We start from the raw sequence: 51739 nt of genomic DNA on the forward strand, positions 1-51739 counted from the left end.
ACGGGCTCGCGTTCACGGCGGGCTGGGTGCTCGGCCTGGCGGCGGTCGTGGCCCTGGTCGGCGGGCCCGACCTCCCGCTCCGCGGCGTGGGTAGGATGCGGGGCTGTTCTTGATCGCGATCTCGATCTGATCGACAGCTCACGGGGGAGCACTCCATGGCGCAGGGATATCCGCCGCCGCAGTACCCGCAGAACGGCTACGGGCCGAACCCGTACGGGCAGGGCCCGTACGCCCAGCCGCCACAGCCGTACGGCCAGCCGCCGCAGCCGTACCCGCAGAGCCCGTACCCGCCGCAGGGCCAGCAACCGCCGTACCAGCAGCAGCCGTACCAGCCGCAGGCGCAGCCCGCGCTGCCGCCGTGCCCGCCGGAGGCGTACGCCGGGCGGCGGTTCCTGGCGATCGTGCTGGACTTCGCCCTCGCCTTCGGCCTCGGCTTCGCCGCCGCCATCGCCGACGACAACACCGCGAAGCACGCGAAGCCCGTCGTGCACGCGGTCGGCCACGCCGCCGTCCAGAGCCCGGTGGTGCCGTTCTGGGTGGCGTTCCTGGGAGTGAGCCTGCTCGTCTCCTTCCTCAACCAGGTGGTGCTCGCCCGGCTGACCGGCTTCAGCGTGGGCAAGGGGATCCTGGCCATGCGGGTGGTGCGCCGCAAGCGCGTGATGCGCCCCAACACGTGGCGGCTGACCCGTCGTTGGCTGCTCGGCTTCGTCTACCTCGCGGTGGTCCTCATATCCGAGGACTTCGACGTGTCCGAGGGGGACATCGTCGGGATGCGCTCGGTGCGCTGGAAGCACCTGCAGGAGTACCAGCAGGCGGTCGCGTGGCTCGGCTAGGCTGCGCCCGTACGGCCCCACGAAACCACTGAAGCGAGGAGAAGCCGATGGCCGGCGAGCCGCAGCCCGACTGCCTGTTCTGCAAGATCGTGGCGGGCGAGATCCCGGCGACCGTGGTGCGCAAGACCGAGCGCATCCTCGCCTTCCGTGACATCGCCCCCAAGGCCCCGGTGCACGTCCTGGTCATCCCGCACGTCCACTACCCGAACGCCGCGGCGCTGGCCGCCGCCGAGCCGGAGATCGCCGGCGAACTGCTCGCCGAGGCGGGCGCGGTGGCCAGGGACGAGGGCCTCGAGGACTACCGGCTGATCTTCAACACCGGTGCGGGCGCCGGGCAGACCGTCTTCCACGCCCACGTGCACGTGCTCGGCGGCAAGTCGATGACCGAGCGCATGGTCTGATCCCAGGTGTCCCAGCGCGAACTCGTCGTCCTCGGCACCGCCAGCCAGGTGCCCACCCGGCACCGCAACCACAACGGCTACCTGCTGCGTTGGGACGGCGAGGGCCTGCTGTTCGACCCCGGCGAGGGCACCCAGCGGCAGATGCTGCACACCGGGGTCTCGGCCACCCAGATCACCCGGATCGCGGTGACCCACTTCCACGGCGACCACTGCCTGGGCCTCGCCGGGGTGATCCAGCGGATCAACCTTGACCGGGTCCCGCACCCGGTTGACGTCTACTTCCCGGCCTCCGGCGAGGTCTACTTCGAGCGGCTGCGGCACGCCACCGCCTACCACGAGACGGCCGTGCTGCGGCCCCGGCCGATCGACGAGCCGGGCCCGCTGCCCGCGCCCGGCGCCCGCTTCGCGCTGGACGCGGTCCGCCTCGACCACCCGGTGGAGTCCTTCGGCTACCGGTTGTCCGAGCCGGACGGCCGCCGGCTGGTGCCCGAGCGGCTCGCCGCGTTCGGCGTGTACGGCCCGGCCGTCGGCCGACTCCAGCACGAGGGCGCGATCGAGGTGGACGGCCGCACGGTCACCCTGGACGAGGTCAGCGAGCCGCGGCCGGGCCAGAAGTTCGCCTTCGTGATGGACACCCGGCTGTGCGAGGGGGTGCACCAACTCGCCGAGGGCGCCGACCTGCTGGTGGTCGAGGCGACCTTCACCGACGCCGACGCCCAGCTCGCCGACGACCACGGCCACCTCACCGCCGGCCAGGCCGCCAAGGCCGCCGCCGAGGCCGGGGTGCGCACCCTGGTGCTGACCCACTTCTCCCAGCGCTACCCGGACCTGAGCCAGCACCTGGCCGACGCCCGCAAGCACTTCGACGGGGAACTGGTGCTCGCCGAGGACCTCGCCCGGGTGCCCGTCCCGGCCCGCCGCCACCCGTGACCGGTGCGGAAGGCCGACGCGGGAAGAAGCCCCACGGAAAAAGGGTTCGCGCCGCCCCGCGATCTGCCGCAGCATCGTCGGGTGCGGCCCCGCCGCCCGCCGCAGCGATCACGCTCGCGGCGTACCCTGGTGCCCCGGAGACCGAGCGGCACACGACACCACGGATGGGATGAGGCAGGCCCCAGCGCCGACCTATGAGTGACACATCGCAGACCCGTACCGACGGGCAGTCGCGCCCGGAACCGGCCGACGACGGCCGGGTGAGCGCCCGGATCGTCATCCCCGAGAAGCACCCGATGGTCACCCTGCTCGGCACGGCGGACTCGCTGCTGCGCGTGATCGAGAAGGGCTTCCCCGCCGCCGACATCCACGTCCGCGGCAACGAGGTGACCGCCACCGGGACGCGTGCCGAGGTCGCGCTCGTGCAGAAGCTCTTCAACGAGATGATGCTGGTGCTGCGCACCGGCCAGCCCCTGACGGAGGACTCCGTGGAGCGCTCCATCGCCATGCTTCGCGAGGAGGACCCGGACAGCCCGGCGCCGTCCCAGGTGTTCACCGCGAACATCCTGTCCAACCGGGGTCGCACGATCCGCCCCAAGACGCTCAACCAGCAGCGCTACGTCGAGGCGATCGACAAGCACACGATCGTCTTCGGCCTCGGCCCGGCCGGCACCGGCAAGACCTACCTGGCGATGGCCAAGGCCGTCCAGGCCCTGCAGGCCAAGGAGGTCAACCGGATCATCCTGACCCGCCCGGCGGTCGAGGCGGGCGAGCGGCTGGGCTTCCTGCCCGGCACCCTCTACGAGAAGATCGACCCGTACCTGCGCCCGCTGTACGACGCGCTGCACGACATGATGGACCCGGACTCCATCCCGCGCCTGATGGCGGCCGGCACCATCGAGGTCGCCCCGCTCGCGTACATGCGCGGCCGTACGCTCAATGACGCCTTCATCATCCTCGACGAGGCCCAGAACACCTCGCCCGAGCAGATGAAGATGTTCCTCACCCGCCTCGGGTTCAACTCCCGGGTGGTGGTCACCGGCGACACCAGCCAGATCGACCTCCCGGGCGGCACCCGCAGCGGGCTCAAGGTCGTCCAGGAGATCCTGGCCGACGTCCCGGACATCCACTTCTCCGTCCTCACCAGCAACGACGTGGTCCGCCACAAGCTGGTCGGCCGGATCGTGGACGCCTACGAGCGCTGGGACGCGCGGCAGGAGGCCGAGGAGAACGCCCCGGCCGCCCGCAAGCCCGCCCAGCGGCGCCTCGGCAAGACCGCCGCGGCGCGCGCACCCCGACAGTCCCATCGCACCGAAAGCTGAGCACACAGCCCGTCATGTCGATCGACATCGCCAACGAGTCCGGCTGGGACGCCGATGAGGAAGCCATCCTCGACGTCGCCCGCTTCGCCCTGGACAAGATGCGGATCCACCCGCAGTCCGAACTGTCCGTGATCCTGGTGGACGGTGCGGCGATGGAGGAGCTGCACATCCAGTGGATGGACCTGCCCGGCCCGACCGACGTGATGTCGTTCCCGATGGACGAGCTGCGTCCCGGCAAGGAGGGCGAGGAGCTGCCGCAGGGCCTGCTCGGCGACATCGTGCTCTGCCCCGAGGTCGCCGAGCAGCAGGGCAAGGCGGCCCCCTCCAAGCACTCGATGGACGAGGAGCTGCAGCTGCTCACCGTCCACGGCGTACTGCACGTCCTCGGCTACGACCACGAGGAGCCGGAGGAGGAAGAGGAGATGTTCGCCCTCCAGAAGCGCATCCTGGACGACTGGCGGGCCGGCCGCGGCCTCGGCGGCATCTCGCCGGCCCCCACCACCCACTGAGCGCGGGGCCCGAACTCCTGTGAGCGGTGAGAGTACGAGCTTCATCCTCGGTGCCGTGGCGCTGGTCGTGCTCGGCTGGCTGGCCGCGTGCGCCGAGGCGGGCATCTCGCGGGTCTCCCGGTTCCGGGCGGAGGAGGCGGTACGGAACGGGCGGCGCGGCTCCGCGCGGCTGCTGGCCGTCGCCTCCGACCCGTTCCGCTACCTCAACCTGGCGACCCTGATCCGGGTGGCCAGCGAGATGGCGGCGGCGGTGCTGGTCACCGCGGTGTGCGTGCGCAACATCCACCCGACCTGGCAGGCCGTGCTGCTGGCCTTCGGCGTGATGGTGCTGGTGTCCTTCGTCGCGGTGGGCGTCTCGCCGCGCACGATCGGGCGCCAGCACCCGATCTCCACCGCGACCGCCGCCTCCTTCGTGCTGCTGCCGCTGGCCGCGGTGCTCGGCCCGATCCCGCGGCTGCTGATCCTGCTCGGCAACGCGCTGACCCCGGGCAAGGGCTACCGGGAGGGGCCGTTCGCCTCCGAGGCGGAGCTGCGGGCGCTGGTCGACCTCGCGGAGAAGGACGACCTGATCGAGGACGAGGAGCGCCGGATGGTGCACTCGGTCTTCGAGCTGGGCGACACCATCGTGCGCGAGGTGATGGTGCCGCGCACCGACCTGGTGATGATCGAGCGGCACAAGACCGTCCGGCAGGCGCTCACCCTGGCGCTGCGCTCGGGCTTCTCGCGGATCCCGGTGGTCGGCGACAACGAGGACGACGTGGTCGGCATCGTCTACCTCAAGGACCTGGTGCGCCGCACCCACATCAACCGCGAGGCGGAGGCCGAGGAGGTCGGCGCGGTGATGCGCCCGGCCGTGTTCGTCCCGGACTCCAAGCCGGCCGGCGACCTGCTGCGCGAGATGCAGCAGCGCCGCTCGCACGTCGCGATCGTGATCGACGAGTACGGCGGCACGGCGGGGCTGGTCACCATCGAGGACATCCTGGAGGAGATCGTCGGCGAGATCACCGACGAGTACGACCGGGAGATCGCGCCGATCGAGGACCTCGGCGACGGCTCGTACCGGATCACCGCCCGGCTGCTGGTGGAGGACCTGGGCGAGCTGTTCGGCATCGAGCTGGAGGACGAGGACGTCGAGACCGTCGGCGGCCTGCTGGCCAAGCACCTCGGCCGGGTGCCGATCCCCGGCTCCTCCTGCCGGATCCCGCTGCCCGAGCCGGTCGCGGACGGCCTGACCGGGATCCTGCTGACCGCCGAGTCCTCGGCCGGGCGCCGCAACCGGATCGGCTCGATGGTCGCCTCGCCGGTGCGCGGGGCGGAGGCGTCCGGGCAGGCCCCGGGCGAGTAGCGGGTGCGCGGTCGCCGAGCGACGATGGAGGGCATGACGCACAAACTGCGCGCGGAGTACGGCCCGCAGGGGGCGGCCGGCGGGGTCAAGTCCTGGCACGTGGTGCGGGACGAGGACCTGTCGACGGCGCTCTGCGGCCGGACCATGCCCGACGACGCCGAGACGCGGCCCGAGCAGGAGTGGGGCACCGGGCTGCGTTGCTGCCAGCAGTGCGGCTCGCTGTACATGCACGAGACGCCGCATCTGCAGGGGAGCCATCCGTACAGCTAGGGAGCCCGGAGCTCGCTGGAGGTCGCCATGAAGCTGCAAGACGAACTGCCGACCGTCGATCGCCGGCTCGCCCTGGTGTGGCGGGTCGGGGCGGGGTTCGGGGGGATCTTCCTGATCGTGTTCGGGTCCCTGGGGCTGGCGAACCACCCGGGGTTCCTGGGCACCCACGGTGAGCGGATCGCCGGGCTGTCGACCGACGGGGCGCTGAGCGTCCTGTCCATCGTGGTGGGTGCGATCCTGCTGCTCGGCGCCGTGATCGGCGGGAACTTCGCGTCCAACCTCAACATGGTGGTCGGTGTGCTGTTCGTCCTGTCCGGCTTCTACGGACTGACGGTGCTCGGGCGGCCGGAGGCGAACATCCTCAACTTCCGGATGTCGAACGTGCTGTTCGCGTTCGTCTTCGGGATCGTCCTGACCACCTTCGGGATGTACGGCCGGGTGAGCAGCCACCTGCCGCACGACAACCCGTTCTGGCGCAAGCGGATCTCGCAGGAGGAGCCGCTGCCGTCCGGGGCCGCGAAGACCTTCGTCAAGGTGCTCAATCCGAACCCGGGGCGCACCCACCCGGTCGGCCACTGATACTCGCCCGCTCGCCTCCGGGGCGCTCCGGCCCGGTGCCGACGGTCGGCGCTCCGGCGCTCGTTCCTCGCTGGTCGCTTCTCCCTTTCGACACCGGCGCGCCCCTTCGGCTCGGGGCGGGTGCTCGCCCGCTCGCCGGCCAAAGGGGCTCGGGGCGGGTGCTCGCCCGCTCGGCGGGTGAGCGGGCCGCCTATGCTCGGCGGCATGAGTGACATCGTCGAACTCGACCCCGAAGACAAGAAGATCATCACCCTGGCCCGCTCGGCCCGCGCCCGCAACGGCGTGCCCGAGGGGGCCGCGGTGCGTGACGAGACCGGCCGCACCTACGTCGCCGGGACGGTCTCGCTGGCGTCACTGGAGCTGAGCGCGCTGCAGACGGCGGTGGCGATGGCGGTGGCCAGCGGTGCGAAGTCGCTGGAGGCGGCTGCCCTGGTGAGCGAGGCCGAGCAGCCGGCCGAGGCCGACCTGGCGGCCGTGCGGGACCTGGGCGGGGCCGGGACGCCGGTGCTGCTGGCCGGTCCGGACGGGACGCTGCGGGTGTCGGCCGAGGCCCGCTGAGGGGCCGCCGCGGGGCCGTCCTACGGCCCTTGCGGCGTTGAGCCGATAACCTCACCGGGGGAGTGGACTCGGTGAGGGGCTGGGGCATGGGGGCGTGGGCGTTCGTCGCCGGGCTGGTGCTGTTCGTGATGGGGATGGGCAAGTGGCAGGAGACCGGCACGGTCTACTGGCTCTGGGGCTCGCTCGTCTTCCTGCTGCTGCTGGTGGTCTTCTCACTGGTCGGACGGGGCGGCGACAAGGGCTGAGCCGGCCGTGACCACCGGCCCGGGACGGCGCGGACGGCGCGGCTCCGGTGATCAGGGAGAATGGAGCCCATGAATGCCCCTTCCTCCTCGTACCGCTCCGGGTTCGCGTGCTTCGTCGGCCGTCCCAACGCGGGCAAGTCGACCCTGACCAACGCCCTGGTGGGGACGAAGGTCGCGATCACCTCCGACCGCCCGCAGACCACCCGGCACACCGTGCGCGGCATCGTGCACCGCCCGGACGCCCAGCTCGTGCTGGTCGACACCCCCGGTCTGCACAAGCCCCGCACCCTGCTCGGCGAACGCCTCAACGACCTGGTCCGCACCACCTGGGCCGAGGTCGACGTGATCGGCTTCTGCCTGCCCGCCGACCAGAAGATCGGCCCCGGCGACAAGTTCATCGCCAAGGAGATCGCCGGGATCAAGAAGACCCCCAAGGTCGCCATCGTCACCAAGACCGACCTGGTCGACTCCAAGCGGCTGGCCGAGCAGCTGATCGCCATCCAGCAGCTCGGCGTCGAGCTGGGCTTCGAGTGGGCCGAGATCATCCCGGTCTCCGCCGTCGGCGACAAGCAGGTGGAACTGGTCGCCGACCTGCTCACCAAGCTGCTGCCCGAGGGCGACCAGCTCTACCCGGACGGCGACCTCACCGACGAGCCCGAGCAGATCATGGTCGCCGAGCTGATCCGCGAGGCCGCCCTGGAGGGCGTGCGGGACGAACTGCCGCACTCGCTGGCCGTCGTGGTCGAGGAGATGCTGCCGCGCGAGGGCCGCCCGGCGGACCGCCCGCTGCTGGACATCCACGCCAACGTCTACATCGAGCGGCAGAGCCAGAAGGCGATCGTGATCGGCGCCAAGGGCTCGCGGCTCAAGCACGTCGGCACCACCGCCCGCAAGCACATCGAGGCGCTGCTCGGCACGCCGGTCTACCTGGACCTGCACGTCAAGGTGGCCAAGGACTGGCAGCGCGACCCCAAGCAGCTGCGCAAGCTCGGCTTCTGACGAGCTTCTGACGAGCTTCTGACGGGCTTCCGGCGAGCTTCCGACGACCCGCGGACGCTGCGCGGGGGTTACGCGCCCTCGCGCAGCACCAGGGACACCAGCTCCCGCTGGGAGTCGGTGAGCTTGGGGTCGGCGCAGTGCACCGTCCGTCCGTCGACGGTGATCTCGTAGTGGAAGCCGTCCGGTACGCCGTACGAGGGGGCGCGCAGCCCTCCCGCGACGGCTTCGCGGGCGAGCGCGTGGACGTGCGGGGCGTCCGTGCGGTCGACGGTGTCGAGTTCGGCGTGGCGGACGATTCCGGCGAGGCCGCCGGTCCGGGTCACCTGGATGCGCATGGTGTCCATGGTGCTACGCAGGGAAGGCTTTTGCGACGCTTTTCCCGGACCGTGACCTCAAGTGCACCTCAACCCGGTCTCGACCACCGGGGCAGGCCCCGTTCGTCCGCCCTCACCCCGGGCTCACGCCGACCTGGGCCCAGGCGGCCGTCACGGTGTCCGCGACCGAGGGCTGGCCGGGGTAACGGGCCTTGGCCGCGGCCACGGTGGCCCGGGCGAAGGCGGTGAAGTCGGCGTCGGCGGGCAACTGGCCGCCGGTCAGGGTGTCGTACCAGATCCGCCCGGCGCGGTCCCAGGACTGGCCGCCGAGGGCGGTGGCCAGCAGGTAGAACGCGTGGTTGGGGATGCCGGAGTTGATGTGCACCCCGCCGTTGTCCTCGGTGGTGTTCACGTAGTCCCGCATGTGCGCGGGCTGCGGGTCCTTGCCGAGCTGGGGGTCGTCGTAGGCGGTGCCGGGGGCCTTCATCGAGCGCAGCGCCACGCCCTGGATCCCGGGGGCGAGCAGCCCGGCGCCGATCAGCCAGTCGGCGTCGGCGGCGCTCTGGTGCAGCGCGTACTGCTTGACCAGCGAGCCGAAGACGTCGGAGACCGACTCGTTGAGCGCGCCGGGCTGGTCCTGGTACTCCAGGCCGGCGGTGAACTGGGTGACGCCGTGGGTGAGTTCGTGGCCGATGACGTCGACGCAGGCGGTGAAGTCACCGAAGATCTCGCCGTCGCCGTCGCCGAAGACCATCCGCTGGCCGTTCCAGAAGGCGTTGTCGTAGTTCCGGCCGTAGTGGACGCTGGCGTCCAGCCGCAGACCCCGGCCGTCGATCGAGTCGCGGCCGAAGACCTCGGAGTACAGCGCGAAGGTGTCGCCGAGGCCGTCGTAGGCGTGGTTGACGGAGGTGTCGGTGACCGGGGCCTGGCCCTCGGTGCGGACGGTGCGTCCGGGCAGCCGCTGGCCGTGCCCGGTGTCGGCGATCACCCGGTTCAGGCCGGGCGCGCCGGCGGTCGGCGGGGGAGCGGTGAGACGGGCCGCGCGGTGCGCGGTGTCGAGGGCGAGGGAGTGGATGGCGGGCTCGTGACCGGCCTCGGCGAGGCGGCCCAGGACGTATGGCGGGACGATCGCGCAGTGCGGGACTCCTGCAGTCATGTGGCCCAGAGTGAGGCATCGGTGACCGTTTGTCATCACCTTTGGCGTGACCGTCGCCGTCTCAAGGGGTGGAACGGAAGCCCGGATCACTTCGGGGGCGCGCGGCGCTGGGTTACGCTGGGCCCATCATGCGCAACGGGCTGCTTCTTCTTAGCTGCCGCGTCGAGGGCCTGTAGTCCACTGGGGCCGGCTCCCTCGCCGCGGGGAACGAGCTGTGCGCGGAATCGGCGATCCAACGGCGTATCGCGAGCGGCAGCAGAGGCCGGCCAGTCGGTGTTGATCCCTCCCGACCCGCCCGGTACCCAAGCATCCACAGGAAGCCGAGAGTCACCTCCATGACCGAGCAGACCTCCGCCGCGTCCGTTCCCGCCGCTCGCGCCTTCGTCGACCGGCCGACCCCGATCACCGCCGCCTCCGTCCGCCAGCGGCCCTCGGGCATGCGGCACGGGCGCTACCTGCCGTTCGGCACCGTCGACCTGCCGGACCGCACCTGGCCGGACAAGGTGATCACCAAGGCGCCGCGCTGGCTCTCCACCGACCTGCGGGACGGCAACCAGGCGCTGATCGACCCGATGTCCCCGGCCCGCAAGCGGAAGATGTTCGACCTGCTGGTCGCCATGGGCTACAAGGAGATCGAGGTCGGCTTCCCGTCCTCCGGCGCCACCGACCACGCCTTCGTGCGGTCGCTGATCGAGGAGGGGGCGATCCCGGAGGACGTCACCATCTCGGTGCTGACCCAGGCCCGCGAGGAGCTGATCGAGAAGACCGTGGAGGCGCTGGTCGGCGCCCCGCGGGCGACCGTCCACCTGTACAACGCGACCGCCCCGCTGTTCCGCCGGGTGGTGTTCCGCAACGACAAGGCGGCCACCAAGGCGATCGCCGTGGACGGCACCCGGCTGGTGATGGAGTACGCGGAGAAGCTGCTGGGCGACGACACCGTCTTCGGCTACCAGTACTCGCCGGAGATCTTCGTGGACACCGAGCTGGACTTCGCGCTGGAGGTCTGCGAGGCGGTGATGGACGTCTGGCAGCCGGGCGAGGGCCGCGAGATCATCCTGAACCTGCCGGCCACCATCGAGCGGGCCACCCCGAACGTCCAGGCCGACCAGTTCGAGTGGATGTCGCGGAACCTGTCCCGCCGCGAGTTCGTCTGCCTGTCGGTGCACCCGCACAACGACCGCGGCACCGCCGTCGCCTCCGCCGAACTGGCCTACATGGCGGGCGCGGACCGCATCGAGGGGTGTCTGTTCGGGCAGGGCGAGCGGACCGGCAACGTCGACCTGGTGACGCTGGGGATGAACCTGTTCTCGCAGGGCATCGACCCGCAGATCGACTTCTCCGACATCGACGAGGTGCGCCGCACCGCCGAGTACTGCAACCAGATGGAGGTGCACCCGCGCCACCCGTACGCCGGCGACCTGGTGTACACCTCCTTCTCCGGCTCGCACCAGGACGCCATCAAGAAGGGCTTCGAGGTCCTGGAGGCGGACGCGAAGGCGGCCGGGGTGCCGGTGGACGAGCACACCTGGGGCGTGCCGTACCTGCCGATCGACCCGAAGGACGTCGGCCGCACCTACGAGGCGGTCATCCGGGTCAACAGCCAGTCCGGCAAGGGCGGGGTGGCGTACGTCCTGAAGAACGACCACAAGCTGGACCTGCCGCGCCGGATGCAGATCGAGTTCTCCCGGATCATCCAGGCCAAGACCGACGCCGAGGGCGGCGAGGTCACCCCGGCGGAGATCTGGCGGGTCTTCGAGGACGAGTACCTGCCCACCCCGGCCAACCCGTGGGGCCGGCTGTCGCTGGCCGGCTCGCGCAGCCTGACCACCGAGGACGGCCGGGACGCGCTGACCGCCGAGGCCGTGGTGGACGGTGCGCCGGTGACCCTGTCCGGCACCGGCAACGGCCCGGTCTCGGCCTTCGCGGACGCGCTGGCCCGGATCGGCGTGGACGTACGGGTGCTGGACTACGCCGAGCACGCGCTGAGCGAGGGCGGCGACGCCCAGGCCGCCGCGTACGTGGAGTGCGCGGTGGACGGCAAGGTGCTGTGGGGCGTGGGCATCGACGGCAACACCGTGCTGGCCTCGCTGAAGGCGATGATCAGCGCCGTCAACCGCTCGCAGCGCGGCTAATTCGTACGGGTGGTACGCGAAGGGCCGTCCTGCCGGGCGGCCCTTCGCCGTGCCCGTCGCGCGTTGTGGTCTGCGCCACATTTTTTCGGATCGGAAGCCGTTCGAGGTACTGACACGTGCCGGTAACCATGGCAACATCGATCCACCGGAAAGCCGGGTCGGTGGGACGGCCTCGGTGTCCGGTCGCGTGACCTGCCCATAGTTGTGCAGGCCGCCTGCCATGTCTGGGGAGTGGCGCCGTGACCAGGTTGTGTGGTGTTCGCCCGAGGTGGCGGACCGACGTTCTCGGTGACTTCTTCTGCCCGGGCTGCGGCGGCGACCGCAACTACCGTCGGCAGCACGGCCGGCGGTGGCTGCGGCTGCTGGGGACGCCCGTCCTCCCGCTCGGACCGGTGATCGGCAGCGTGCAGTGCACCAGCTGCCACGGGCGCTACGGCGTCGAAGCCCTGGAGCAGCCCACCAGTGTGCGCCTCGGCGCGATGCTGCGGGACGCCCAGTACACCATCGCGCTGGCCCTGCTCGCGGCCGGCGGCACCGCCCACCGGGCGGCCCGCGAGGCGGCCTGCGCGGCGGTGCGCGAGGCCGGGTTCGAGGACTGCGGCGAGGCCCAGGTGCTGGCCGCGCTCGCCGCGCTGTCCGGGCTCGGCGGCGAGCTCCACGACGCCCACGGGATGGCCGGGGGCCTGGCCGTGGAGCTGCACGCGGCGCTCGAACCGCTGGCCCCGCACCTGGCCCAGCAGGGCAGGGAGCGGCTGTTGCTGCAGGGCGCCGCGATCGCCCTGGCCGACGGGCGCTACCTGCCGCAGGAGCGCGAGGTGCTGGCCGCGGTCGGGAGTTGTCTGGACCTGCCGAAGGGCCAGGTGCCGGCGCTGCTGGAGGCGGCGACCCGGGCGCCGTACGAGAACCTGTAAGAGGCTGAGCCTGGCGGCCCCCGAGACCTTCCGCATCCCCCACAAACGGGCCCGAAACCCCCTCCGGGCCCGCCGTGACCCGCACCGCAGTGGTCCTCCCCCACGGCCCCGGTGCGGGCACCACGGCTGTCCGTGGGCGGGCGGGCCCTGGGGGACAATGGTTCCCATGAGTCTTTTCCGGGACGACGGCGTCGTGTTGCGGGCGCAGAAGCTCGGCGAGGCCGATCGGATCATCACCCTGCTGACCCGCCAGCACGGCAAGGTGCGGGCGGTGGCGCGCGGGGTGCGGAAGACCAAGTCCAAGTTCGGTGCCCGCCTGGAGCCGTTCTCGCACGTCGACGTGCAGTTCTTCAGCCGGGGCAGCGAGCTGGTCGGGCGCGGGCTGCCGCTGTGCACCCAGGTGGAGACCATCGCCCCGTACGGCGGTTCGATCGTCACCGACTACGGCCGCTACACCGCCGGCACGGCGATGCTGGAGACGGCCGAGCGCTTCGCCGAGAACGAGGGCGAGCCGGCCGTGCAGCAGTACCTGCTGCTGGTGGGCGCGCTGCGCACGCTGGCGGCCGGGCTGCACGAGTCGCACCTGGTGCTGGACGCGTTCCTGCTGCGCTCGCTCGCGGTGAACGGGTACGGCGCGAGCTTCACCGACTGCGCCAAGTGCGGCCTGGACGGGCCGAACCGTTTCTTCTCGCTCCCCGCAGGGGGGGTGCTGTGCGCGGACTGCCGAGTGCCCGGATGTGCCGTACCCTCCCCTGAGACACTGGTACTGCTCGGGGCGCTGCTGTCAGGGGACTGGCAGACGGCCGACGCCTGCGAGCCGCGGTACTGGCGGGAGGGCAGCGGCTTGGTCGCGGCCTATCTGCAGTGGCACCTGGAGCGGGGCATCCGCTCGATGAGATACGTGGAGAAGTGAGCACATGGCAGCGCGACGGCTCTTCGGCGGCGGCAAGCAGCGGAACTACGTTCCCCCGACCCCACACCCCAGCGGCGCACAGCCGCCGAAGATCCCCGGTGAGCTGGTCCCCGAGCACGTCGCCATCGTGATGGACGGCAACGGCCGCTGGGCCAAGGAGCGCGGGCTGCCGCGCACCGAGGGCCACAAGGTGGGCGAGTCCGTCGTGCTGGACGTCCTCAAGGGCGCGATCGAGCTCGGCGTCAAGAACATCTCGCTGTACGCGTTCTCCACCGAGAACTGGAAGCGTTCGCCCGACGAGGTGAAGTTCCTGATGAACTTCAACCGGGACGTCATCGCCCGCCGCCGGGACGAGATGGACGCGATGGGCGTGCGGATCCGCTGGGCCGGCCGGATGCCCAAGCTGTGGAAGAGCGTCGTCCAGGAGCTGCAGGTCGCCGAGGAGCAGACCAAGGGCAACGACGCGGTGACGCTCTACATGTGCGTCAACTACGGCGGCCGGGCCGAACTCGCCGACGCCGCACAGGCGATCGCGCGGGACGTCGCGGCCGGGAAGCTGGACCCGAAGAAGGTCAACGAGAAGACCCTCGCCCGCTACATGTACCACCCGGACATGCCGGACGTGGACCTGTTCCTGCGCCCCAGCGGCGAGCAGCGCACCTCCAACTTCCTGCTCTGGCAGTCCGCGTACGCCGAGTTCGTGTTCCAGGACGTGCTCTGGCCGGACTTCGACCGCCGCGACCTGTGGCGCGCCTGCGAGCAGTTCGCGATGCGCGACCGGCGCTTCGGCGGGGCGATCCCGAACGAGCTCCCCGCGCCGGGCGTGCTGCCCTCCCAGCGCTGAGGCCTTTCGCCGACGGCACGACAGGGGCCCGCGGGAACGATTCCCGCGGGCCCCTCGGTGCGTCCGTACCGGCTGCCCCGGTGCGGGCTTCAGTCCTTCTTCGCGCAGTCCGCGCAGGTGCCGAAGATCTCCAGGGTGTGGGCGATGTCGCTGAACCCGTGCTCGGCGGCGACCGCGTTGGCCCAGCGCTCGACCGCCGGTCCTTCGACCTCGACGGTGGCGCCGCAGTGCCGGCAGACCAGGTGGTGGTGGTGCCCGCTGCTGCACCGGCGGTAGACGGCCTCGCCGTCGGCGGTGCGCAGCACGTCCACCTCACCGGCGTCGGCGAGCGACTGCAGGGTGCGGTAGACCGTGGTCAGACCGACGGAGTCCCCGCGGTGCTTGAGCAGGTCGTGGAGCTCCTGCGCGCTGCGGAAGTCCGCGATCTCGTCCAGGGCCGCCGAGACGGCGGCACGCTGCCGGGTCGATCGGGCGCGCGGCGACGGGCCTGCGGTGGTCACCGTGGGTCCTCCTGGGGTCGTGGGCGTCACGCACCTCATTGTGCCAGTCCGGCCCGCCGCTCCGGAGTGGTCGCGTCGGAGGAAGTCTTTCCCGGGATTTGGCCGGGGGTTTGACCGGCGATCGGGCCGGGCTGGTCGGGGAGCCGGACGTCGCAGACCTGCGGCCCCTGTTCGGTGTCGCCGCGGCGGTGGCGGCGGCGGGCGAGCGGGGCGGCGATCACGCTGAACACCGCGAAGACCACGATGGCGAGCAGCACGATGGCCGGGCCGGAGGGCACGTTGAGCTGGTAGGAGCCGGTGACGCCGGCCAGCGAGACCACCACGCCGAGCGCGATCGAGGCGGCCTGGGTGGCGGCGAAGGAGCGGGTGAGCTGCTGGGCGGCGACCACCGGGACCACCATCAGGGCGCTGACCAGCAGCAGCCCCACCACCCGCATGGCGACCGTGACGGTGACCGCGGCCATCACCGCGAGCATCAGGTTGAGGGTGCGCACCGGCACGCCGGTGACCCGGGCGAAGTCCTCGTCCTGGCAGATCGCGAAGAGCTGGCGGCGCAGGCCGACCGTCACCGCGATGACCACCGTGCCGAGCACCGCGACGGTGACCAGGTCCTCGGGCGCGACGGTGAGGATCGAGCCCCACAGGTAGCTCTCCAGGGAGCCGGCTCCGGCCTGGGCGGACATCGACACCAGCAGCTTGCCGCAGGCCATGCCGCCGTAGAAGAGCATCGCCAGGGCGATGTCGCCGCGCTGGTTGCCGCGCGAGCGGACCAGCTCCATGGTGACCGCGCCGAGCACGCAGACCAGCACGGCCATCCAGACCGGGCTGGTCTGGAAGATGAAGCCGAGGCCGACGCCGGTCATCGCGACGTGGCCCATGCCGTCGCCCATCAGGGCCTGGCGGCGCTGCACCAGGTAGATGCCGACGGCGGGGGCGGTGATCCCGACCAGCACGGCGGCGAGCAGGGCCCGCTGCATGAAGTCGTAGGAGAGCATCTCGGTCATGCGAGCAGCCTCGGCGGGGTGAGGTCGGCGTGCGGGTGGACGTGGTCGTGGCCGGGCAGCGCGTGCAGGCCGGTGTTGGGCACGGGCGGGCCGTCGTGCGCGACGCAGCCGTCCCGCAGCACCACGGCGCGGTCGATCAGCGGCTCCAGCGGGCCGAGTTCGTGCAGGACGAGGAGGACGGAGGCGCCGCGCTCGACCTCGGTGCGCAGGGTGTCGGCGAGCACCTGCTGGCTGGCGGCGTCCACGCCGGCCATCGGCTCGTCCATGATCAGCAGGTCGGGGGTGCCGACCAGGGCGCGGGCGATCAGCACCCGCTGCTGCTGGCCGCCGGACAGGTCGGCGACGCCGTCCCCGGCCCGGTCCAGCATGCCGACGGCGGCCAGCGCGCGGTCCACCGCGGTGCGGTCCTTGCGGCGGAAGGGCAGCAGCCGGTGCTGTGCCAGCCGTCCGGTGGAGACCACCTCGCGCACGGTGGCCGGGACGCCGGAGGCGGCGGTGGTGCGCTGCGGGACGTACCCGATCCGGTGCCAGGCGCGGAAGGAGCCGTACGGGGTGCCGAACAGCTCCAGGGTGCCGTGCTCCAACGGCACGGCGCCGATCACGGCCTTGACGGTGGTCGACTTGCCGGAGCCGTTGGCGCCGAGCAGGGCGACGACCTCGCCCGGTCGGACGGTGAGGTCGACGCCGCGCAGCACCGGCCGGCCGCCGCGCGAGGCGACGGCGTCACGGAGGCGGACGGCCGGGGGTATCGGGTGGGTCATGGTGTTGCGTCCCGTCAGCTCGCGGGGGTGGGGGTGGTGCCAGAGGTGCTGCCGGGGGCGCTGCTCGGTGCGCCGCTCGGGGCGCCGAGGGCGGCTTGGAGGTTGGCCAGGTTCTGTCGCATGACGCTCAGGTAGTCGTCCTTGGACGGGTCCTTGACGCCTTCCAGCGGGTCCAGGACGGCGGTCTTCAGACCGAGGTCCTTGGCGACGGTGTCGGCGAGCTTGGGGCTGACCAGGGTCTCGAAGAAGATCGTGGTGACGCCGTTGTCCTTGGCGGCCTTCTGCACCTCGGCCAGGCGGGCCGGGGTGGGCTCGGACTCCGGGTCGACGCCGTTGATGGCGACCTGGGTGAGGCCGTAGTGGTCGGCGAGGTAGCCGAAGGCGGCGTGGCTGGTGACGAAGGTCTTGGTCCTGGTGTCCTTCAGCCCGGCCTGGAACTCCTGGTCCAGGGCGGTGAGCTTGGTGACCAGCTCGTCGGTGTTCTTCTTGTAGTCCTCGGCGTGGGACGGGTCGGCCTTGGCGAAGCCGTCGCCGACGCTCTTGGCGATCGCGGCGTAGCGGGCCGGGTCGAGCCAGACGTGCGGGTCGCCGGCCGGGCCCTTGTCCTTGTGGGCGTCCCCGCCCTCGGCGCCCTCGTCGAGGTGGTGGTCGACCAGCGGGCTGGCGGCGGTGGCGTCGATCTTCGTCTTGGCGGACGACTGGTCGACGGCCTGGTCGACGGTGGGCTGCAGGCCCTTGAGGTAGACGATCGCGTCGGCCTTCTGGACGCCGGCGACCTGCTTGGCGGTGAGCTCCAGGTCGTGCGGCTCGACGCCGGGCGCGGTGAGGTCGGTGATCGAGACGTGGTCCTTGCCGATCTGCTGGGCCAGGAACTCCATCGGGTAGAAGGAGGCGACGACGTTCAGCTTGCCGTCCGTGCCCTTGGCGCTGCTGCTGCCGCCGCAGGCGGTGAGGGCCAGCGAGGCGACGAGGGCGGTGGTGGTGAGGGCGACGGTCGTGCGGGTCCGGCGTCCAGGCAGTCCGATCATCATGACAATCATTCTCATCTGAGTTGGAAATGATTGTCAAATCACTTGGATGGGTGAACGGGCGGTGGCCATCGGTGGGGGAAGTCGGACGATACCGATTTGAACCCCGTACCCGTCTGGCCGGTAACCTGAGGTATTCGGGTACGCGCAACCAGCCGTGCCCTGACCGTGCCGTACGTACTGAAGAGAGCACTGTGGCCGCCGACAAGATCGACACGATCGTCAGCCTGAGCAAGCGCCGTGGCTTCGTCTATCCCTGCAGCGAGATCTACGGCGGCACGCGTGCCGCCTGGGACTACGGGCCGCTGGGTGTCGAGCTCAAGGAGAACATCAAGCGCCAGTGGTGGCGCGCGATGGTCCAGGCCCGTGAGGACGTCGTCGGACTCGACTCGTCGGTGATCCTCGCCCGCGAGGTCTGGGAGGCCTCCGGCCACGTCGCCACCTTCAACGACCCGCTGACCGAGTGCATGTCCTGCCACAAGCGTCACCGGGCCGACCACCTGGAGGAGAAGTACGAGGCCAAGCACGGCTTCCCGCCGCCGAACGGCCTCAAGGACGTCAACTGCCCCGACTGCGGCACCAAGGGTCAGTTCACCGACCCCAAGGACTTCTCGGGCATGCTGAAGACCCACCTCGGCGTCACCGAGGAGGCCGCCGGCCTGGCGTACCTGCGCCCGGAGACCGCCCAGGGCATCTTCACCAACTTCAAGTCCGTCCAGAGCACTTCGCGCCGGAAGCCGCCGTTCGGCATCGCCCAGACCGGCAAGAGCTTCCGCAACGAGATCACCCCCGGCAACTTCATCTTCCGCACCCGCGAGTTCGAGCAGATGGAGATGGAGTTCTTCGTCAAGCCGGGTGACGACGAGCAGTGGCACGAGTACTGGCTCCAGCAGCGCTGGGACTGGTACGTCGACCTCGGTCTGCGCACCGAGAACATGCGCTTCTTCGAGCACCCGAAGGAGAAGCTCTCCCACTACGCCAAGCGCACGGTGGACATCGAGTACCGCTTCAACTTCGGCGGCTCCGAGTTCTCCGAGCTCGAGGGCGTCGCCAACCGCACCGACTACGACCTGCGGGTGCACAGCGAGGCCTCCGGTCAGGACCTCAAGTACTTCGACCAGGAGAGCGGCGAGAAGTACTTCCCGTACGTCATCGAGCCCGCGGCCGGCCTCAACCGCGCCATGCTGGCCTTCCTGCTCGACGCCTACTTCGAGGACGAGGCGCCGAACGCCAAGGGCGTCATGGAGAAGCGCGTCGGCATGCGGCTCGACCCGCGGCTGGCCCCGGTCAAGGTCGCCGTCCTGCCGCTGTCGCGCAACGCCGACCTCTCCCCGAAGGCCCGCGGCCTGGCCGCCGACCTGCGCGCCGCGTGGAACGTCGAGTTCGACGACGCGGGCGCGATCGGCAAGCGCTACCGCCGCCAGGACGAGATCGGCACTCCGTTCTGCGTGACGGTCGACTTCGACACCCTCGAGGACAACGCGGTGACCGTTCGCGACCGCGACTCGATGTCGCAGGAGCGCGTGTCGCTGGACCAGGTGAAGGGCTACCTGGCGGCCCGTCTGATCGGCTGCTGAGTCCGGCACCCGGTACTCCGGGGAGCCCCCGGCCGTCCTCCTTCGTGGGGGCGGGCGGGGGCTCCCCGCTTTCCAGCGGCTTCAGCGCCGGCCCCAGCGGGAGCGCGGGGCGCCCGGCGGGGCGGTCGACAGCCCGGCGCTGCGCAGGGCGGCGAGGGTGGTGCGGTGGCGGGACCCGTCGGCGAGCAGCGCGTCCAGCAGCTGCCGGTAGAGGTCGGGGTGGGCCTCCAGCGCGGTGGCCAGGCGCACTAGTTCGGCCGGCGGGCGCAGGCCGGCCAGCTCGTGCAGCAGGAGGGCGGCGAGCGCGGGCGGCAGTTCCGTCGCGAGCCCGGCGAGGTCGGCGGTCGGGCGGCCGGCCGCCTGGCGCAGCAGGGTCCGCACGTCGGCGGGGCGGCCGTGCTGCTGGAGGCAGGCGGCGAGGGAGGTCAGCTCCGGGGCCGGAGCCGATCCCCACTCCCAGAGCAGTGTGGCGCAGTCGGCGTGCTGCCCGGCCCGCTCCAGCGCCGCCAGCAGGATCGGGACGGCGGACGCGGGGTGGGTCCAGAACGTGTGGAACAGCTCGGCGGCCTCCTCGGCCAGGCCCAGTTCGCGCAGCTCCGCCAGCACGGCGACCGCGTGGTCCGGGGTGCCCCCGGCGGCGGTGCGGGCCAGGTGGAGCGAGGCGCCGGTGGGGCCGCGCTGGGAGAGCATCCCGACCAGTAAGGCGGCGTCGGTGGGGGCTAGGCGGGCGGCGGCCTGGTTCAGCAGTTCCTCGGCCTCGGGGAAGGCGCCGCGTCGGTGGAGGCCGGTGATCCGCTCGGTGAGGGCGCCCAGGTCGGGCCGGGCGGGCGGTGGCGGTGGTGGCGGTGGGGCCTGGCGGGGCTGGGGCTCGGCGGGGAGCGGTTGTTGCGGGTGCGGCGGCTGTTGCGGGTGCCGCCGCTGTCTCAGGCGGTTCTCCAACTCCTGGAGCTGGTCGCTTAGTTGGAGGCAGCGTGCGCCCAGTCCCTCGCGCAGGGTGCGGGCCTGGGCGAGCTGCCGCAGCAGGTCGCCGTCCGGGCGTTGGCGGCCGGGGGCCGCCCGGATCGCCTCGTTCAGCCGCCGTTCACGTTGGCCCGCGTAGCGGCTCGCGCTGAGCAACTCGTCGAGTTCGGCCCGGAGTTCGGCGGCCCGTTGCTCGCACTCCGGCTGCTGGCCTGCGGATTCTTCCGTCGACCGCATGCGCATGATCGCCCCAACCTGTCCATCTGCACCCTGACTGCGGGACATCCTGGCGTTGGAATGTGGCGAAGGAGTTACGGGAGCACGACCAGTCGTGCCCGAGTGGTGTCAAGGAGCGCGGCAAGGGGCGGTCGTGGCGCGAAGTGCGCCGGTCGCGCTCCGGGCCACCGGGGCTGTGGCTGTGGCGAGTTGGGGTGCGTCGGGGTGGCTCGGCGGGGCGGGACGGTCGCGGGACCGCGACCGCCCCGGCCGGCGGTGGAAGGGCCGGCCTCAGCCGCCCAGTCGCGCCCGAGCCTCCATCAGGGCGAACCCCAGCAGGTTCAACCCCCGCCACTCCAGCGGGCGTTCGGCCCGGATGTCGTCCGCGGCGAGCCCGATGCCCCAGATCCGGTCCACCGGGCTGGCCTCGACCAGGACGCGGCCGCCGGTGCCCAGCAGGTACTCCCGCAGGGTCTCGTCCTGACCGAACTTCGCGACGTTCCCCTCGACCACCAGCTCGAACCGGCCAGCCGCCCAGGTCTTCTCGTCGAAGCCCCTGACCAGCCGGCCCAGCTTCTTCGCCTCGGCGGGCGTACGGGCCGCCAGGACCCGCTGCTCGACGGCCTCGTCCCCGAACATCCGGGCCTTCCCGGCCATCATCCAGTGCTCGGCGGAGGCGTACGTCACCCCGTCGACGGTGAACCGCCCGGGCCACCACTGGCTCAGGCACTCCTGCCGCGTCACACCGTCCTTCCGCGCGGTGTGCCCCCAGAACATCAACCACTTCGGCCGTGACCCGGAGGCCATCAGGGCCGTCAGCTCCTCGCGGTTGCGGACGTCGGCGAAGTCCCCCACATGCTGCTTGCTCATAATCGTCATTCTGACACAAAGGGTCTGGCGCCCGCCAACCGTTTGTCCGGCGGAAAGGGGTTCGCGCGGTGGGGCGATCGGGGCGCGGGATTTCGGCCCGATCGTCGTTCCTTGCAGCGGCGCCCGGCTCCTCGGCCGGGCGCCGCCGCCCGGGGCTGCGGAGCTTCGGTGGTGTCGCCGATCAGCCCCGGCCGGCTGCGGTGGCCCCCTTCTCGGCGGCCGCAGCCAACTCGAGGAAGCGCAGCCCGAGTTCGGTGACCTCCTCCGGCGTCCACGCCTGTGCCGGGCCGTCCAGGCTCACCTCGGCCATGGCGAGGCCGGGGGCGGCGTCGGTCCACTCCGGGACGAACCAGATCCGCTCCTGCTCGGCGAGGGCGAGGACGGCCTGGTTCAGGGCCTTCGCGGGGTGGGGCAGCCAGAGCTGGAACTCGTGGGTGGGCGGCACCGCCGGGTGGATGCGGGCGCCGGGGAGGGTGGCCAGGGCGGGGATGAGTGTCGCGGCGTGGGCGGCGTAACCGGGCAGCTCGGGGAGCACGGTGTCCAGCCGGCGAGCGCGGAGAGGGCGGCCGGCCACTGCTGGTAGAGCTGGCCGCCGTAGCGGTGGCGCCAGGTGCGGGCGTAGGCGGTGAGCGTCTCGTCGCCGGCGAGGGCGGCGCCGCTGATGCCGCCGAGGTCCTTGTAGTAGGAGACGTAGACGCTGTCGGCGAGGGCCGCGATCTCGTCGAGCGGCTTGCCGAAGTGGGCCGTGGTGTTCCACAGCCGGGCGCCGTCGAAGTGCACCCGGGCGCCGGTTTCGCGGGCGGCGGCGACCAGTTCGGTGAGCTCCTCCCAACTGGGGAGGAGGAAGCCCGGGTCGCGCAGGGGGAGCTCGACCACCACGGTGCCGAAGGGCTCGCCGAGCGAGCGGAGTTCCTCGGGCGTCGGCTGGCGCTGTGCGGTGGTGGGCCAGAGGCCGCGCAGGCCGGTGAGCTGGGTGTGGGCGTGGCGCTCGTGCCGCTCGATGTGGCTGAGCGGGTGGAGGGCGACGGCCCGGTTGCCGGTCCGTTCGGCGTGGTACCGCAGGGCCACCTGCTGGGCCATGGTGCCGGTGGGGAAGAAGACCGCGTCCTGCGTGCCGAGGAGCGCCGCGGTGCGCTCCTCCAGTTCGCCTACCGGGCCGCCGTTGCCGTAGACGTCGGGGTACAGGCCCGGGTCGACGGCGGCGGCCAGCGTGGTGAGCCGCTCGTGGATGGTCAGGGGGCGGCTGCCGGAGAAGAAGCGGGTGCTGGCCCGACGGGCTGCGCGCAGGCGACCCCAGTCGATCTGATCATCGGTCATCCGGCGATTGTCAGACCGGCGAGGAGGCCGGACCAACTGCTTTTCCCGCTACGGCGAAGGCGTGGAACGGAGCCGACGACCGCCGGCCGGACCGATTGTGACGCGGGTCACCGGAAAAGGGTGACACTGGGTTGTCGCGGACGGTCGCCAGGATCGACCCATGACGATCACCGACGAGGACTGCCTCACCGAGACCTTGGCCTTCAACGAGCAGTTCGAGGCCGCCGCCGCGCTCCGCCCGCCCCGCGCCCGGACCCTGGACGCCGCCACGATCGAACACCTGCGGACCAACCGGCTCGGCGGCGACACGCCCCCGGCGCGGCTGCCGCAGGGGCGTGACCGCGTCCTGCCCGACGGGGTCGCGGTCCGGATCTTCACCCCCGAGCACGTCGACGGCGTCTACCTGCACGTCCACGGCGGTGGCTGGACCTTCGGATCGGCCGACGGACAGGACGACAAGCTGTGGCGCCTCGCCACCGAAGCCCGGCTGGCCGTGGTCAGCGTGGACTACCGCCTGGCGCCCGAACACCCCTTCCCCGCCGGGCCCGAGGACTGCGAGGCGGCCGCCCGCTGGCTGGTGGAGCGCGCCGAGGCCGAGTTCGGCACCCGGCGGCTGCTGATCGGCGGCGAGTCGGCCGGCGCCCACCTCACCGTCCTGACCCTGCTGCGCCTGCGCGACCGGCACGGCATCACCGGCGCGTTCCGGGCCGCCCACCTGGCCTTCGGCCCGTACGACCTGTCGATGACGCCCAGCCAGCGGCTGTTCGGCTCCCGGCGGCTGCTGAGCAACACCGAGTCGATCCGGGGGAGCTACGAGCTCTTCACGCCCGGCATGACCCCCGAGCAGCGCCGCGACCCGGAGGTCTCCCCGCTGTACGCCGACCTGACCGGCCTGCCGCCCGCCCGGATGGTCGTCGGCACCGAGGACCCGCTGCTGGACGACTCGCGCTTCCTCGCCCAGCGGTGGCGCGCGGCCGGGGCGCCCGTCCGGCTCGACGTCGTGGCCGGCGCGATGCACGGCTTCACCCTGTTCCCGCTGACCGTCACCGAGCGCGAGCACCGGCGGGAGCGGGATTTCCTGGTCGCCGCGGGGCGGTAGCGTCGGCCGCATGGACCGCACCCCTCGGCTCTACGCACTGGTGGAGGAACTGCGCGCGGCGGCGCCCCGACCGCTGACGGTCGCCGCGCTCGCCGCGCGCTTCGAGGTGAGCACCCGCACCGTTCAGCGCGACCTCCAGGCGCTGATGGCGGCGGGCGTCCCGGTGCGCACCACGACCGGGCGCGGCGGCGGCTGGTCGATCGACCCGGCGATGACCCTCCCGCCGATCCGCTTCACCCCCGACGAGGCCTCGGCGCTGGTCGCCGCGCTCGCCGCCGCCGACGCCTCCGCCCCCTACGCCGGTGCGGCCCGTACCGCCGCGCAGAAGATCGCGGCCTCGATGAGCGGCCCCGCCTCGACGGCGGCACAGGAACTCGCCGCCCGGATCGTCGCCCTACCGGCCCGCACGGCCGAGTCGGTCCGCACCGCCGAGTCGGTCCGCACGGCCGTCGAGCGGGCGCTCACGGAGAACACGGTGCTGCGGCTGTCCTACCTGGACGCGGCGGGGCGGGAGAGCGACCGGACGGTGGAACCGGCCGGGCTGCTCACGGCCGAGGGCAAGTGGTATCTGATCGCCTGGTGCCGCACCCGGCGGGCCGGCCGCGGCTTTCGGCTGGACCGGATCACGGCGGCGACCTCGACCGGCGAACCGGCCCCGCCGCACGACCTGGCCGCCCTGCTGCTCGGCTCGGCGGGCGCCGACGCGGTGCGGCCGACGGCGCTGGCGGCGCTCACGCCGTGACGTCCGCTCGCGCCGGGCGCCGTGAAGTCCGCTCAGCTCGGCGCCGGAGTGCTCGCCGCGGGCGCGCCGAAGCGGGCGAGGTGGTGCCACACCTTCCTGACCGCCTCAGGAATGGCCAGCAAGCTCAGGAACGGTGGAGGTCGAGGGTCACCCGCAGGGTCGGGTCGACCGGCGGGCCCGAGGACAGCGCGGCCACGTGGCCGAGGGCTCGTTGCTGCGGTGTCCGGAGGGTGTCGGAGGTCATGCGCGTAGTGTCGCGCGGCGTGGTCGGCGGGTGCACCCGGGTTTCCGTTCTCCCCCGCGCTCCCTCAGGGTTGGTGTTCGTGCAGGTCCTGGGGGAGCAGACCGGTGCCGTTGTGGATGGCCGCGCTGGTGTAGGTGCTGCGGAGCCGGGCGGCCTGAGCGGTCCGGTGCTGCTCGATCAGCAGGCACTCCTCGGTCTCGCCCGCCCAGCGCCGGCGGGCGCGTTCGCGGCGGATCAGGAACAGGGTGGCGCCGACGACGGTGGCCACCAGGGCGGCCAGGAACGCGAGAACGAAGCCCATGGAATCCCCTTCCTCCGGCCGCGATCATGGCACGAACCGGCGGGACGCGGTAGCGAAATCGGCGCCGCGACGGGTTGAAGTAGCTTGGGACGCATGGCAGATGAGAATGCAGACGGCTCGCCCGCGGCCACTCCGCCGCCCGCGCGCAGCGCCGTGTCGGCGCTGATGTTCTCGCAGGGCGTCAGCGTGGCGGGCACCCAGGTCACGGCGCTGGCCCTGCCCACGCTGGCGATCCTGCTGCTGGACACCGGGCCGTTGGCGGCCTCGCTGGTCTTCGCCCTGGAGTACGGGGTCCAGGGGCTGACCGGGCCGTTCGCCGGGGTGCTGGTCGACCGGGTGGCCGCCCGTCGGCGGCTGCTGGTCGCGGTGGACGTCATCCAGCTGCTGCTGATCGCCGCCGTCCCGCTGGCGCATGCCGCCGGTGCGCTGACGCTGGTCCAGCTCTACGCGGTCGCGGCCGTCTCCGGTGCGCTGGGCGGGGTCTCCGCCATCGCGGTGCCCACCGTGGTGGCGGACTTCGTGCCCGCGGAGGGCCTGGTGGCGGTCAACGCCAAGCTGGCCGGGGCCCGTTCGGTCGGTCAGATCGCCGGTCCGGGGCTGGCGGCCGCGCTGGTGCAGGCGGTGGGGGCGGCCACCGCGATGGTGGCGGACGCGGTCAGCTACGGGCTGTCCGCGCTGGCCATGAGTCTTCCCCGGCTCCGGCGGGGTGAGGAGACGAAGCAGGCCGCCGCGCGCCCCGGGCTCGCCGAGTCGCTGCGGGAGGGGATCGACGTGCTGCGCGACCAGCCGCTGCTGGCCCGGCTGGCCGTCGCCGCTGCCGCCCTCAACCTCGGCGGGGCCGGGCTCGGCGGCCTCTTCGCCTACTTCGCCTACCAGGTCGTGGACTTGGGGCCGGGCGAGCTCGGGCTGACCCAGGCCGTCTACAGCATCGCCGCGGTGACGGCGGTGATCACCGCCAAGCGGGTCATCCGGCGCGTCGGCCTGACCAGGGTGATCCCGGTCTTCGGCCCGCTCGCCGCCACCGCGCTGTTCCTGATCCCGTTGGCCTCGCTCGGGGCCGCGCTCCCGGTGCTGATCGCCTACCAGCTGGCGTTCGGCTTCTGCGCGACGGTCTGGGGAGTCAGTTGGGTCACCCTGCAGCAACAGCTGTCCCCGCCCGAGCAGTTGGGGCGGGTGCTCGGCCTGTCCCGTTCGATCGGCCAACTCGTCATGCCGGTCGGGGCGTTGCTGGGCGGCATGCTGGCCGGCGCGGTCGGCACCACCGGGGCGCTGGCCGTCTTCGCCTCGATCGCCCTGGCCGGCACCCTCGCGGTGGTCACCACCCGGCCCCAGTCGGCCCGGCCCGGGGCGAGCCGGGCGTGAACCGCCAAAGTGCGCTCCGTGTACGGTTGTTGGGGCGGTAGCCTGCGGCCATGTCCGCACCTGCCGCCCTCGGCCTCCCCACCCGCACCGACGGCGACCCGAACCGGGTCGCCCTGGTCATCCCCGGCACCGGCTACTCGCCCGCCCGCCCGCTGCTGCACTTCGCCGGCTCCGTACTCCAGCGGCACGGCTGGACGGTCCAGGAACTTTGGTGGCAACTCCCGGATGAACTCGTTGAGTTGGCGATGGGCGAGCGGATCGCCTGGGTCGAGCGGCAGGTCGCCGAAGCCGTCGACGCCGAGCGCGGCGCCTGCCGCCTGCTGGTCGGCAAGTCGCTGGGCTGCTTCGCCGCCGGCCTCGCGGCCGACCGGCAGCTCGCGGCCGCCTGGCTGACCCGCGTACTGACCCTCGACCACGTGATTCGCGCCCTTCACCGAACCTCGGCACCGACCCTGCTGGTCGGCGGCAGCGCCGACGAACTGTGGGACCGGGCTGTCGCCGACTCCACCGGCCACCAGGTCCTGGAACTGCCCTCCGCCGACCACGGCCTCGAACTGCCCCACGATCCGATCGGCTCGGTCGACGCCCTGCGCGAGGTCGTCACCCGGCTGGACGGCTTCATCGGCTCACTGACGCCGTAGCTGGGTCAATGGCCTTCCTCCGCGCGCATCCTGTGCAGGGCCTCGGCGGCCGAAAGGGAGCCGGACGTCGATCCTGGGCGGGGTCCAGCCGGCCAGCCCGCGCGCGGTGGCGGCGTTCTCCGGGGCGACGGCGCCCTCGCGTACCAGCTCCGCCAGCACCCGCTGCTCCGGGTCGGGCGGAGCCAGTACGGCGACCAGCCGTCCGTCGCGAGTGAGCCCGATGCGTTCCCCGGCCGCTACCCGGTCGATCAATTCATCGGCGTGGTCTTGGAGTTGCTGGACGGAAACCCTGGCTGTCATGCGATTCACGGTAGGGCGGATCGCCCGACGGTTCCGGGCAGCGTGCGTCGATTTCACCCCAACGAGCGTCACCCCTTGCCCGGGAACCCGTGCCACCGCGCCGCCGCCGTCACCGTCAGGGCGAGGGCCAGCAGCGCCAGGGCCGACCAGGGCGGGGAGTTCGGCCCCGCGTGGTCGAGGAGGAGGCCGCCGGTGGACGCGGCGGCGGCGATGCCGAGGTTCCAGCAGGTGACCAGCAGGGACCGGGCGAGGTCGGCGGCCGTGTCGGCGGCGTCGGCGGCGGCGGTCTGCAGCAGGGTGGCGGCGCCGCCGAAGCCGAGGCCCCAGATCGCGGCCGCGCCGTAGACCGGCCAGGACGCCGTGCCGAGCAGGGCTGCGGCGATGGTCAGGGCCGCGACGGCGACGAGGACGCAGGCGGTGAGGGCCAGGGTCCGTAGGTGCCGGTCGATCAGGGCTCCGGTGAGGGCGATGCTGAGCAGCGAGGTCAGGCCTAGGAGGAGCAGGACGGTGTCGGTCCGTCCGCCGAGGCCGAGCGGTTCGATCAGTGCCGCGACGTAGGTGTAGAGGATGTTGTGGGCGAGCACGAAGGATGCCGTGACCGCCAGGACGGCCCCCACGCCGGGGATCCGCACCACCTGCCGGAGTGGCAGCCGGTCCCGCTCGTCCCGAGACGAGAACGGCCCCGCGACCGGAAGGAACCGGTCGCGGGGCCGTTCGCCGTCGCCCGGGGCCCGTTGGGCCCGCGGGGCTCAGCCGATGGAGCGGGGCAGGCGGGTGGTCAGGTACAGCACGGTGAAGGAACCGAGGAGCTGGATGCCCAGGCACAGGGCGAGCGCGCGGCCCATGCCGAGGCTGGGGGAGAGGGACAGGTAGAGGGTGCCGAGGGTGGCGACGCCGAGGGCCAGGCTGGACTGCTGGCTGGTGGCGAGGACGCCGCTGCCGACACCGGCCCGGGCGACGGGCACCTTGGAGAGGACGACCCGGAACAGCGGCGTGCCGATCAGGCCCTGGCCGATGCCCGCGAGGGCGACGCCGGGCGCCATCCGCAGCGGGGAGAAGTGGTCCGCGTCGGCGAGGACGGTCAGCGCGACGGTGGCGAGGCCGATGGCCTGGATGACGGCGCCGGCGCTGAGCACCCGGCTGCCCCAGCGGCCGATCAGCCGCGGGCCGGAGAGCGAGGCGGTGAAGTAGCCGACGGCCATCGGGACGAGCGCCCAGCCGGCCGCGACCACGCCGAGCTTCAGGCCCTGCTGGAGGGCGACGGCGATGACGAACATGAAGCCGCCGAAGCCCGCGAAGTAGGGGACGGCGATGCCGAGGCCGCGCCGCATCTCGGGGATCCGCAGCAGGGAGGGCGGCACCAGCGGGGTCGCTCCGCGCTGCTCGGCGCGCCGCTCGACCAGGGCGAAGGCGACGGCGAACACCGGGAACAGGGCGAGCAGCACCCAGGACCAGAGCGGCCAGCCGGCCGCGCGGCCCTCCATCAGCGGGATGAGCAGGGCGAGCAGGGTGGCGGTGAGCAGCGCGGTGCCGGGCACGTCCACCGCGGCGGCCTGGGCGGCCCGGCTCTCCGGCACGTACCGGACGGCGAGGACGACGGCGAGCAGCGCGAACGGCACGTTCAGCAGGAAGACCGAGCGCCAGCCGGTGCCGAACAGGTCGGCGGCGACCAGCATCCCGCCGAGCACCTGCCCGATCACCACGGAGATGCCGCCGACCGCGCCGTAGACGCTGAGCGCGCGACCGCGCCGGGCGCCGTCGGTGGCGGCGGTGATGGTGCCGAGCACCTGCGGGATCAGCAGTGCGGCCGAGGCGCCCTGGGCGGCCCGGGCGGCGACCAGGGACCACGCGTCGGGGGCGAGGCCGCAGGCCAGCGAGGTGAGGGCGAAGGCGGCGGCGCCGGCGACGAAGAGCCGGCGGCGGCCGAAGATGTCGCCGAGCCGCCCGCCGAGGACGAGCAGGACGGCGAAGGCGATGCCGTAGCCGGCGGCGACCAGTTCCAGCACGGCCGGCCCGGCGGCCAGGTCCTTGTCGATGGTGGGCAGGGCGACGTTGACGATGAAGAAGTCGAGCATCGGCAGGAACGCGCCGAGCAGGACGGTGACCAGCCCGGCGGTGCCGAGGGCGGGGGTGTGCGGAGCGGCTGCGGGGGCGGTCCGGGTCGGGGCCGGGGCGACGGCGAGTTGTTGAGTCACGGGTCATACGATCCGCCGCTTCGTACCCTGGTACCAGAGTGTGGTTATCCAGGTATAAGAAGTACCTGGCAACAGGCTGCCGGGTGCCGCATGCTGGGGAGCATGAGCCTGATGACCCCGACCGCGCAAGCCCGTCCCGCTTTCGCCGGACCGCACCGCGGCACCCCGGACGAGGCCCGCCGGCACGACCTGGCGGCGTTCCTGCGCAGCCGCCGCGAGCGCATCGCGCCCGAGCAGGTGGGCCTGCCGATGACCGGCCGCCGCCGCACCCCGGGGCTGCGCCGGGAGGAGGTGGCGCAGCTGGCCGCCGTCGGGGTGACTTGGTACACGTGGCTGGAGCAGGGGCGGGACATCCAGGTGTCCGCCCAGGTGCTGGACGCGGTGGCCCGGGCGCTGCTGCTGGATCCGAGCGAGCGGGCGCACCTGTTCACCCTGGCCGGCTCGGAGGACCCGGCGCCGGTGACGGAGTGCCCCTCGGTGACGCCGAGCGTGCGCCTGGTGCTGGAGCAGATGGCGCCGTACCCGGCGGCGGTGGTCAACTCCCGCTACGACGTCCTGGCGCACAACGTGCCGTACACCGCCCTGGTCGGCGACCTCGGTGAACTGCCGCTCGAGGAGCGGAACCTGATGTGGCTGGCGTTCACCCCCTCGCGCTTCCGCGAGGTGCTGATCGACTACCGGACGGAACGCATCGGCATGGTGGCCCGGTTCCGCGCCGCGATGGCCGACCACTCCGCCGAGCCGGCCTGGAAGGCGCTGCTGGCCCGGCTGCGCAAGGCCTCGCCGGACTTCGAGGAGGAGTGGCAGCGGCACGAGGTGCAGGGGCCGGGCAACGGGATCAAGCGCTTCCAGGTGCCGGGCGTGGGTCTGCTGCGCTGCAACTACACCAACTTCTGGCTCAGCCCCCGGCTCGGGACCCGCATGATCAGCTACACCCCGCTGGACGAGGAGACCCGCGCCCTGATGGACGAGCTGCCCGACCGGCTCTGAGCGCCGGACGGGCCTACCCGCGTATCGCCTCGCGCCCGAGCAGCAGGCACACCGCCGCCAGCGGCAGTTCGATGCAGCACGCCATCACCAGGGCGGCGAGCACCGCGTGCCCCGGCCCGGCGCAGGTGATGTCGACCAGCGCGTCCCCGGCGAGCAGCAGCGCCGCCACCCCGCCCGGCCACCGGGCGGCGGCACTGCCCCGGCGCAGCAGTGCGTCCAGCGACAGCAGGGCGGCGAACTCCGCGAGGTCCAGCACCACCCACGGGGTCTCGTGGTTGACGGCCAGGACCAGCAGCCAGGGCAGCAGCGCGAAGGCCGCCAGCCGCGGCAGCTGCCGGAGCCGCTCCGGCAGGACGTACGCCGGAGCGCCGGAGAAGACCGCGATGCTCATGCGCCCGCCTCGCTCCGCTCGGCAGGGGCACTCGCCCATGCGCACCTTTTGATGATTCTCCCCCAGCCTTCGGCCGCGGGTACCCCCATGCTGCGCTCACTCATGCCGCACCCCCGACCGTGACCGCCCGCCGCTCCCGCACCCGCTGCAGCGCCAGCCGCTCGGCCGGCCCGGCCGACGGGTGCTCCACCAGCACCGCGTCGAACGGCCCCTCGGCCCAGGCGAGCCAGAACAGCCCGGCCACCGTGACCACTTCGGCCGCCGCCGCCCGGACCGTACGGAACAGCCGCCGCCCGGTGAACACCACCGAGGGCACCGCGGCGTCGGCCGGCAGCCGCCCCCACGCGAGCACGTGCGAGCCGCGCCCGGCGGACGGGCTGCGCCGCGCGCCGCGCACCAGCTGCGGTGCGAGCCGGGCGGCGACCAGGACGTCGGCCAACTCGCCGTGCTGGTACAGCTCCAGCGCGGCCCGGCCGCGGCCGGACCCGACGCTGCGGACCGACCAGGGCCCGGCCCCGGCGGGCAGCGTCCCCTCCGGCCCCGGCGCCGGGCGGAGCGCGCCCCCGGGAACACCCCCGTGGTCCCCGGGGACGGGCCGCCGGTGCGGCGGGGTGGCGGAGTGCGATGCAGTGCTCGTCATGCCCCCCAGCCTTCCGTCAGGAGGGGCCCCTTGTCGGTGGTGCCGCACACCGAATCGGGGGTGTAGCTAGCTACACCCCCGTCGGGCACCCCCCTTCATGGTGGACGTTGATCACCGGGCCCTACGCTGTCCGGCATGCCCTCCACCACGTTGCGCCGAGCGCTCGTCAGGAGCCTCCGGCGGCCACCGTGGTCGGCCGAGGCCTGGCGGGACACCCGTTTCATCGCCGCCGGAATACCCATGGCCGTGCCGGTCTGGCTGGCCGTCACCGAGTCCAAGCTGCTGATCGCGGTCCTCGCGGTCGTGCTGACCTGCACCCGCCCGCTGGCCGACGCCCAGCGCGGCCGGCTGCGTTCCCTGTACGGGGTGGACGTGCCGCCGCCGCGCCCCGGGGACTCCCCGAACCGGCTGCTGGGCCGGCTGCGGCTGGTGCTGACCTGGCGGCAGGCCGCCTACCACCTGGTGGTCGGCCCGCTGCTCGCGCTCGGCGCGGCGACGGTGGTGTACCTCTGGGGCGCGGCCCTGGTGCTGTCCACGGTGTTCGGCTGGAGCTGGCTGCTGCCCGCCACCACCGGACTGCGGGAGTGGCCCGTTCAGCTCGGGCTCACGGCCGGCGGCGTGGCGCTGGCGGTCGCGTCCCCCTGGCTGGCGGGGCTGGCGGCCTGGGTGGAGGTGCGGGCGGCGCAGCTGCTGCTCGGCCCGGACCGGGCGGAGCAGCTGGAGCAGCGGGTCGAGGAGATCGCGGAGAGCCGGGCGGGCCTGGTCGACGCGGTGGACGCCGAACGCCGCCGGATCGAGCGCGACCTGCACGACGGCGCCCAGCAGCGCCTGACCTCCCTCGCGATGAACCTGGGCCTGGCCCGGCGCACCTTCAAGGACGTGCCGCCGGAGGTGATGCAGGTGATCGTGGAGGCGCACGAGGAGGCCCAGGCCGCCATCGACGAGCTGCGCGACCTGGTCCGCGGCCTGCACCCGGCCGTCCTGGAGGACCGCGGTCTGGACGCGGCGCTGTCCGGCATCGCCGCCCGCGCCCCGCTGCCGGTGCGCCTGGACGTCGAGCTGTCCGGGCCGATCGCCCCGACCGTCGAGGCGGTCGCCTACTTCACCGTCTCCGAGGCGCTCACCAACGTGGCCAAGCACGCCCGGGCCAAGCAGGTCGACGTGTCGGTGCGGACCACCGGCGACCGGCTGCGCCTGATCATCAGCGACGACGGCGTGGGCGGCGCGGACCCCTCGCGCGGCACCGGGCTCACCGGTCTGCGCAAGCGCGCGGCCTCGGTCGACGGAACGCTGTCCGTTCTCAGCCCCCTCGGGGGCCCCACCACCATCACCGTGGAGTTGCCGTGCGTGCTGTGATCGCCGAGGACTCGGTCCTGCTGAGGGTCGGCCTGGTCAAGGTCCTCGAGGCGGTGGGGTACGAGGTCGTGGCCGCCGTCGGGGACGCCGTGGAACTGCTGGCCGCCGTCGAGGAGCACCGCCCGGGGGTGGTGGTCGCGGACGTCCGGATGCCCCCGGGCTTCCACGACGAGGGCGTCAAGGCCGCGATGGTGATCCGCCGGCAGTGGCCGGAGGTCGCGGTGCTGCTGCTGTCGCAGTTCGTGGAGGAGCGCTACGCCGCGGACCTGCTGGCGACCAACACCAGCGGCGTCGGCTACCTGCTCAAGCAGCGGGTGGCCAATGTGGACGACTTCGTGGACGCGCTGCAGCGGGTCGCCGAGGGCGGCACCGCGCTGGACCCGGAGGTGGTGGCCCAGCTGCTGGTGCGCCGCCACCGGGACCCGCTGGAGAAGCTGACCCCGCGCGAGCGGGACGTGCTCGCGCTGATGGCGGAGGGCCGTTCCAACGCGGCCATCGCCGCCTCCCTGGTGGTCAGCGACAGCGCGGTGGCCAAGCACATCAACTCGATCTTCACCAAGCTGGACCTCCCGCCGGCCGACGACAGCCACCGCCGGGTGATGGCGGTGCTGCGGTTCCTGGAGGTCGGGTAGCCGTGGACGGGGCGAAGGCCTGGCGGATCACCGGGACGCTCGCGGTCGTCCTGGGGATGCTCGCCGCAGGGTTGCAGACCTGGTCGCTGGTGGTGCGCCAGCACACCAGCTCGACCAGGCCGTACGAGATGGCGATCCACCAGGTCAGGCTGGAGACCGGCAGCGCCTCGGTGCGGCTGCGGGCCGGCCGGGAGGGCCGGGTGGTGGTCAGCCAGCAGCTGGACTGGATGTTCCGCAAGCCGGTGGTGTCGAGCACCGTCGTCGGCGACGTGCTGACGGTCGGGATGCACTGCCGGCAGGTGCTGTCGTTCACCGACCTCGGCTGCGGCGCCGAGATCGAGCTGGAGGTGCCGGCCGCGACCGCGGTGACCGGGTCGGTGAGCTCCGGCTCGGTCTCCGTGGAGGGCCTGAGCGGGAGCGTGCGGATGCAGCTGACCTCCGGCCAGCTGTCGCTGGTGCACACCTCCGGCGAGGTGTGGGCGCGGACCACCTCCGGGCAGGTGCAGGCCACCGACCTGAGTGCGCCGCGGGTGACCGCGGAGACCACCTCGGGTTCGGTGGAGCTGTACTTCACCAAGGCCCCGCACGCGGTGGACGCCAAGGCCACCTCCGGCTCGGTGATCGTGAACGTGCCGGGGAACAGCCGGTACGCCTTCTCCAGCGAGATCGGCAGCGGGAGCGGTCAGATCGACCCGCAGCTGGCGGACCCGACCAGCCCGGACACCATCCACGCCGAGGTCACCTCGGGCTCGCTCTCGATCAACCCGTCGTAGCGGGCGGTGGCCGCTCACCCGGGTGGGGGACAATGAAGAGTCCCGTCCCCCTACCCGAGGTCAGCCGCGCATGACAGCCACGCCCGCACCCACCGCGCCCGAGACCGAGTTCGCGCCGCTGGACATCGGCCCGATCCAGGTGTGGCCGCCCGTCGTGCTGGCGCCGATGGCCGGCATCACCAACGCCCCGTTCCGCACCCTGTGCCGCGAGCAGAGCGGCGGCAAGGGGCTGTACGTCTCGGAGATGATCACCACCCGGGCGCTGGTCGAGCGCAACGCCAAGACCATGCAGCTGATCAAGTTCGACCCGAGCGAGAAACCGCGCTCGATCCAGCTGTACGGGGTGGACCCGGTGACCGTCGGCAAGGCGGCCCGGATGATCGCGGACGAGGGCCTGGCCGACCACATCGACCTCAACTTCGGCTGCCCCGTCCCCAAGGTGACCCGCAAGGGCGGCGGCTCGGCGCTGCCGTACAAGCGCAACCTGCTGCGCGAGATCCTGCGCGAGGCCGTCGCCAACGCCGGAGACCTGCCGGTGACCATGAAGATGCGCAAGGGCATCGACGACGACCACCTCACCTACCTGGACGCCGGCCGGATCGGCGCCGAGGAGGGCGTGGCCGCGATCGCCCTGCACGGCCGCACCGCCGCCCAGCACTACGGCGGGACGGCCGACTGGTCGGCGATCGCCCGGCTGCGCGAGGCCGTCCCGGCGCACGTGCCGGTGCTGGGCAACGGGGACATCTGGTCGGCGGACGACGCGCTGCGGATGATGCGGGAGACCGGCTGCGACGGCGTCGTGGTGGGCCGCGGCTGCCTGGGGCGGCCGTGGCTGTTCAAGGACCTGGTCTCGATCTTCGAAGGGGACGTCGACTACGCCCGTCCGGACTTCGGCTACGTGGCCAGGGCGATGGTGCGCCACGCCCAGTTGCTCGGCGAGTGGCTGGGGGACGAGGCGCGCGGTGTGATCGACTTCCGCAAGCACGTCGCCTGGTACACCAAGGGCTTCTCGGTCGGCTCCGAGCTGCGGGTGAAGCTCGCGAACTCCTCCTCGCTGACCGAACTGGCCGAAACCCTCGCCCAGGTGGAGCAGACCCAGACCTGGCCGATCGGAGCGGACGGCCCGCGCGGGCGCACCAGCGGCAACGGCCGGGTGGTCCTGCCGGACGGTTGGTTGGACGATCCGTACGACTGCGCCAGGCCGGGTGCGGACGCCGAATCGGACACCTCTGGCGGATGACCTAGCCGATCTGGCGAAGTCGCCCCTGCTGGGCCGCTCGCCATCCGGTCGCAGCCCTCTTGTCCATTCTGGACAGGAGGGCTCCTTTTCGGCGTTCTGATGTCACAGAACGAGCAGGTTCCTGGACGGAGTGCGACGATTGACGCAGGCGTTCTACGTTCGAGCGGTGAGATGCGCTGGTGACGCTTGCCACACGCGGCGGCCACTGACGGTGGGTCAGTGGACGAAATGGACAGGTCGACCGTGGATCGCTTCCCGAAGCCGGTTCGCGGCCGATCGGCCGATCCGGTTGCAGGAAATCAAGCCGGGGCAACGCGACCGACCCACGGCCGCTACCCAGCGTCCGAATCGGGCGATCTTCCCGTTTCCTCGTCTTCAAGACTTGAACGCAGCATCGCGTCAGGGGGACGATTTCACCAACAGAGGTGAACGCCTTTATGCGCATTCGATCTAGCGGGTTACCACTCGGTACCGGCCTCGGGTGGCCTATTCAGGGCAGAGAAGTGCCTTCGAAATGGGTATGTTCTCCGGCGTCAGGGCAACCGCGTACGAGGAGACCGACCCGTGCCGTCCCAGCAGAAGTTTGTTTACTCCTTCACCGAAGGAAACAAGGACCTCAAGGATCTTCTTGGCGGCAAGGGCGCGAACCTGGCCGAGATGACCAACCTGGGGCTCCCCGTCCCCCCGGGGTTCACCATCACCACCGAGGCCTGCAAGGTCTTCCTGGAGACCGGTAGCGAGCCGACCTCGCTGCACGAGGAGATCAGCGCCCACCTGGACGCCCTCGAGCAGGAGATGGGCAAGAAGCTCGGCCAGGCCGACAACCCGCTCTTGGTCTCCGTCCGCTCCGGTGCCAAGTTCTCCATGCCCGGCATGATGGACACCGTCCTCAACATCGGTCTCTCCGACGCCTCGGTGACCGGCCTGGCCGCCCAGTCCGGCAACGAGCGCTTCGCCTGGGACTCCTACCGCCGCCTGGTCCAGATGTTCGGCAAGACCGTGCTGGGCGTCGACGGCGAGCTGTTCGAGGAGGCCCTGGACGAGGCCAAGCACGCCAAGGGCACCACCAACGACCTGGACCTGGACGCTTCCGACCTCCGGGAACTGGTCGAGGTGTTCAAGGGCATCGTCGAGCGCGAGACCGGCCGGGCCTTCCCGCAGGACCCGCGCGAGCAGATGGACCTCGCCATCCACGCCGTCTTCCACTCCTGGAACGGCGACCGCGCCCGGCTGTACCGCCGCCAGGAGCGCATCCCGAACGACCTGGGCACCGCGGTCAACGTCTGCACCATGGTCTTCGGCAACCTCGGCGAGGACTCCGGCACCGGCGTCGCCTTCACCCGCGACCCCTCCACCGGCACCCAGGGCGTCTACGGCGACTACCTGTCCAACGCCCAGGGCGAGGACGTCGTCGCCGGCATCCGCAACACGCTGCAGCTGTCCGAGCTGGAGAAGCTCGACAAGAAGTCGTACGACGAGCTGATGGCGATCATGCAGAAGCTCGAGAACCACTACCGCGACCTCTGCGACATCGAGTTCACCATCGAGCGCGGCAAGCTCTGGATGCTGCAGACCCGGGTCGGCAAGCGCACCGCCGCGGCCGCCTTCCGGATCGCCGTCCAGCTGGTCGACCAGGGCCTGATCGACCTGGACGAGGCCCTGATGCGCGTCACCGGCGGCCAGCTGGCGCAGCTGATGTTCCCGCGCTTCGCCCCGACCGCCGAGTCCAAGCAGATCGGCTGGGGCCTGGCCGCCTCGCCCGGCGCCGCGATCGGCAAGGTCGTCTTCGACTCCTACACCGCCGTCAAGTGGTCCCGCTCCGGCGAGAAGGTCATCCTGGTCCGCCGCGAGACCAACCCGGACGACCTGGACGGCATGATCGCCGCCGAGGGCATCCTCACCTCGCGCGGCGGCAAGACCTCGCACGCCGCCGTCGTCGCCCGTGGCATGGGCAAGACCTGTGTCTGCGGCGCCGAGGAGCTGGAGGTCGACACCAAGGGCCGCAAGTTCACCACCGCCGACGGCCTGGTGGTCCACGAGGGCGACGTGGTCTCGATCGACGGCGCCAGCGGCAAGGTGTACCTCGGCGAGGTGCCCGTGCTGCCGTCCCCCGTGGTCGAGTACTTCGAGGGCACCCTGCACGCCGGCGCCGACGTCCAGGGCGGACTGGTCCAGGCCGTCCACCGGCTGATGTCGCACGCCGACGGCCGCCGCCGCCTCGCCGTGCGCGCCAACGCCGACAACGCCGAGGACGGCTCGCGCGCCCGCCGCTACGGCGCCCAGGGCATCGGCCTGTGCCGCACCGAGCACATGTTCCTCGGCGAGGAGCGCCGCAAGGAGGTCGAGCACCTGATCCTCGCGGACAACGACAAGGACCGCGAGCTCGCCCTCTCCACCCTGCTGCCGCTGCAGAAGGGCGACTTCCTGGAGCTCTTCCAGGCGATGGACGGCCTGCCCGTCACCGTCCGCCTGCTCGACCCGCCGCTGCACGAGTTCCTGCCGGACATCACCGAGCTGTCGGTGCGCGTCGCCCTCGCCGAGGCCCGCAAGGACCCGAACGAGAACGACCTGCGCCTGCTCCAGGCGGTGCACAAGCTGCACGAGCAGAACCCGATGCTGGGCCTGCGCGGCGTGCGCCTCGGCCTGGTCATCCCCGGCCTGTTCGGCATGCAGGTCCGGGCCATCGCCGAGGCCGCCGCCGAGCGCAAGCTGGCCGGCGGGGACCCGCGCCCCGAGGTGATGATCCCGCTGGTCGGCACCGTCCAGGAGCTGGAGCTGGTCCGCGACGAGTGCGAGCGGGTGCTCGCCGAGGTCGCCCAGTCCACCGGCGTCAAGCTGGAGATCAAGCTCGGCACCATGATCGAGCTGCCGCGCGCCGCGGTGACCGCCGGTCAGATCGCCGAGGCCGCCGAGTTCTTCTCCTTCGGCACCAACGACCTGACCCAGACGGTCTGGGGCTTCTCCCGGGACGACGTGGAGGCCTCGTTCTTCACCGCCTACCTGGAGAAGGGCATCTTCGGGGTCTCCCCGTTCGAGACCATCGACCGCGACGGCGTCGGCTCGCTCGTCAAGCACGCCGTCGAGGCCGGCCGGGCCACCCGCCCCGACCTCAAGCTCGGCGTCTGCGGCGAGCACGGCGGCGACCCGGACTCGGTCCACTTCTTCCACGAGGTGGGGCTGGACTACGTCTCCTGCTCCCCCTTCCGGATCCCGGTGGCGCGCCTGGAGGCAGGCCGCGCCGCCATCGAGTCGGCGGGCAGCGACTCGCGCTGAGAGGGTAGGCATCCCCTACTCACGCGCGGGTACGACTGACCGCTTCCCCTCCCGTCGGGAGGGCGTACACCGGAGCTCGGCGCAGGAGAACCGGCGTACGTAACACGGCCGGGCGGGAACGGACAACGGCGTCCGTTCCCGCCCGGCCGTACGTCGTTGTGGCGTCCGTCATGGGGGGACACGGCTGTCCGGGCCCGGGCGCCTGCCAAGCTGGACCGCATGACCAGAAGCAAGAGCCCGCTCGTCGTCGTGGCCGTCCTGATCCTGGCCGTGCTCGCCGGGGCCGGGTACCTGCTCGCCGGCAAGGGCGGCAGCGGCCACCCCAGGGCCGCCGCGAGCTCCACCGCCGTCGCGGGCGGCTCGGCCCCCAAGCCCTCGGCCCCCAAGCCGTCCCCGCCGGCCGGCGGCGCCTCCACCCCGAGCGCCCCGAACGGCACCTGGACGCCCGCCGACCCGGCCCTGGCCGACGTCTGCCGCACCAAACTGCCCAGCCAGGCCCAGGACACCCTCGCCCTGATCGCCAAGAACGGCCCCTACCCGTACAACCGGGACGGCATCGTCTTCGAGAACCGCGAGAGCCGCCTGCCGAAGAAGGGCAACGGCTACTACCACGAGTTCACCGTGGTCACCCCGGGCTCCGACGACCGCGGCACCCGCCGGGTCGTCACCGGCGGCGCCGGCGAGCAGTACTGGTCCCCGGACCACTACGCGACCTTCCAGGAGATCGACCCGCGCTGCTGAACCGGCTCCCGGCCCCTTGGCCCCCGCTTCCCTCTTGCGGAGCTGGGGCCGCGCCGTGTGCGCGGTGTCGCGCCGCGCCGGACGGCCGCCCCGGCCCGGCGGCCCTCACCGTACTCGCCGCCAGCTGATCCGGCCGTGCGGGCCGTGCGGGCCGGTGGTGACCAGGGCGGTCAGCTCGTGCAGCACCGGGGTCGGGTCGCGGCGCAGCTGGACCGGGGTGGTGCGCACCACCGGCAGGCCCGCGACGGTGAGGCGGTTGGCGCGGGCCAGGCCGCGTTCGTGGTCGGCCGGGCGCAGGTGGTAGGCGCGGGAGTCGATCTCCAGGGCCACGCAGGCGTGCGGCCAGTAGGCGTCCGGCACGGCGAGGAACCGGCCGTCCAGGAACAGCACCGGGTTCCACAGCGGCTCCGGCAGGCCCGCGTGGGCGAGCACCTCGCGGGCCTCGCCCTCCACCACCGAGCGCACCCCGGCGGTCAGGTCCTCCACCACCCGGGCCACCTGGGGCAGCGCCAGCGCCCCCGGCCGGGCGAGCAACTGGTCGAGCAGCTCGCCGAGTTCGCAGTGCCGCCGCTGCACGGCCTCGGCGCACAGTGCCCGGAACCGGCGCTGCCCGGTCTCCCGCGGCGCCACGTCCGCCAGCGCCCGCGCGACCGTGGCGCTCCACAGCCCGTCGTCCCGCTGGAACCCGTTCGGCATCGCCCCGGACGCCCGGTGCACCCGGACGAACTCCCGGTCCCCGACCCGGCGTTGGGCCGGAATCAGCACATCGACCTCGGTCAGGTCCGCCGGGTGCCCGGCGCTCGGCAGCCCGGCCTCCGCCAGCACTGCGAACCCGGTCAGCAGCACCTCCCCGGGCTGCGGCTGCCGCCCCTTCGGGCTCGCGTACGCGAGGGCGGCCCGCAGTCTCTGGTGCGACGTCAACCTCCCGCTCTGCAGGCAGATCACCCGCGGCAGCACCTGCTGCCACGGCCCGCCCGGGCGCAGCCGGTGGGCGATCGTGCCGGAGGGCACGCCGAGCCGACGCAGCTGCGCCCGGGTGGCGATGTGCTGCTGGTCGGCGCCGAGCAGGACGACGGGGTCGAGCGGGTTCGCGCGGGTCATACCCGGGTGCTGCCCGCCCGGATCGGGGGTATGCGAAACATCCCCCGTCGGGGGCTTCCTGGCACGGAGGTTGACGAAACGGAGGTTGACGAAACGGCCGCCGACCGGCTGAGCTTGGTCCCACATGATGACCGAACCCAACGGCCCGGCGCTCGACGCGCTCAACGGCCTCTCCGTCGGCGACGCCCTCGGCGCCCAGTTCTTCGTCCCGGAAACCGCCCGGGCCCACTTCGCCTCCCGCACCGAACCGCCCGGCCCCTGGCCGTGGACCGACGACACCGAGATGGCCTGCTCGGTGTACGCCGCCCAGCGCGAACGCGGCAGCATCGACACCTTCGACCTCACCCACGCCTTCGCCCGCCGCCACGACTTCGACCGCGGCTACGGCCCGGCCGCCAACCGGATGCTCCGGTTGATCCGCGAGGGCGGCGACGCCAAGGCGCTGGCCGCCGAACTCTTCGACGGCCAGGGCTCGTACGGCAACGGCGCCGCGATGCGGGTCGCTCCGCTGGGGGCGGTGTACGCGGATGACCCGTCCGCCGTGGTCCGGCCCGCCGCCGACACCGCCGTGATCACCCACATCCACCCGCAGGCGGTGGACGGGACGATCGCGGTCGCGGTGGCGGCCGCGTACGCGGTGCGGGCGCGGACCGAGCCGGTGACACCGAAGGCCTTCCTGGAGGCGGTGGTCGAGCTCACTCCGTACGGTGCCCTGCGCGGCGCGCTCACCGAAGCGGTCCGGCTGGTGGACGTGCCGGATCTGCGGACAACCGCCCGGGCGCTCGGTAACGGCAGCCGGACCTCTGCCGTCGACACCGTGCCGTACGCCCTGTGGTGCGCAGCCCGGAACCTCACCGATTACCGGTCGGCCGTCTGGGAGGCGATCGGCGCCGGTGGCGACATGGACACCGTGGCCGCGATCACCGGTGGGGTGGTCGCCGCCTGCACCGGCACGGTCGGCATCCCGGCGGCCTGGATGGCCGCCCGTGAACCGCTGCCCGGCTGGGCGTTCCCGGAGCCGGGCAGCGTTCGGGCGGCTCCCGCGGACGACTCGTACCTGAAGCCGCTGCGGCTGCCCCGCCCCTGCCCGGTGCCGGACCTCGTCTGGACCGAGGAACAGTGGCAACGGGTCAGGTCCGGGCGGATTCCCGGGGACATCGACGGGCGGTGGGCGTTCTACACCGCCGAGGGCGTCCTGTACCTGCACCGCAGCTGGACCGGCTTCGAGATCTGGCGCGTGCGGGTCGCCCCGGTCAAGGGAGGCGGCTGGCGGCCCGTGTCCGCGCTGGTCGAGGCGTACCCCGAGCACTACAAGGGCGACCACGAGGTCCCTGAAGGCCTCCTTCGCACGGTGGCCGGGGACTAGGCGTAGCCGTAGCCCCTCAGGCCGTGATCATCAGCTGCCCGGCGCCGCCGCCTTGTCTAAGACACTCCTGGTTGATCGCCGGATCCGGGGCGCTCGGCGAGGTGGCGGCGGCGATCCGCAGCTCGATGATGTCCCGGACGGCGGGCCACTCGGAGTCCAGGATCGAGTAGAACGCGGTCGAGCGCACCACCCCGTCCAGCCCGCGCGAGTGCGCCCGGCGGACGCCCTCGGAGGTCGCGCCGAGCCGCTCGATGGCGGCCCTCGAGCGCAGGTTGCGGGCGTCCGCGCGCAGCGAGATCCGTTGCACGCCCCAGGTCTCGAAGGCGTACCGGAGCATCAGCAGCTTCGCCTCGGTGTTGATGCCGGTGCCCTGGGCGCGCGGCGAGAGCCAGGTGTTGCCGATCTCGGCGGCGTCCGGGACGGCCGTCGCCGGATCGCCGAACGGCACGCCGGGCGCGGGCGGCCACACCAGCGGGCCCTGCCAGTAGTCGAGTTCCAGGAACCGGGTGGAGCCGACCACCCGGCCGTCGGCGACGTTCACCGTCGCGAACGGCAGCGACCGGCCCGCGGCCTGGTCGGCGAGGGCCCGCGCGACGTAGTCGCGAGCCGCTTCCAGGCCGTGCGGGACGGGGGTGAAGGCGTAGGTCGTACGGTCCTCGGAGCCGGCCGCGGCGATGGCCTCGACGTGATGGGCGGCGAGGGGCTCCAACCGAACGGTGCGGCCGGTGAGGAAGACAGGTGCTGGCACGGAACCTTGGTCCTTCATCGGTCGTAGGGCGCGGTCCGCGCCGGGGTGCGGCGCGGGCTGCGGTGGACTGGTTTCGCCCCGTCCCGGTTTCCGCCTCCGGGTACCCGTGCGCGCCGGAGGATTCCGGTCGGGCGGGGCGGGGGCGGCGGCCCGGAACGGGCGGCGCGTGGTGCCGGAACGGACACGGGTCCTCGGACCGGTCCGGCGGGAAGAGCGAGGGGACAGTGTGCGTCCGCGAAATGGCCGAGAAGGAAACGAGTGCGCGAAGGGAAGCAGGCGGCCAGGTGAAGGCAAGATGCGTCGTGGGTGTCTACCAGGGTACCGATCCGGGTCGTGGTCGACGGCGTTACGGACGACGTGACGACGACGCGACGATGCGAGGCAGCGAGAGGACGATACCCGCCAGAACGCGGTGCGTCACTTCGCGGCACGCGAATGTCGGCGCGGGCTGCCACCGCGCGTCCCGGATCGGGCCGTTGAACACCCGTGACCAGGGGTTTCTCCTTCGGGTGCGATCATGGTCCGGAGCGGTCGGCGGCGGCCTCGGCCGCGTCGTCGGGCGGGTCGCCCGCCGAGTGGTGGGCCGGAACGGGAATTCCGGCGCGGCCCGGCACGCTGGAGAGGACGAGAAGCCGGTCGGATCGGGACGAGCAGAGAACGGGGTTGGGTGCGCGGTGCGAGACTTCCAGGCGCTGTACGAGCTGGATGAGCGGGGCGTGGCCGCAGTGGCCGAGGCCAACGCGGAGCTGCGTGACACCGGCGCCGGCCTGGTGCTGCTCCACCAGTTCGAGGGCTTCATGGACGCCGGCGAGGCCGGCGGCCAGGTGGTGGCCCACCTGCTGGAGACGGGTTCGCCCCAGGTGGTGGCCCGCTTCGACCACGACCGGCTGGTCGACTACCGGGCCCGCCGCCCCGCGATGGTCTTCGACCACGACCGCTGGACGTCCTACGACCCGCCGGAGATCCTGCTCCAGCTGGTCCGCGACGCCGCCGGAGCCCCGTTCCTGCTGCTCACCGGCCCGGAGCCGGACGTCGAGTGGGAGCGTTTCGCCCGCGCCGTCCGCGAGCTGGTCGAGCGCTTCGAGGTCCGGCTCAGCCTGGACTTCCACGGCATCCCGATGGGCGTGCCGCACACCCGCCCGGTCGGCCTGACGCCGCACGGCAACCGGCTCGACCTCGCGCCGGGCTACCCGCAGTGGTTCGAGCAGGCGCAGGTCCCCGGCAGTGCCCAGGCGCTGCTGGAGTACCGGCTGGCCGAGGCCGGGCACGACGTGCTGGGCTTCGCCGTGCACGTCCCCCACTACGTGGCCCGTTCGGCCTACCCGGCCGCCGCCGTGCTGATCCTGGAGGCGGTGCAGTCCGCCACCGGGCTGGTGCTGCCCGGCACCCGGCTGCGCGAGCGGGTCGGCGAGGTGTACGCCGACATCGAGGAGCAGCTGGCGCAGGGGGACGGCGAGTTGCGCTCGGCGATCCGCGGCATGGAGGGCCAGTACGACGCGGTGGCGGGCGTCGAGGGCCGGCAGAGCCTGCTGGCCGAGCCGGTCGACCTGCCCTCGGCGGACGAGCTGGGGCGCCGCTTCGAGGAGTTCCTGGCCGAGCACGAGCGCGGCGCGGAGTGACCAGCGCCGGGTAGCGGCGAGGCCGGCCGCGCGGTCCGGGAGTCATCGGCGCCGCCCGTACGTTGGACACCGCGGCGCCCGGGGGACGGGCCGCCGTAGGGAGCTGCCCGTGATCCGCACCCCCGGGGGGATGCCATGCCGAGGACCACACGCCCGACCGTCGTCGCGACGGCCGGGCTCGCCGCGCTGCTGCTGGCCGGGACGGCCGGACTGACCGGATGCAGCGGCGGCGGTTCGGACGGTCCGGACCGGGGCTTCGCGGGCGCGCTGCCCGGCCGCGCCCCGACCGGTGCCACCCCGACCCCCACCCCGACGCCGACCCCCACCCCGCCGCCCAGCGGCCCGTACGTGGCGCTCGGCGACTCGTACACCGCCGGGCCGAAGATCGCCCCGCAGGTCGGCGAGCCGGGCGGCTGCGGCCGCTCCGGGGTCAACTACCCGTCCCTGGTGGCCAAGGCGCTCGCCCTGGCACCCGGGCAGTTCCGGGACGTCAGCTGCAGCGGAGCCCGCACCGGGGACCTGAAGGCCGTGCAGAGCACCGACGACGGGTCCAACCCGGCCCAGCTGGACGCGCTGACCCCGGCCACCAGGCTGGTCACCCTGGGCATCGGCGGCAACGACGCGGGCTTCATGCAGGTCCTCACCGAGTGCGCCAAGGACACCCTGGTCGGCGCGGTGAAGGACCTGGTCGGCGGGGACCGCGCGGCCGCGCCCTGCCGCGAGCGCTACGCCTCCGGCGGCGCCGACCAGCTCCAGGCCCGGGTGGACGCGGCCGGCGGGAAGGTCGCCGACGTCCTCCAGGAGATCAGGCGCCGCTCCCCGCAGGCCCGGGTGTACGTGGTCGGCTACCCGGCGCTGTTCCCGGCCGAACCGGCGAACTGCGGGCCGGTGCTGGGCACCACGATCGCGACGGCCGACCTCGGCTTCCTCGCCGAGAAGGAGCGGCAGCTCAACGGGATGCTCAAGCAGCGCGCGGAGGCCGCCGGGGCGGTGTTCGTGGACACCGCAGGGCCCTCGACCGGGCACGACATGTGCGCGGGGGAGGACGCCCGCTGGATCGAGCCGCCCTTCCCGGCCCACGGGCTCACCCCGGTCCACCCCAACGCCAAGGGGGAGGAGGCGGTGGCCGCCGTCGTGCTGAAGGCCGTCCGGGGCTGACCCGGGCCTGTCCGGCGGCTCCGAAACGGGGCCGTCCGGGTACGAGCGATTCGCGGGGGCGGAAACCGGCGCGCCTCCCACGGTTCACGCTCCGGTCCGCACCCCTTCGCGCGCGGCACACCCCGCGTGTCGGGGGCGCGGCGTACCGTGAGTGTCATATGGATGACACCACGCACCGCCTCGCCGCCCCGATCCCGTACGACCACGCCGCCGAGGCCCGCTGGGTCCCCGAACCGGACAAGCGCCCCGGCCGCACCGCGTTCCAGCGCGACCGCGCCCGGGTGCTGCACTCCGCCGCGCTGCGCCGATTGGCCGGCACCACCCAGGTGGTCGCTCCGATGCGCAGCGACTTCCCGCGCACCAGGCTCACCCACTCGCTCGAATGCGCCCAGGTCGGGCGGGAATTGGGCGCCGCCCTGGGCTGCGACCCGGACCTGGTGGAGACCGGCTGCCTGGCCCACGACATCGGCCACCCGCCCTTCGGCCACACCGGCGAGGAGGCCCTCGACCAGGCCGCCGAGGCCTGCGGCGGCTTCGAGGGCAACGCCCAGTCGCTGCGCATCCTCACCCGGCTCGAACCCAAGCGCTTCGCGCCCCTGGAGGAGCAGCCCCCCGCCCGGCTCGCCCCCTGGCCCGGCCGCAGCGTCGGCCTCAACCTGACCCGGGCCGCCCTGGACGCCGCCACCAAGTACCCGTGGACCAAGGGCGCCCACCCCACCGACCCGGCCTCGCCCAAGTACGGCGTCTACGCCGACGACCTGCCGGTGTTCCGCTGGCTGCGGGCCGGCTCCCCGGCCGGTCGCAAGTGCTTCGAGGCCACCGTCATGGACTGGTCCGACGACGTGGCCTACTCCACCCACGACGTCGAGGACGGCTTCCAGGCCGGCCACATCGACCCCGCCGCGCTGCGCGCCCCCGGCGAGCGCGCCGACCTGTTCAAGGTCGCCGAGCGCTACGCGCCGGACGCCGGACCGGAGGAACTGGCCGCAGCACTGGACCGGCTGCTCGCCCAGGACTGGTGGCCGCGCGGCTACGACGGCACGGCGCGCGCCCGGGCCGGGCTCAAGGACTTCACCAGCCAGCTGATCGGCCGCTTCTGCCTCGCCGCCGAACAGGCCACCCGGGCCCGCTACGGCCCCGGCCGGCTGACCCGCTACGCCGCGGAGCTGGTGGTGCCGAGGGACGTCCGGCTGGAGTGCGCGGTGCTCAAGGCGGTCGCCGTCCGCTTCGTGATGATGCGCGACGAGCAGGCCCAGCTGCGGGCCCGCCAGCGGATCGTGATCGCCGAGCTGGCGTACGTCCTGACCCAGCGCGCCCCCGAGGGGCTGGACCCGGTGTTCGCCGCGATGTACCACGAGGCCGAGGACGACCGCGCCGCCCTGCGCACGGTCATCGACCAGATCGCCACCCTCACGGACGCCTCGGCCCTGGCCCTGCACGCCAAACTGGTCGGCGCCGCCTGGGCGTAGCCGCCCGGAAGGGGGGAGACGGAAGTCACCCCCCGACCCCTTCCGGCTCCGCCCCGGCGCAGCCGGAACCCCCGGTCGCCCCAGTAGACTTCCGGGGTGGCCGGGCGGATCAGGGACGAAGACGTACAGGCGGTGCGCAGCGCACTGCCGATCGACGCGGTGGTCGGCGACTACGTACAGCTGACCAACGGTGGCGGCGGCGAGTACAAGGGCGTCTGCCCCTTCCACGACGAGAAGTCCGCCTCCTTCTACGTCAACCCCGCCAAGGGCGTCTTCCACTGCTTCGGCTGCCAGGAGAACGGCGACACCATCGCCTTCCTGATGAAGATCGAGCACTTCACCTTCGCCGAGGCCGTCGAGCGGATGGCCGCCCAGGCCGGCATCACCCTGCGCTACGAGGAGGGCGGCTACAGCCCCCGCCACCAGCAGGGCGAGCGCACCCGCCTGGTCGAGGCGCACAAGGTGGCCGCCGCCTGGTACCAGGAGCAGCTGGCCTCGCCGGAGGCGGAGATCGGTCGCCGCTTCCTGGCGGAGCGCGGCTTCGACGAGGAGGCCGCCAAGGCCTTCGGTGTCGGCTACGCCCCCGCCGGGTGGGAGCACCTGGTCCGTTTCCTGCGCGGCAAGGGCTTCACCGACAAGGAGATCCTGCAGGGCGGCCTGGCCTCGCAGGGCCAGCGCGGCGGCCTGATCGACCGTTTCCGGGGCCGGCTGGTCTGGCCGATCCGGGACATCGCGGGCGAGGTGGTCGGCTTCGGTGCCCGTCGGTTGCGCGAGGACGACAACGGCCCGAAGTACCTGAACACCCCCGAGACGCCGATCTACAAGAAGTCCCACGTGCTGTACGGCATCGACCTGGCGAAGAAGGAGATCGCCAGGTCGGGCCGCGCGGTGGTGGTCGAGGGCTACACCGACGTGATGGCCTGCCACCTGGCCGGGGTCACCTCGGCGGTGGCCACCTGTGGCACCGCCTTCGCCGAGGACCACATCAAGATCATCCGTCGGCTGCTGATGGACACCTCGCAGTACCGGGGCGAGACGGTCTTCACCTTCGACGGCGACGCGGCCGGCCAGAAGGCCGCCCTGCGTGCCTTCGAGGACGACCAGAAGTTCGCCGCCAAGACCTCCATCGCGGTCAGCCCGGGCGGCATGGACCCCTGCGAGCTGCGCCTGGCCCAGGGCGACGAAGCCGTCCGCCAGCTGATCGACAACCCGGTCCCGCTGTTCGAGTTCGCGCTGAACACGGCGGTGTCGAAGCACCGGGTCGAGACGCCCGAGGGGCAGGCCGCCGCCATGGAGGAGGCGGCCCTGATCGTCGCGAAGATCAAGGACCCGTCGATCCGGCACGGCTACGCGATCCGCCTGGCCGGCATGCTCGGTGTGAACCCCGGCGACGAGCAGTTCGTGGTGCGCCGGATCTCGCAGCTGGCCCGCTGGGAGCGGGAGAAGCAGCAGAACCCCCGCGGCAACGGCCAGCAGCGGCGCACCGAGCAGCCCGTCGCGGCGCCCCGCCCGGCCCGGCCCGCGTTCCGGCTCAACCCGCGCGACCCGGCCCAGTTCGTCGAGCGCGAGCTGCTCAAGCTGGCGCTGCAGCACCCGGACCTGGTCAGCCCGGCCTTCGACCACTACGGCGACGACGAGTTCCCGACCCCGCCGTACACCGCCGTCCGGCAGGCCATCGCCAAGGCCGGCGGCGCCGCGTACGGGGCGACCCTGCCCGACTTCACCAGCGCGGTGCGCGAGGCGGCCCCGGACGACCAGGTCCGCTCGCTGGTGACCGAGCTGACCGTCGAGCCGGTGCGCTCGCTGCGCAAGGCGGACGCGGTCTACGCGGGCGAGTTCCTGGTCAAGCTGCGCCTGCTGGCCGTCGACCGCCGGATCGCCGAGGTCCGCGGCTACCTCCAGCGGCTCGGGCACCGGGCCGATGCCGAGCAGCTGCACGCGGTGCAGACCGAGCTGTGGCAGCTCCAGCAGTACGGGCAGCAGCTCCGCAGCCGGGGCGCGGCGGCGCTGTGAGCCCCGGTAAGCGCTGAAAGTCCTGGAAGTCCTGCGCAGAAAGTCGGCGCACGAGTCTCGGCCACGGAGCGTGGCGTACCCCACACTGGAGGGCGTCCCACCTCCGTACAGCGCGGGTCCGCCAGAGTCGCGCCCGCCCCGAGGGGATGCCCGTGGACCGAGGCCCTGCCGCAGCGACCACCGCCACCAGACGAGCCGACCCGGCCGGACCGCCGCCCGGGGAACAGCAGACGGACCACGGCCGGGCCGGGGCCGCGCCCCCGGACGGCGCGCGGATCCCCGCCCAGGAGCTGCCGGAGGGCCACCCCGACAGCCCGGACCCGGAAGCCGAGTCGGATGCGCCGCCCGGGGAACCGGGACCCGAACCCGAGGCCGAGGACGACGGGCCGCCCGAGTCACCGGAGTCGTCCGAGGGCGGCGGCCCGGCCGCCGACCTGCTGCGCCAGTACCTGCGCGAAATCGGCCGCATCCGACTCCTCACCGCCGCCGAGGAGGTCGAACTGGCCCGGCGGATCGAGGCCGGCCTGTTCGCCGAGGAGCGGCTGGACGGTGACCCGCCGCCGCCCGATCCGCTGGCCCGTGAGCTGGACACCCTGGTGGTCCTCGGCCGGATCGCCAAGCGTCGGCTGATCGAGGCCAACCTGCGCCTGGTGGTGTCCGTCGCCAAGCGCTACGTCGGCCGCGGCCTGACCCTGCTGGACCTGATCCAGGAGGGCAACCTGGGACTGATCCGGGCGGTGGAGAAGTTCGACTACGCCCGCGGCTACAAGTTCTCCACCTACGCGACCTGGTGGATCCGGCAGGCGATGAGCCGGGCGCTGGCCGACCAGGCCCGGACGATCCGGGTGCCGGTGCACGTGGTCGAGCTGATCAACCGGGTGGTCCGGGTGCAGCGCGCCCTGCTGCAGGAGCGCGGCCTCGAGCCGAGCCCGGCCGACATCGCCACCGCCCTGGAGCTCACCGAGGCGCGGGTGCGCGAACTGCTCAGGCTGGCCCAGGAGCCGATCTCGCTGCACACCCCGGTCGGCGAGGAGGACGACGTCGCGCTCGGCGACCTGATCGAGGACGCCGACGCCGCCTCGCCCGCCGAGTCCGCGACCTTCCTGCTGCTGCGCCAGCACCTGGACGCCGTGCTGGCCACCCTCGGCGAGCGGGAGCGCCAGGTCGTCCAGCTCCGCTACGGGCTGGACGACGGCCGCCCGCGCACACTGGAGGAGATCGGCGCGGTGTTCGGCGTGACGCGGGAGCGGATCCGCCAGATCGAGTCCAAGACGCTGGTCAAGCTCCGCGACCACGCCTACTCCGAGCAGCTGCGCGGCTACCTCGACTAGGCGCGACTCAAGTCCTGTCCGGCGGACCCTGGGGAGCGGACGGGCTGGGCGACGGCTGGTCGGTGGGCGGAGCCTGCGGCGCGGCCGAGTCGCTGGGCGTGGCGGCCGTCGCGGCCGGGCCGGACCCGGCGCCCGGGGGCGGGGAGGCGGGGCCGATCGGGATCGGGGTGGAGGCCACCACCGAGGCCAGGTCGGCGACGGTCGAGGTGCAGTCGTGTCCGGCGGGCTGGTAGCCGCAGACCTGGAAGCCGATCGACGGGCCGGCCGCGTTCAGCATCGCCGAGTAGTTGTCGTAGCCCCAGTGGATCAGCGCGGTCTCGCTGTCCCCGGTGCTGTCGGTGATCACCGCGTAGTCCTTGGGCTCGCCCTCGGTGATCGCCGCCCAGGCGGCCTGGCAGGTCCGGCTGTACCGGAGGTAGACGACCACCTTGCCGATGACCTGGGTCTGCAGGGTCCGGGCGTCCTTGCCGCAGCCGGTGGTCTTGGGGTCCTTGTGGGCGCAGCCGACCGCCTGGCAGGCGGGCTCGGACGGAGCGGGCTTGGCGGCGGTCGGCGCGGTCGCGGCCGGGCCGTCGGCCGCCGAGGCCCGGGAGTCGTGCCGGCTGACCCGCAGACCGACCAGCACCAGCAGCAGCGCCAGCACCACCGCGCCGGAGACCAGCGCCGCCGGGCGCCGCCACCACGCCACGGCGGGCTCGACCGGGACGGGCTCACAGGCGCCGTCGGTCGCCGACACCGGCTCCTCGGCAGCCGATCCGTCCTCCGGCTCTTCCGCCGGTTCGTCGGTCGCCGCCCCGGTCTCCCCGGACGGCGCCTCGACCGGGGCGGGCTCCTCGGCGACGGGTTCCGTCGCCTGCCGCCACAGCCACCGCAGCGCCGCCGGGTCGCAGTCCACCGCCCCGACCAGCGCCTCCAGCGCCTGCTCGGTGATCACCCGCTTGCCGTTCAGCCAGCGCTCCCAGGAGGCCCGGCTGTAGTGGGTGCGGCCGGCCAGCTCGGACAGCGAGAGTCCGGCGGCGTCCTTGATCGTCCTGAGCTCCTCCGCCAGCAGTCGGGCGGGCGCGGACAGCTCCTCGGGCAGGTCCTTCCAGGCGGAAGCCATTGCGACCCTCCATGACTCGCGGGACGGGACGACGGTGGAGTGGGCGGGAGGGTGCGCGCCCGGTCCGGCCGTTCGGTGTCTCCCCTTCTCCAACCTCAGCGGCCTGGCGTCCCAAACCCCAGGTCATGGCGTTGAGACGGACGGAAGTGTCTCACAACCCCCCGGAACGTCGAACTGTCACGTGTTCGTCGTGCAGAGTTCTTCTCGCCGGTGCGTTCCGCCGCCCGGCCGCTTCGTTCGGGCCCCGGCCGGTCGGCCGGTGTCGGCCCGACACGGGTCCCGGACACCCCCACCGGGCGGGGCAGCCTCGCGGGGGGAGGCTGCCGCTCCCGACGGGAGTGGCACGCCAAGTCCCGCCGCCTGAAGCACCTGGAGCGCGAGCACGAGCGGGTGAGGGCCGACCGTGAGGCGGGCCGGG

Annotated in this window: 51 protein-coding genes and 1 pseudogene; 33 read left to right on the forward strand and 19 right to left on the reverse strand. The window is 72.8% G+C overall.

Features of this window, described 5'->3' with window-relative positions; all coding sequences use genetic code 11:
* Positions 1-155 precede the first annotated feature (155 nt).
* The 11 genes from ACWCYO_RS26615 (at position 156) to era (ending at position 7991) form a co-directional block, all read left to right on the forward strand.
* Positions 156-833: an RDD family protein gene (locus ACWCYO_RS26615; RefSeq protein ID WP_270147032.1), complete on the forward strand. Its 678-nt coding sequence runs from the start codon at positions 156-158 to the stop codon at positions 831-833.
* 47 nt (positions 834-880) lie between these two features.
* On the forward strand, positions 881-1234 hold the full coding sequence (locus ACWCYO_RS26620) for a histidine triad nucleotide-binding protein (RefSeq protein WP_270147033.1): 354 nt from the start codon (positions 881-883) through the stop codon (positions 1232-1234).
* Positions 1235-1240: 6 nt separating this feature from the next.
* Positions 1241-2164: a ribonuclease Z gene (locus ACWCYO_RS26625; RefSeq protein ID WP_449785602.1), complete on the forward strand. Its 924-nt coding sequence runs from the start codon at positions 1241-1243 to the stop codon at positions 2162-2164.
* Between the two features lie 296 nt (positions 2165-2460).
* The gene (locus ACWCYO_RS26630; RefSeq protein WP_270151275.1) at positions 2461-3486 is read left to right on the forward strand and encodes a PhoH family protein; all 1026 of its coding nucleotides are present in this window, start codon (positions 2461-2463) and stop codon (positions 3484-3486) included.
* Between the two features lie 14 nt (positions 3487-3500).
* Positions 3501-3995, forward strand: coding sequence for an rRNA maturation RNase YbeY (gene ybeY, locus ACWCYO_RS26635; RefSeq protein WP_030061268.1), 495 nt, complete (start codon positions 3501-3503; stop codon positions 3993-3995).
* A 19-nt stretch (positions 3996-4014) separates the two neighbouring features.
* Complete coding sequence (locus tag ACWCYO_RS26640) at positions 4015-5340, forward strand: hemolysin family protein (RefSeq protein ID WP_270147035.1); 1326 nt, start codon at positions 4015-4017, stop codon at positions 5338-5340.
* A 33-nt stretch (positions 5341-5373) separates the two neighbouring features.
* Complete coding sequence (locus ACWCYO_RS26645; RefSeq protein ID WP_270147036.1) at positions 5374-5610, forward strand: hypothetical protein; 237 nt, start codon at positions 5374-5376, stop codon at positions 5608-5610.
* Between the two features lie 27 nt (positions 5611-5637).
* On the forward strand, positions 5638-6189 hold the full coding sequence (locus ACWCYO_RS26650) for a DUF4383 domain-containing protein (RefSeq protein ID WP_270147037.1): 552 nt from the start codon (positions 5638-5640) through the stop codon (positions 6187-6189).
* 204 nt (positions 6190-6393) lie between these two features.
* The gene (locus ACWCYO_RS26655) at positions 6394-6747 is read left to right on the forward strand and encodes a cytidine deaminase (RefSeq protein WP_449785603.1); all 354 of its coding nucleotides are present in this window, start codon (positions 6394-6396) and stop codon (positions 6745-6747) included.
* 62 nt (positions 6748-6809) lie between these two features.
* Complete coding sequence (locus ACWCYO_RS26660; RefSeq protein ID WP_270147039.1) at positions 6810-6992, forward strand: hypothetical protein; 183 nt, start codon at positions 6810-6812, stop codon at positions 6990-6992.
* Between the two features lie 69 nt (positions 6993-7061).
* On the forward strand, positions 7062-7991 hold the full coding sequence (gene era, locus ACWCYO_RS26665; protein ID WP_270147040.1) for a GTPase Era: 930 nt from the start codon (positions 7062-7064) through the stop codon (positions 7989-7991).
* Positions 7992-8059: 68 nt separating this feature from the next.
* Here era and ACWCYO_RS26670 read toward each other — a convergent pair whose 3' ends face one another.
* Positions 8060-8326 (reverse strand): protealysin inhibitor emfourin, encoded by a 267-nt coding sequence (locus ACWCYO_RS26670; protein ID WP_030290773.1) that lies wholly within the window; start codon positions 8324-8326, stop codon positions 8060-8062.
* Positions 8327-8438: 112 nt separating this feature from the next.
* Complete coding sequence (locus tag ACWCYO_RS26675) at positions 8439-9461, reverse strand: M4 family metallopeptidase (protein WP_449785604.1); 1023 nt, start codon at positions 9459-9461, stop codon at positions 8439-8441.
* A 335-nt stretch (positions 9462-9796) separates the two neighbouring features.
* On the opposite strand from ACWCYO_RS26675, the gene leuA reads away from it, so the two are divergent.
* From leuA to ACWCYO_RS26695, 4 genes are all read left to right on the forward strand, one after another.
* Positions 9797-11593 (forward strand): 2-isopropylmalate synthase, encoded by a 1797-nt coding sequence (gene leuA / locus ACWCYO_RS26680; protein ID WP_270147042.1) that lies wholly within the window; start codon positions 9797-9799, stop codon positions 11591-11593.
* 239 nt (positions 11594-11832) lie between these two features.
* On the forward strand, positions 11833-12504 hold the full coding sequence (locus ACWCYO_RS26685; RefSeq protein ID WP_270147043.1) for a TerB family tellurite resistance protein: 672 nt from the start codon (positions 11833-11835) through the stop codon (positions 12502-12504).
* A gap of 166 nt (positions 12505-12670) precedes the next feature.
* On the forward strand, positions 12671-13417 hold the full coding sequence (gene recO / locus ACWCYO_RS26690; protein WP_270147044.1) for a DNA repair protein RecO: 747 nt from the start codon (positions 12671-12673) through the stop codon (positions 13415-13417).
* Between the two features lie 4 nt (positions 13418-13421).
* Positions 13422-14261: an isoprenyl transferase gene (locus tag ACWCYO_RS26695; protein WP_270147045.1), complete on the forward strand. Its 840-nt coding sequence runs from the start codon at positions 13422-13424 to the stop codon at positions 14259-14261.
* Between the two features lie 89 nt (positions 14262-14350).
* On the opposite strand, the gene ACWCYO_RS26700 is transcribed toward ACWCYO_RS26695, so the two are convergent.
* Genes ACWCYO_RS26700 through ACWCYO_RS26715 form a run of 4 tightly spaced genes read right to left on the reverse strand, consistent with a single transcriptional unit; the run spans position 14351 to position 17554 of the window.
* Positions 14351-14761, reverse strand: a complete 411-nt coding sequence (locus tag ACWCYO_RS26700; protein WP_030290780.1) for a Fur family transcriptional regulator — start codon at positions 14759-14761, stop codon at positions 14351-14353.
* A gap of 35 nt (positions 14762-14796) precedes the next feature.
* Complete coding sequence (locus ACWCYO_RS26705; RefSeq protein ID WP_449785605.1) at positions 14797-15765, reverse strand: metal ABC transporter permease; 969 nt, start codon at positions 15763-15765, stop codon at positions 14797-14799.
* Positions 15762-16526 carry a metal ABC transporter ATP-binding protein gene (locus ACWCYO_RS26710; RefSeq protein WP_270147047.1) on the reverse strand — a complete coding sequence of 255 codons (765 nt, stop codon included), beginning with the start codon at positions 16524-16526 and terminating at the stop codon, positions 15762-15764. Before ACWCYO_RS26710 ends, ACWCYO_RS26705 begins: the two co-directional genes overlap by 4 nt.
* Before the next feature lie 14 nt (positions 16527-16540).
* Positions 16541-17554 carry a metal ABC transporter substrate-binding protein gene (locus ACWCYO_RS26715; RefSeq protein ID WP_449785621.1) on the reverse strand — a complete coding sequence of 338 codons (1014 nt, stop codon included), beginning with the start codon at positions 17552-17554 and terminating at the stop codon, positions 16541-16543.
* A 194-nt stretch (positions 17555-17748) separates the two neighbouring features.
* Between ACWCYO_RS26715 and ACWCYO_RS26720 the strand changes: the two genes are divergently transcribed.
* Complete coding sequence (locus ACWCYO_RS26720) at positions 17749-19131, forward strand: glycine--tRNA ligase (RefSeq protein WP_270147048.1); 1383 nt, start codon at positions 17749-17751, stop codon at positions 19129-19131.
* A gap of 81 nt (positions 19132-19212) precedes the next feature.
* Here ACWCYO_RS26720 and ACWCYO_RS26725 read toward each other — a convergent pair whose 3' ends face one another.
* The 4 genes from ACWCYO_RS26725 to ACWCYO_RS26740 all read right to left on the reverse strand — a co-directional run bounded on the left by ACWCYO_RS26725 (position 19213) and on the right by ACWCYO_RS26740 (position 22494).
* Positions 19213-20334: a hypothetical protein gene (locus tag ACWCYO_RS26725; RefSeq protein ID WP_449785606.1), complete on the reverse strand. Its 1122-nt coding sequence runs from the start codon at positions 20332-20334 to the stop codon at positions 19213-19215.
* Between the two features lie 264 nt (positions 20335-20598).
* Positions 20599-21177: an NADAR family protein gene (locus ACWCYO_RS26730; RefSeq protein WP_270147050.1), complete on the reverse strand. Its 579-nt coding sequence runs from the start codon at positions 21175-21177 to the stop codon at positions 20599-20601.
* 181 nt (positions 21178-21358) lie between these two features.
* Positions 21359-21622 carry a hypothetical protein gene (locus ACWCYO_RS26735; RefSeq protein WP_449785607.1) on the reverse strand — a complete coding sequence of 88 codons (264 nt, stop codon included), beginning with the start codon at positions 21620-21622 and terminating at the stop codon, positions 21359-21361.
* Positions 21568-22494, reverse strand: a complete 927-nt coding sequence (locus tag ACWCYO_RS26740; protein WP_449785608.1) for a threonine aldolase family protein — start codon at positions 22492-22494, stop codon at positions 21568-21570. The genes ACWCYO_RS26735 and ACWCYO_RS26740 overlap by 55 nt, the downstream gene beginning before the upstream one ends.
* 160 nt (positions 22495-22654) lie before the next feature.
* Between ACWCYO_RS26740 and ACWCYO_RS26745 the strand changes: the two genes are divergently transcribed.
* Both ACWCYO_RS26745 and ACWCYO_RS26750 read left to right on the forward strand, forming a co-directional pair.
* A complete protein-coding gene (locus ACWCYO_RS26745; protein ID WP_449785609.1) occupies positions 22655-23593 on the forward strand; it encodes an alpha/beta hydrolase in 939 nt (312 codons plus the stop codon).
* A gap of 10 nt (positions 23594-23603) precedes the next feature.
* Complete coding sequence (locus ACWCYO_RS26750; RefSeq protein ID WP_449785610.1) at positions 23604-24335, forward strand: helix-turn-helix transcriptional regulator; 732 nt, start codon at positions 23604-23606, stop codon at positions 24333-24335.
* A 308-nt stretch (positions 24336-24643) separates the two neighbouring features.
* Here ACWCYO_RS26750 and ACWCYO_RS26755 read toward each other — a convergent pair whose 3' ends face one another.
* Entirely contained in the window at positions 24644-24880 is a 237-nt protein-coding gene (locus ACWCYO_RS26755) for a hypothetical protein (protein WP_270147054.1), read from the reverse strand.
* Between the two features lie 93 nt (positions 24881-24973).
* Here ACWCYO_RS26755 and ACWCYO_RS26760 point away from each other — a divergent pair, with 93 nt between their 5' ends.
* Positions 24974-26242, forward strand: coding sequence for an MFS transporter (locus ACWCYO_RS26760; RefSeq protein ID WP_449785611.1), 1269 nt, complete (start codon positions 24974-24976; stop codon positions 26240-26242).
* Between the two features lie 50 nt (positions 26243-26292).
* The gene (locus ACWCYO_RS26765; protein WP_449785612.1) at positions 26293-26883 is read left to right on the forward strand and encodes an alpha/beta hydrolase; all 591 of its coding nucleotides are present in this window, start codon (positions 26293-26295) and stop codon (positions 26881-26883) included.
* On the opposite strand, the gene ACWCYO_RS26770 is transcribed toward ACWCYO_RS26765, so the two are convergent.
* The 3 genes and pseudogenes from ACWCYO_RS26770 to ACWCYO_RS26780 form a co-directional block, all read right to left on the reverse strand.
* Positions 26869-27183, reverse strand: a complete 315-nt coding sequence (locus ACWCYO_RS26770) for a type II toxin-antitoxin system Phd/YefM family antitoxin (RefSeq protein ID WP_270147057.1) — start codon at positions 27181-27183, stop codon at positions 26869-26871. The genes ACWCYO_RS26765 and ACWCYO_RS26770 overlap by 15 nt on opposite strands.
* Before the next feature lie 68 nt (positions 27184-27251).
* Positions 27252-27836 (reverse strand): annotated as a pseudogene (locus ACWCYO_RS26775) (MFS transporter); the annotation flags it as partial.
* 96 nt (positions 27837-27932) lie between these two features.
* A complete protein-coding gene (locus ACWCYO_RS26780; protein WP_270147059.1) occupies positions 27933-29378 on the reverse strand; it encodes an MFS transporter in 1446 nt (481 codons plus the stop codon).
* Between the two features lie 111 nt (positions 29379-29489).
* Here ACWCYO_RS26780 and ACWCYO_RS26785 point away from each other — a divergent pair, with 111 nt between their 5' ends.
* Complete coding sequence (locus ACWCYO_RS26785; RefSeq protein WP_270151279.1) at positions 29490-30368, forward strand: helix-turn-helix transcriptional regulator; 879 nt, start codon at positions 29490-29492, stop codon at positions 30366-30368.
* Between the two features lie 13 nt (positions 30369-30381).
* Here the strand turns inward: ACWCYO_RS26785 and ACWCYO_RS26790 are convergent, their stop codons facing one another.
* Together ACWCYO_RS26790 and ACWCYO_RS26795 are read right to left on the reverse strand one after the other, a co-directional pair.
* A complete protein-coding gene (locus tag ACWCYO_RS26790; protein WP_449785613.1) occupies positions 30382-30759 on the reverse strand; it encodes a hypothetical protein in 378 nt (125 codons plus the stop codon).
* 100 nt (positions 30760-30859) lie between these two features.
* Positions 30860-31399 carry a hypothetical protein gene (locus tag ACWCYO_RS26795; RefSeq protein ID WP_270147061.1) on the reverse strand — a complete coding sequence of 180 codons (540 nt, stop codon included), beginning with the start codon at positions 31397-31399 and terminating at the stop codon, positions 30860-30862.
* A gap of 135 nt (positions 31400-31534) precedes the next feature.
* Here ACWCYO_RS26795 and ACWCYO_RS26800 point away from each other — a divergent pair, with 135 nt between their 5' ends.
* The 6 genes from ACWCYO_RS26800 to ACWCYO_RS26825 all read left to right on the forward strand — a co-directional run bounded on the left by ACWCYO_RS26800 (position 31535) and on the right by ACWCYO_RS26825 (position 39414).
* Positions 31535-32755: a sensor histidine kinase gene (locus tag ACWCYO_RS26800; protein WP_270147062.1), complete on the forward strand. Its 1221-nt coding sequence runs from the start codon at positions 31535-31537 to the stop codon at positions 32753-32755.
* The gene (locus ACWCYO_RS26805) at positions 32743-33387 is read left to right on the forward strand and encodes a response regulator (RefSeq protein WP_449785614.1); all 645 of its coding nucleotides are present in this window, start codon (positions 32743-32745) and stop codon (positions 33385-33387) included. Before ACWCYO_RS26800 ends, ACWCYO_RS26805 begins: the two co-directional genes overlap by 13 nt.
* 2 nt (positions 33388-33389) lie before the next feature.
* Positions 33390-34160, forward strand: a complete 771-nt coding sequence (locus ACWCYO_RS26810) for a DUF4097 family beta strand repeat-containing protein (RefSeq protein WP_270147064.1) — start codon at positions 33390-33392, stop codon at positions 34158-34160.
* 70 nt (positions 34161-34230) lie between these two features.
* Positions 34231-35400, forward strand: coding sequence for a tRNA dihydrouridine synthase DusB (dusB, locus tag ACWCYO_RS26815; RefSeq protein ID WP_270147065.1), 1170 nt, complete (start codon positions 34231-34233; stop codon positions 35398-35400).
* A gap of 564 nt (positions 35401-35964) precedes the next feature.
* Positions 35965-38673: a pyruvate, phosphate dikinase gene (gene ppdK, locus ACWCYO_RS26820; protein ID WP_270147066.1), complete on the forward strand. Its 2709-nt coding sequence runs from the start codon at positions 35965-35967 to the stop codon at positions 38671-38673.
* A gap of 219 nt (positions 38674-38892) precedes the next feature.
* Positions 38893-39414: a ribonuclease gene (locus ACWCYO_RS26825; protein WP_449785615.1), complete on the forward strand. Its 522-nt coding sequence runs from the start codon at positions 38893-38895 to the stop codon at positions 39412-39414.
* Between the two features lie 105 nt (positions 39415-39519).
* Here ACWCYO_RS26825 and ACWCYO_RS26830 read toward each other — a convergent pair whose 3' ends face one another.
* Entirely contained in the window at positions 39520-40515 is a 996-nt protein-coding gene (locus tag ACWCYO_RS26830) for a hypothetical protein (RefSeq protein ID WP_449785616.1), read from the reverse strand.
* A gap of 124 nt (positions 40516-40639) precedes the next feature.
* Between ACWCYO_RS26830 and ACWCYO_RS26835 the strand changes: the two genes are divergently transcribed.
* Entirely contained in the window at positions 40640-41881 is a 1242-nt protein-coding gene (locus tag ACWCYO_RS26835; protein ID WP_270147070.1) for an ADP-ribosylglycohydrolase family protein, read from the forward strand.
* A 16-nt stretch (positions 41882-41897) separates the two neighbouring features.
* Here the strand turns inward: ACWCYO_RS26835 and ACWCYO_RS26840 are convergent, their stop codons facing one another.
* Positions 41898-42629 (reverse strand): GNAT family N-acetyltransferase, encoded by a 732-nt coding sequence (locus ACWCYO_RS26840; protein ID WP_270147071.1) that lies wholly within the window; start codon positions 42627-42629, stop codon positions 41898-41900.
* Positions 42630-43303: 674 nt separating this feature from the next.
* Here ACWCYO_RS26840 and ACWCYO_RS26845 point away from each other — a divergent pair.
* The 5 genes from ACWCYO_RS26845 to ACWCYO_RS26865 all read left to right on the forward strand — a co-directional run bounded on the left by ACWCYO_RS26845 (position 43304) and on the right by ACWCYO_RS26865 (position 50219).
* A complete protein-coding gene (locus ACWCYO_RS26845) occupies positions 43304-44248 on the forward strand; it encodes a PAC2 family protein (RefSeq protein ID WP_270147072.1) in 945 nt (314 codons plus the stop codon).
* A 135-nt stretch (positions 44249-44383) separates the two neighbouring features.
* The gene (locus ACWCYO_RS26850) at positions 44384-45406 is read left to right on the forward strand and encodes an SGNH/GDSL hydrolase family protein (RefSeq protein ID WP_449785617.1); all 1023 of its coding nucleotides are present in this window, start codon (positions 44384-44386) and stop codon (positions 45404-45406) included.
* Positions 45407-45564: 158 nt separating this feature from the next.
* Positions 45565-46875: a deoxyguanosinetriphosphate triphosphohydrolase gene (locus ACWCYO_RS26855; protein WP_449785618.1), complete on the forward strand. Its 1311-nt coding sequence runs from the start codon at positions 45565-45567 to the stop codon at positions 46873-46875.
* Positions 46876-46971: 96 nt separating this feature from the next.
* Positions 46972-48888 (forward strand): DNA primase, encoded by a 1917-nt coding sequence (gene dnaG, locus ACWCYO_RS26860; RefSeq protein WP_270147075.1) that lies wholly within the window; start codon positions 46972-46974, stop codon positions 48886-48888.
* A 146-nt stretch (positions 48889-49034) separates the two neighbouring features.
* A complete protein-coding gene (locus ACWCYO_RS26865) occupies positions 49035-50219 on the forward strand; it encodes an RNA polymerase sigma factor (protein ID WP_449785619.1) in 1185 nt (394 codons plus the stop codon).
* A gap of 7 nt (positions 50220-50226) precedes the next feature.
* Here the strand turns inward: ACWCYO_RS26865 and ACWCYO_RS26870 are convergent, their stop codons facing one another.
* Positions 50227-51321, reverse strand: coding sequence for a helix-turn-helix domain-containing protein (locus tag ACWCYO_RS26870; protein ID WP_449785620.1), 1095 nt, complete (start codon positions 51319-51321; stop codon positions 50227-50229).
* Positions 51322-51739 lie beyond the last annotated feature (418 nt).

Source organism: Kitasatospora sp. NPDC001683 (assembly GCF_053596495.1).

What these genes read in the sequence shown, in the direction of transcription:
- recO (WP_270147044.1), top strand. Translation starts at nt 12,671, where the DNA reads ATGAGTCTTTTCCGGGACGACGGCGTCGTGTTGCGGGCGCAGAAGCTC.
- ACWCYO_RS26725 (WP_449785606.1), bottom strand. Translation starts at nt 20,334, where the DNA reads ATGCGCATGCGGTCGACGGAAGAATCCGCAGGCCAGCAGCCGGAGTGC.
- ACWCYO_RS26865 (WP_449785619.1), top strand. Translation starts at nt 49,035, where the DNA reads ATGCCCGTGGACCGAGGCCCTGCCGCAGCGACCACCGCCACCAGACGA.
- ACWCYO_RS26655 (WP_449785603.1), top strand. Translation starts at nt 6,394, where the DNA reads ATGAGTGACATCGTCGAACTCGACCCCGAAGACAAGAAGATCATCACC.
- ACWCYO_RS26800 (WP_270147062.1), top strand. Translation starts at nt 31,535, where the DNA reads ATGCCCTCCACCACGTTGCGCCGAGCGCTCGTCAGGAGCCTCCGGCGG.
- ACWCYO_RS26645 (WP_270147036.1), top strand. Translation starts at nt 5,374, where the DNA reads ATGACGCACAAACTGCGCGCGGAGTACGGCCCGCAGGGGGCGGCCGGC.
- era (WP_270147040.1), top strand. Translation starts at nt 7,062, where the DNA reads ATGAATGCCCCTTCCTCCTCGTACCGCTCCGGGTTCGCGTGCTTCGTC.
- ybeY (WP_030061268.1), top strand. Translation starts at nt 3,501, where the DNA reads ATGTCGATCGACATCGCCAACGAGTCCGGCTGGGACGCCGATGAGGAA.
- ACWCYO_RS26730 (WP_270147050.1), bottom strand. Translation starts at nt 21,177, where the DNA reads ATGAGCAAGCAGCATGTGGGGGACTTCGCCGACGTCCGCAACCGCGAG.
- ACWCYO_RS26630 (WP_270151275.1), top strand. Translation starts at nt 2,461, where the DNA reads ATGGTCACCCTGCTCGGCACGGCGGACTCGCTGCTGCGCGTGATCGAG.
- ACWCYO_RS26850 (WP_449785617.1), top strand. Translation starts at nt 44,384, where the DNA reads ATGCCGAGGACCACACGCCCGACCGTCGTCGCGACGGCCGGGCTCGCC.
- ACWCYO_RS26710 (WP_270147047.1), bottom strand. Translation starts at nt 16,526, where the DNA reads ATGACCCACCCGATACCCCCGGCCGTCCGCCTCCGTGACGCCGTCGCC.
- ACWCYO_RS26790 (WP_449785613.1), bottom strand. Translation starts at nt 30,759, where the DNA reads ATGAGCATCGCGGTCTTCTCCGGCGCTCCGGCGTACGTCCTGCCGGAG.
- ACWCYO_RS26670 (WP_030290773.1), bottom strand. Translation starts at nt 8,326, where the DNA reads ATGCGCATCCAGGTGACCCGGACCGGCGGCCTCGCCGGAATCGTCCGC.
- ACWCYO_RS26795 (WP_270147061.1), bottom strand. Translation starts at nt 31,399, where the DNA reads ATGACGAGCACTGCATCGCACTCCGCCACCCCGCCGCACCGGCGGCCC.
- ACWCYO_RS26830 (WP_449785616.1), bottom strand. Translation starts at nt 40,515, where the DNA reads ATGACCCGCGCGAACCCGCTCGACCCCGTCGTCCTGCTCGGCGCCGAC.
- ACWCYO_RS26760 (WP_449785611.1), top strand. Translation starts at nt 24,974, where the DNA reads ATGGCAGATGAGAATGCAGACGGCTCGCCCGCGGCCACTCCGCCGCCC.
- ACWCYO_RS26740 (WP_449785608.1), bottom strand. Translation starts at nt 22,494, where the DNA reads ATGACCGATGATCAGATCGACTGGGGTCGCCTGCGCGCAGCCCGTCGG.
- ACWCYO_RS26750 (WP_449785610.1), top strand. Translation starts at nt 23,604, where the DNA reads ATGGACCGCACCCCTCGGCTCTACGCACTGGTGGAGGAACTGCGCGCG.
- ACWCYO_RS26770 (WP_270147057.1), bottom strand. Translation starts at nt 27,183, where the DNA reads ATGACAGCCAGGGTTTCCGTCCAGCAACTCCAAGACCACGCCGATGAA.
- ACWCYO_RS26715 (WP_449785621.1), bottom strand. Translation starts at nt 17,554, where the DNA reads ATGATCGGACTGCCTGGACGCCGGACCCGCACGACCGTCGCCCTCACC.
- ACWCYO_RS26835 (WP_270147070.1), top strand. Translation starts at nt 40,640, where the DNA reads ATGATGACCGAACCCAACGGCCCGGCGCTCGACGCGCTCAACGGCCTC.
- ACWCYO_RS26620 (WP_270147033.1), top strand. Translation starts at nt 881, where the DNA reads ATGGCCGGCGAGCCGCAGCCCGACTGCCTGTTCTGCAAGATCGTGGCG.
- ACWCYO_RS26855 (WP_449785618.1), top strand. Translation starts at nt 45,565, where the DNA reads ATGGATGACACCACGCACCGCCTCGCCGCCCCGATCCCGTACGACCAC.
- ACWCYO_RS26650 (WP_270147037.1), top strand. Translation starts at nt 5,638, where the DNA reads ATGAAGCTGCAAGACGAACTGCCGACCGTCGATCGCCGGCTCGCCCTG.
- ACWCYO_RS26615 (WP_270147032.1), top strand. Translation starts at nt 156, where the DNA reads ATGGCGCAGGGATATCCGCCGCCGCAGTACCCGCAGAACGGCTACGGG.
- ACWCYO_RS26765 (WP_449785612.1), top strand. Translation starts at nt 26,293, where the DNA reads ATGTCCGCACCTGCCGCCCTCGGCCTCCCCACCCGCACCGACGGCGAC.
- leuA (WP_270147042.1), top strand. Translation starts at nt 9,797, where the DNA reads ATGACCGAGCAGACCTCCGCCGCGTCCGTTCCCGCCGCTCGCGCCTTC.
- ACWCYO_RS26675 (WP_449785604.1), bottom strand. Translation starts at nt 9,461, where the DNA reads ATGACTGCAGGAGTCCCGCACTGCGCGATCGTCCCGCCATACGTCCTG.
- ACWCYO_RS26705 (WP_449785605.1), bottom strand. Translation starts at nt 15,765, where the DNA reads ATGACCGAGATGCTCTCCTACGACTTCATGCAGCGGGCCCTGCTCGCC.
- ACWCYO_RS26755 (WP_270147054.1), bottom strand. Translation starts at nt 24,880, where the DNA reads ATGGGCTTCGTTCTCGCGTTCCTGGCCGCCCTGGTGGCCACCGTCGTC.
- ACWCYO_RS26745 (WP_449785609.1), top strand. Translation starts at nt 22,655, where the DNA reads ATGACGATCACCGACGAGGACTGCCTCACCGAGACCTTGGCCTTCAAC.
- ACWCYO_RS26870 (WP_449785620.1), bottom strand. Translation starts at nt 51,321, where the DNA reads ATGGCTTCCGCCTGGAAGGACCTGCCCGAGGAGCTGTCCGCGCCCGCC.
- ACWCYO_RS26785 (WP_270151279.1), top strand. Translation starts at nt 29,490, where the DNA reads ATGACCCCGACCGCGCAAGCCCGTCCCGCTTTCGCCGGACCGCACCGC.
- ACWCYO_RS26695 (WP_270147045.1), top strand. Translation starts at nt 13,422, where the DNA reads ATGGCAGCGCGACGGCTCTTCGGCGGCGGCAAGCAGCGGAACTACGTT.
- ACWCYO_RS26825 (WP_449785615.1), top strand. Translation starts at nt 38,893, where the DNA reads ATGACCAGAAGCAAGAGCCCGCTCGTCGTCGTGGCCGTCCTGATCCTG.
- dusB (WP_270147065.1), top strand. Translation starts at nt 34,231, where the DNA reads ATGACAGCCACGCCCGCACCCACCGCGCCCGAGACCGAGTTCGCGCCG.